The following is a 57,671-nucleotide window of genomic DNA, read 5'->3' as shown; positions in this document are numbered from 1 at the left end:
CTGGCCTGCATCACTCGCGTGCGTTGGAACTTCACACGAAGGCACCCGTGTGGCTCAAAGCCGAGAACCTGCAGCGTTCCGGGTCCTTCAAGGTCCGCGGCGCCTATGTGCGCATGAAGAACCTCACGGAATCCGAACGTGCCCGCGGCGTTGTGGCCGCATCGGCCGGTAACCACGCCCAAGGTGTAGCCCAGGCCGCATCCCGGCTCGGGATCAAAGCACGGATCTACATGCCGTTGGGCGTGGCACTACCTAAGCTCACCGCGACCCGCGATCACGGCGCCGAGGTCGTATTGCACGGCGACACTGTCGATGAAGCGCTCGCCGCAGCCGAAGAGTACGCGAAGGAAAGCGGCGCGGTGTTTGTGCACCCGTTCGACCACCCGGACATCATCGCGGGGCAGGGGACCATCGGTTTGGAGATCCTGGAGCAGTATCCAGAGGTCGAGACCGTGATCATGGGAGTCGGCGGCGGCGGCTTGCTCGCCGGGGTCGCGACCGCGATCAAGGGTCGGGCAGCTGAACTGGGTCGGGATATCAAGGTCATCGGTGTCCAAGCTGAGGATGCGGCGGCCTATCCGCCGTCGCTAGCCGCGGACGCGTTGGTTCCGCTCACGAAGGTCCGTACGATCGCCGATGGCATCGCGGTGGGCCGCCCCGGCCAGATGCCGTTTGAGATCATTCGTGAGCTCGTTGACGATGTCGTGACGGTCTCTGAGGACGCGCTGGCTCGCGCGCTCGTGTTCTTGCTGGAGCGATCCAAGCTCGTGGTTGAACCGGCCGGTGCCGTGGGGGTTGCGGCCCTGCTGGAGCACACGCTTGTCGATTCCGGAATTGAGCCTTCCAAGACGGTCGCGGTCCTCTCCGGAGGCAACATCGACCCGCTCCTCATGCTGAAAGTGATCCAGCGCGGTCTGGCTGCCGCTGGCCGTTACCTCACCATCAAGATGATGCTTCAGGACCGCGCGGGTGAGCTCGCAACCATATCCCGCATCATCGCCGAATGCGGCGCCAACGTGACCCGCGTGGACCACACCCGCATCGGCGGGGCGCTGTCGATGGGCGACGTCGCGATCACCATCGACATGGAAACCAACGGCCACGAACACTCCAACGAAGTGCTCGATGCGCTACGCGAGCACGGCTACGACCCACAAGTCATGCAGTAGTAGGCCCACAGCAGCCAAGCGGGCTGCCACCAGGGGCAGCCGATACGTGATGGGACAGCGTGAGGGGCGGTTCAGAGATCTGAACCGCCCCTCACGCATCAAGCTCGTTGAACTTAAACGGTGTTTAGCCTTCGAACGGGTGAGCCTCTACGATTTCGACCGGGATCTCCTTGCCGTTCGGGGCGGTGTAGCTCAGTTTCTCGCCGACCTTGCGGCCGTCGATCGCTTGCCCGAGTGCGGAATGATCCGAATACACGTCAAGATCGGTGCCGTCAGCGAGCTCGCGGTTACCGAACAGGAAGCGGGTCTCCATACCCGCGATGTTGGCGACAACCACCATGCCTGGCTCGACCACGCCGTCGTCTTGAGGGGTTTCACCCACCTGGGCGTTCTCAAGCAGCTGCTTCAAGTACACGATGCGGCCCTCGTTCTTCGACTGCTCTTCACGCGCCGCGTGGTAGCCGCCGTTCTCCTTCAGGTCGCCCTCGTCACGAGCAGCTTCGATACGCTCAAGGATCTCAGCCCGGTACGGGCCGGAGAGGTGCTCCAATTCAGCGCTCAGACGATCGTAGGCCTTCTGTGTCAGCCACACTTCTTCATGCTGAGACGTCATGAACACTCCATTTCGTTGAACCGCGCCCCAACAGCGCGGTGGTTAATTGCAAAAGAAAATACCCACTGGTTACCTTGACCGGACTGAAGCAGCGTCAAGCTAATCCCAGCGGGCACACTCGTTATCGCACGAGTCTAACGCGCAAAAGCGAACAATGGGAGCCACAACAGGCTAAATCTATGGAAAATTTGTGGCCGCGCTACTGGGTTCCTGTGCGCCAGCATGCTTCGTGGCCGGCCGTTACAGGCGTGAACGTGGTGCGCATCGGAACGGTTTTCTGCACGATGTAGCGATTGCCGGAACGCTCGGAACTTTCATCCGCTTGGAAACGGACTTCCCTGTAGCCGACCACCGAATAATCCTGGCTCAACGCACGCAAGCCGCACGTCACATCGGCCCCAGGATCCATGGTCACCGCAACCGTGACCTCAACGTTGCGGTCACTGATCAGCTGATACGAGATGTCCTTGGCATCGAAACTGCTTTGGAACCGAAGCGTCACAAAAAGCAGGTAGCCGGAAAGAAGCAGAATCCCGACCACCGCAACAATCCACCAGCCGCGCGTTGACAAACTACGACGCGCAGAACCATAGCGGTTCGCTAGGCTTGGAGATTGGCGAGTATCCTCGCCACCGATTTTGAGATCACCTGAGGACATGATGCCCCCATTCTATCTGGGGCATCGAAGGGGGAATCGCACCACCATGGGACATTCGCCGCGTAGTGTGCCTGATTCGTCTGGCTTGCGTGTACTTTCCGTGCACGCCCACCCCGATGACGAAGCCAGCAAGGGCGCATCGATGGCCGCCGCGTACGCGCAGGCCGGGGCGGAAGTGCTTGTCGTGACCTGTACTGGCGGTGAGCGCGGAGACATCCTGGTAGAGGAGGTCCAAAGCATGCCGCGCGCGCACCGCGACCTCACTGGTTTGCGCCGCGAGGAGATGAAGGTTTCCGCGAAGGCGCTCAACATCAAGCATGTTTGGCTGGGCTTCGAGGATTCGGGCCTGCCGGAGGGGGACCCGCTGCCGCCGCTTCCAGAGAGCTGCTTCGCCTCGGTTCCGCTCTATGATGCTGCCGCGCCGCTGGTGCATCTGGTGCGTACGTTCAAACCGCACGTGCTCATCACGTATGACGAAAACGGCGGATACCCACACCCGGACCACATTCGTACCCACCAGATCTCCGTCGAAGCGTTCCGTGCCTCCCACCGCGAAGACGAATATCAGGGCCTCGGTGAGCCGTGGACCATCTCCAAGATGTACTACGACCGCGCGTTCTCACTTGAGCGCTTCAAAGCCCTGGACGAGGCGATGCGTCAACGCGACGGTGTCTCTCCGTTCGGTGAGCGCATTGAATTCTTGGAAAGACGCCAACGCGACAGCACCAACCCCGCTGCCCGGCACCGTGTGACAACGCACGTGCCCATCAGTGGCTTGGTGCACTTACGTGATGAGGCCCTCCTGGCCCACCGTTCCCAGGTTGAACCGGGCGGCTTCTTCTTCGCGGTCCCTCCGGAGCTCGTGGAAGAGGTGTACCCGTGGGACGACTACGTGCTCGCGGCCACTCGCGTGCACACCGAACTACCGGAGTTCGACCTGTTCGCTGGCCTTCACGATGGCGAAGGTGAGCGCATCGGTACGTTGCGTCCGGTGCCGGAAGCCTTCAAGCCAGAGCTTGCCAACGAGCGGCGGTAAAATAGATCAATGCACGGGGGACGCCGGATCCTCGGATGCGTTGCGTATGGAAGGTGAGCATGCTTTTCTCAGTACTGGCCTACGTCCCAGCGAATCTGGGCACTGACTCGGATGAGTACCGCGCTGTTGGGCCCGGCTTCCCGGGGTTTGTGGCTATCGCATGCTTGGCGATCGCCGTTATCCTCCTGATCGTGTCTATGGCCCGCCGCATCCGCCGCCTCGATTACCAGCCGCCGGTTGAGACCGCTCAGGCTGAGCTTGTTGAGCAAGGCCAAACTGATGAAGTTGAACGTGAAGCACGCCGCCGTCTTGCCGAAAAATACGGTGAGAACGCCGAGCCGGGGCGAAGCCCGCAAGCATGAGGCTACTGAAGATCTCGTGGCCGCCGCGTTTCCTCTATGGCCTGTATGAGCGGCGGCTAGCGCGCGAGCTGGAGCCTGCGAAACTTCCCAGGCACATCGGCGTGATGGTCGATGGGAATAGGCGCTGGGCTAAGCTCGCGGGTGCGCCGACGGCCTCGGGGCACCAAGCGGGCGCGGATAAGATCCTTGACTTCCTTGAATGGTGCCGTGAGATCGGCATCCGTACCGTGACTCTCTACATGCTCTCTACCGATAACCTCAACCGCGACTCGGCTGAGGTTGCCGCACTGCTACGGATTATCGACGAGACCTTGAGCCGGGTGGGGTCTGAAGGGTCGATGCGCGTGCATCCGGTCGGGGCGCTGGATGTGTTGCCTGCCGAGCTTGCCGAGAAGTTGTGTGCGCTGCGTGACAGCACCGCTGGCCGTGGGGGCCTGCACGTGAATGTTGCGGTGGGCTACGGTGGCCGCCGCGAGATTGTCGATGCGGTGCGCGCTTTACTTGAAGACGCCGATACCCGCGGTATGAGCGCCGGCGAGGTCGCGAAGGCACTCGATGCCGATATGATCGCCAAGCATCTCTACACCTCGGGCCAGCCTGACCCGGACCTGGTGATCCGGACATCAGGTGAACAGCGCCTCTCCGGTTTCTTGATGTGGCAGTCGGCCTATTCCGAGTTCTATTTTTGCGAAGCTTTGTGGCCGGATTTCCGGCGCGTGGACTTCCTGAGGGCGTTGCGTGACTTCCAGCGGCGGCAACGCCGCTTCGGCTGCTGAACCGCGCTCCGCACGGACCCCGGGGAGCAATCCGCGCGTTAGCCTGTCCACAACTGTGATGCGGGCTGAATCTGTCCACAATACCGGGCAGTCCGTAGCGAGTCTTTGCAGGGTGCGCATAGCCTTGAGAGCATGCGCACCCTGATTCTTTCCTACGCCGGCTCAGGTTCGGTATGGGGCCTCATCGTGGCCGCCGCGCTGATGTGCGCATGCCTTGCGTTCTTAGGCTTCGGGGTAGTTCTGGCGGTCATCGATGCCCGCACGCATCGGCTCCCGAATGTGTGGGTAGCCCGCCTGAGTGCAGCGTGCGCTTTCTTCCTCACGCTCGCCACGTTCGCCTCGATCGGGGCGGGAACGTTCCTGGGGCTCCGGTGGATCCTGGCCGCCGTGTGCGGGGCAGTGGTGTTCATCGCGCTTCGCTGGATGACTGCTCAAGGGCTTGGCTTAGGGGATGTGAAACTCGCGCCCGTGTTGTGTGCGATGTGTGCGGTAGTCAGCTGGGGCCACGTTGTGTTGGCGGGGGTGTTGATGTGCCTGATCGCAGGCGTGCACGCGCTCATCGTGATGATCGCGACCCGCAACCCGCGCGCCTTCATCGCGTTTGGCCCAGCCATGCTGTGCGGAACAGGGCTCGCGCTCGCGCTCTAGCGGCGGCCATCTCAGCGCGGTCCCTTTCTAAAAGGGACGTTCCTAACAGGGGCATTCCTAACAGGCCGCGTAAAACAGCCCCGCGGGCACCCACCGTTGTGGTGAGCGCCCGCGGGGCTGTCGAGTTCAAGTGCCGCAACCGTATCCGGTTGTGGCACTTGAAATGTGTCGAGTCGAAACTCGAGGGCGCTTAGTTGAAGCGGCCGGTCATCGTGGTGACGTCGAGTGCCTTGTCGAGGTCAGCCTCGGATACCTTGCCCTCGCCTTCGCCAACGAAACCGAGCGCAACGGTCGCTTCGCGCACCGTCATGCCTTCAGCAACGGCCTTCTTGGCGATCTTCGCGGCGTTTTCGTAGCCGATGTACTTGTTCAACGGGGTCACCACGGATGGGGAGGCCTCAGCCAGGAAGCGTGCACGCTCCTTGTTGACGGTGAGGTCGTTGATCATCTTGTCTACCATCACGCGGGCGGTGTTGGTGAGCAGGCGGATCGATTCGAGCAGGTTGGCAGCCATGACTGGGATGCCGACGTTGAGCTCGAACGCACCGTTGGTCGAGGACAGCGAGATGGTCGTGTCGTTACCGATGACCTGCGCGCACACCATGGAAGAGGCCTCGCAAATCACGGGGTTGACCTTGCCCGGCATGATGGAGGAGCCTGGCTGAAGGTCTGGGATGTGCAGCTCGCCCAGGCCGGTGTTCGGGCCGGAACCCATCCAGCGCAGATCGTTGTTGATCTTCAACAGCGAGTAGGCGATGTTGCGCAACTGACCCGAGGCCTCGACGAGGCCGTCTCGGTTAGCTTGTGCCTCGAAGTGGTTGCGGGCCTCGGTGATTGGAAGCCCGGTGTTTTCCGCGAGGTTAGCAATGACCTTCTCGGGGAAGCCCTCTGGGGTGTTGATGCCCGTGCCAACCGCGGTACCGCCCTGTGGGACCTCAGCTACGCGTGGCAGGGAAGACTCGATGCGTTCGATGCCGTAGGCGACCTGTGCTGCGTAGCCACCGAAGACCTGACCCATCGTGACCGGGGTTGCGTCCATGAGGTGGGTGCGGCCGGACTTGACGACGTCCTTCCACTCAACACGTTTCTTCTCAAGCGCCTCGGAGAGGTACTTCAACGCCGGGATGAGGTCGTTGATGAGCGCGCCAGTGACAGCGACGTGAACAGAAGTTGGGAACACATCGTTGGAGGACTGGGAAGCGTTGACGTGGTCGTTTGGGTGGACCTGGGTCTCGGAGCCGTTGGCCTTCAGCTCGCGGGTAGCCAACTCAGCGATGACCTCGTTGGTGTTCATGTTCGAAGACGTTCCGGAGCCGGTCTGGAACACGTCGATCGGGAACTGGTCATCGTGCTTACCGGCGATGATCTCGTCAGCTGCGTGGAGGATCGCGTCAGCGATCTCCTGCGAAATCACGCCGAGCTCGAGGTTCGCCAGAGCTGCCGCGCGCTTAACCTGTGCGAGAGCGTGGATATGCTGCGGCTCAAGGGTTTTACCGGAGATCGGGAAGTTCTCAACTGCACGCTGGGTCTGTGCTCGGTACAGAGCATCAATCGGTACGAGGACCTCGCCCATCGTGTCATGTTCAGTGCGGAATTTAGGTGTTTCAGCCATATCTCAAATCTTACCGCTCAGAGTCGACGAGCTTGACCGTGCCCGTATCGAGCGAGTACACGGCACCCACAATCTTCACCTTGCCGGACTTTTCGGCACGGTAGAGCACCTGGGAAAGCTCACGCAGAATTTTGACGGTGCGCCGGGTGTGGATTTCAACAGCGCCGCTCAGGCCCGGAGTGTTCGCGTCCTCGCGGGCCTGAACCACGGACGGGAGGATGCGCTCAACGAGCGAGGCGATGCTACCTGGGGGAGTGTCCCCTGAATCCAGCGTTGCCTTCGCGGCTTCGACCGCGCCACAGGAGGTGTGGCCGAGCACCAAAACCAACGGGACCTTGAGCACCTCGACCGCGAACTCGATCGAACCGATCACGGTCTCGCCCAAAGCGTGGCCAGCGGTACGGATCGCGAACAGGTCGCCGTAGCCCACATCGAAGGCGTACTCCATGGGCACCCGGGAATCCGAGCACCCTACGACCGCGGCGATCGGGTGTTGCTCTTTACGCAGAAGTTCGCGGCGGGATTTATCCGAATTAGGGCGAAGCGGGCGGTCTAAAGCGGCGCGCTCGGCACCCTGAAGCAGGGTCTCAAGGGCTTGGTCCGGGGTGAGAGTTGGGTTGGTTGCTGGCATGGTGTCCTCGTGGTGACAGGCCCCTCATGATGAAGAGCGGTTGTGGTGAAGGGCGATTCAAGCCCATGATAGGGCGGTAAGTGGGCGGAATCGACGAAGGGTGCGGCTATGGCGCAGCGGTTACGGGCCTGCCGCGGTTACGGGCCTGTTTAGGGCGCTGACTTCTGAATGTTCTGGGCGACCTCAGGCAGGTGTTCGGCCACGTCGTTTTTCATGGTGATGACGTAGGTGAAGCCGTTGATCTTTGCGACCCAGCTGGTTCTGGCGTTGTCTCCCTTGCCGCCGGTTGCACGTTCGGTCCACTCGGTGCCGTCGACGTTGTGCTTCTTGCCGGTCGGGACGGAGCCGTCGGTTGCCAGGGTGACCCAGGAGTCGTTGGCTTTATCCGTTTGCTTGACGGCGGCGAAGGCCTCATCGCGGATCACGACGCCGAGGTCCCAGAACGCTACACCGTCAGCGGTGCCTGGGTTCCAGCGGGCGTAGTTGACGTACCAGCCCTCTGGTAGATCTGGTGCGATCGCATCGAAATCGAGGGTTTCCTTGGTTTGTTTCGCGATTTCTTCGACGTTGACGCGGTCGTTGTATTCGTGCTGCCTGTTCGCCGGGTTGAGAAGGATGACGGGGATCACCACGAGGATCGTCAGGGCGGTGGAGATGATCATGCCCTTGATGGTCTGGTTGGCGCGTTTGGCCTGCTTCTCAGTCAGCGGCGCCTTGAAACCCGGCTCTCCGGGGAGGGGCGAACGCTCAGCGCTGGGGGTCTCAGTTGCTGGAGGCTCAGCGTTGTGTTTTGCGTCGTCAGATTTCTCAAGCACGGCTCCATTGTCCCCCATATTGGGCACTACACGAACTGGTTATGGAATTTCGTGTGAAGAATGGGTAGATTCCAATCAACGAAACGTGATGCAAGTCACATTTTGTTTGTCATCTACTTTCTCCTCGAGGTAAGGACCGCTCATGGAGCAGAAATCCTACGATGATCTCGCGGAACGGAGTATCGCGGTTCGTGACTCCCAGGAGTTTCAGAACCTGAAACGTTCCTTCATGCGGTTCATCGCACCCATGTCAGTGATCTTCCTGGTCTGGTACGTCATCTACATCGTGCTTGCTAGCTACGCCCCGGGCTTCTTTGGGATCAAGGTTTTCGGACTCATCAACGTCGCCTTGCTGTTTGGTTTGGCGCAGGTGGCCACGACGTTCATCATCACAACCCTGTACCGCCGGTGGGCGGATAAGAAATATGACCCGTTGGCCACAACGCTTGGTGAACGCATGGAATCGGGCGCGCTTTTGGCCGATGAGGAACGCGCCGCTTCAGAGTCGAATAAGGATGGTGCGGCGTGATCATCGATCAGATTAACCCGGTCATCAACATGATCGTTTTCGGTCTGTTTGTTGCGGTGACCCTCTACATTGTTTTCCGTGTTTCACGTAAAGGTTCCTCAGCTGATGAGTTCTATACCGGTTCGAGGTCTTTCTCCGGCCCACAGAACGGTGTGGCCATTGCGGGTGACTACCTTTCGGCGGCGTCATTCCTGGGCATTGTGGGTGCGATCGCGGTAGCCGGCTATGACGGCTTCCTGTATTCGATCGGCTTCCTCGTCGCGTGGCTCGTGGCTCTGTTGCTGGTTGCGGAGCTGCTGCGGAACACGGGTAAGTTCACGATGGCAGACGTGCTGAGTTTCCGCTTGCGTCAGCGTCCTGTCAGGATGGCGGCATCGCTGACAACCCTGGCCGTGTGTTTCTTCTACCTCATCGCCCAGATGGCTGGCGCTGGTGGCTTGGTTGCGTTGCTGCTCGGTATCGAGGGCAAGGCGGCTACCGCGAGTGTTGTGATCATCGTGGGTGTCTTGATGATCGTCTACGTGATCGTGGGCGGCATGAAGGGCACAACCTGGGTGCAGATCATCAAGGCTGTCTTGTTGGTTCTTGGCGTGGCGATCCTCTCGATCGTTGTGATGGCGAAGTTCGGTGGCAACTTCTCGGACCTGTTGCAGGCGGCGGTTGATAAGTCGCCGAAGGGCGAGGCCGTTTTGATGCCTGGTTTGAAGTATGCGAACCCGCTGGACTTCATCTCGCTGGGCTTGGGCCTGGTCTTGGGTACCGCAGGTCTGCCGCACGTTTTGATGCGTTTCTACACCGTGCCGACGGGTAGGGAAGCGCGGCGTTCGGTTGTGTGGGCCATCTGGATTATTGGTGCTTTCTACGTCATGACCCTGATCCTGGGCTACGGCGCGGCGGCACTGGTCGGTCCGGACATCCTGACGGCGAAGACCACCCCGGGTGGCGAGAACGCGGCAGCCCCGCTGTTGGCTTTGGAGATCGGTGGGCCGGTACTCATGGCCGTGGTTTCGGCGATCGCGTTCGCAACGATCCTCGCGGTTGTGGCTGGTCTTGCGATCACCGCGGCAACCTCGTTCTCGCACGACATTTACACCTCGGTCATCAAGAAGGGCGAGATCACCCCTGGCCAGGAGGTCAAGGTCGCTCGCTTGACGGTTGTGGCGATCGGTGTGCTCTCGATTATCGGCGGCATCGTTGCGCTGGGCCAGAATGTCGCGTTCTTGGTTGCGTTGGCTTTCGCTATCGCGGCCTCGGCGAACCTCCCGGTGATCCTGTATTCGTTGTTCTGGAAGCGTTTCAACACGGGCGGGGCTTTGTGGTCGATGCTCGGTGGCTTGTTCACGACCCTGATCTTGATCACGTTCTCGCCGGCGGTTTCGGGTAAGCCGACCTCGATGTTCCCGAACCTGGACTTCGCGTTCTTCCCGCTATCCAACCCGGGTATCGTCTCGATCCCGGTCGGGTTCTTGCTCGGCATCCTCGGCACGTTCCTCACCAAGCCTTCCGAAGATCACGATGCGAAACACGCGATCATGGAGGTCCGCGCCTTCACTGGTGCTGGCGCGGAAAAGGCCTCGGAGCACTAGGCCAGTCGCTACTCGGGCGTCAAGTGACGGAACGCGAAACCTCGCGAAAAGGGCTGTGGCCCCAGCATCACTGATGCTGGGGCCACAGCCCTTAAACGGAAGCGCTGAGCCGTTACTGGCCTTGCGGTTTAGGCTTGTCGCCGTTGCCAGCGGATTCCTCGTCAGCGGCCTTATCAGGTTCTTCTTCGACGATTGCGCCTTCTGGAACGTCGATGCCTTCGGCGAGGGCTTCTTGCGTGATGACTATGTCGCCCGTCTCAGGATCGACCAGGGAAGGCTGTTGCTCAGCGGGCAGCGGCTTGCCGTCATCATCGAGGTACAGCCCGGAGTCGTAGTCGAAGCCGATCGGGTTGCCGTCGGCGTCGGTACGGGCATACCAGTCGGTGAACTCATCCGAGGTCGAATCGAAGTTGCGGCCGGCCGCGTATTCGTTATCGGATTCGACGACGCGCAGCTCAAAGTTATCGCCGTGCTCTTCGATACCGTATTTGACGGCGTTGGACAGCGCCACGTCTTCGAACTTCTGGCGGATCACCAGCGGGTCGGTCCGCATCTCTTTATAGAGCGCGATCGCCATCAACGCGAGCACCACCGCGAACGGTAGCGCGGTGATCGTAATGAGGTTCTGCAAGCCTTGCAACGCGGTCTTACCGGCCATCAACAGGATCACCGCGGCGATGCCTGCCATCAAGATAGCCCAGAACGCGGTAATCCAGCGCTTAGGGTGCGGGTTGCCGCGCTGGGACAGCTGGGAGTTCACGATCGAAGCGGAGTCCGAGGTCGTGATGAAGAAGACCGCGAGCATCACAATCACGATCGGGGCCACAAACTGCGCTCCCGGGAGGTGCTCAAGCACCACGAAGAAGATGTCTTCAGGGGCGGGCAGTTTATTGATGTCGTCGCCGGCAGCGATATCACCTGTGCTGCGCTGCAGATAGATCGCGGTGCCGCCGAGGATCGTGAACGCGAGGATGATGATCGAGGACGGGATCGCCAGGACGCCGACCACGAACTGGCGGACCGTGCGGCCCTTGGAGATCTTCGCGACAAAGACACCCACGAATGGCGCCCAGGAAACCCACCAGGCCCAATAGAACGTGGTCCATGCGGAGAGGAACGCGTTCATCTCCGGGGAATCAGCGGTCGTGGCCGCGAGCATCGTAGGCAGTTCAGCGAAGTAGGTCGCCACAACGCCAGGGATCACGTTGACCAAAAAGACGGTAGGGCCAACCACAAAGAAGAACAGTGCCAGGGCAAGCGCCAACACGAGGTTGATGTTGGAGAGCCGCTTAATACCCTTGCTCACACCCGATACTGCCGACCAGATGGTTCCGATGGTCAGCAACACGATGATGATGAGCGCGAGCCTATTAGCGCCCGGGCTCCAGCCGGTCACGAGTTCGAAGCCTCGGCCGATCTGGAGCGCACCGATACCGAGCGAGGCCGCGGTACCGAACAGGGTTGCGATGATCGCCAGGCCGTCGATGACGCGGGCACGCACCGAGCTTGAGGTTCCACCCCACAGTGGCGTGAGGATCGAGCTCATGAGCGGTACGCGGCCGCGGCGGTAGGAAACATAGGCGACAGCCAAACCCACGATGCCGTAGATGGCCCACGCGTTGATGCCCCAGTGAAGCGCTGACTGCGCCATCGCTTTTTTGACCGCATCCACTGTGGCTGGATCGTATGCGCCGGGGCGAGGGGAGAGGTAGTAGGTCATCGGCTCGTATGGGCCGAAGAAGATCACACCGATACCGATGCCGGCGCCGAAGAGCATCGCCGCCCACGAAACCGTCGAGTATTCAGGCTTATCGCCCTCCAACCCCAGCGGGATGCGCCCATACTTGGTGAAAGCGAGCACCAGAAGGTAGATCACGAGCACGATCGCCAGCGAGTTGAAGATCCACCCGAGGTTAGTCATGATCCAGGTGAGCGCGGCTGTGGTTGAGGACAGCACCTGATCAGGCTGGAGAACACCCCAGACCACAAAACCGATCACGGCAAGACCGACCGTGATGAGCATCGGCTTATCTACGCCGTAGCGGATTTTCTGGTGGTCAACATCCACGCCGGGAACGAGTGCCGGGTGGATGTTGTGTGGGTAGCGGTTGAGTCCGCCGAGGAACTCGCCGGCTTTACGCCCGACCGTCTTCAGCGTTTGCCCGGCGGTCGGTTTAGGGGTCCGCCTCTCGCGGTTCTCCGCTGTTAGAGGGTGCCCGGGATGTTCCGGTTTGCCTGCGCCCTTGCTTGGGCGACGCCTCTTTTGTTGACTGTTCTCAACCGGTTCTTCCGGTTGAGAATCCAGTTCATCATTGGATGACATCTTCTCTCCTCAGGGTCAAGGTGTAGCCCTCATCATATAAAGATTGGGTTTTCTTGCTAGTTGGGGGACTGACTGTTTACGGGGTGGGCATATGATGAACGTGAGGCCCGAGGCCGTGATAACTGCAAGCGAGAACACTGAATGAGGACTCCGTGACGCAAGAGCAGGACTACACCCAACTGTCCCCTAAGCTGTCTGTTTCAGAGGCGGCTCCAGACCGGAATTTGGCGATGGAGCTGGTCCGTGTGACCGAGGTTGCCGCGATCGCCTCCGCACCGTGGGTTGGCCACGGGGATAAGAACGCGGCTGACGGCGCGGCTGTCGATGCGATGCGCGCGATGCTCACGACCGTTGATTTCAACGGTGTTGTGGTGATCGGTGAGGGCGAGAAAGATGAAGCCCCGATGCTGTATAACGGCGAGCACGTGGGTTCCGGTAACGGCCCTGAGGCTGATGTTGCGGTTGACCCGATCGACGGAACCCGCCTGACTGCGCAGGGTTTGAATAACGCGTTGTCCGTTATGGCGGTCGCTGAGCGCGGCACGATGTATGACCCGTCGGCGGTGTTCTATATGGACAAGCTCGTGACCGGGCCGGAGGCAGCGGATTCGGTCGATCTTCGCTTGCCGATCGGTGAGAACATCCGCCGTGTAGCCAAAGCTAAGGGCAAAAAGCCGTCCCAGGTAACGGTAACCGTTCTAGACCGTCCGCGCCACGAAGAGATGATCAAAGAGATCCGCGAGGCGGGTGCGCGCACCAAGCTGATCCTAGACGGTGACGTTGCCGGGGCGATCGCAGCGGCGCGCCCTGATTCCGGTGTTGACATGCTCGTGGGTATCGGCGGAACCCCAGAGGGCATTGTGACCGCGTGCGCTATCCGTGCGCTAGGCGGCGTGATCCAGGGCCGCCTGCACCCAACCGATGATGCCGAACGCGAGGCGGCCGAGAAGGCTGGTTTGGACGTCAACCAGGTCCTATCCACCGAAGACCTGGTCACGACCGATAACTGCTACTTCGTGGCAACCGGCATCACCGACGGCGACCTGCTGCGCGGGGTCCGCTACCGTGGCGACCGCATCGTGACCCAGTCGCTCGTGTTGCGCGCTAAGTCCGGCACTATCCGCGAAGTCACTGCAGAGCACCGCGCCGATAAGTGGGACGGATTCACCCGCTAAAGCAACGGCGCGTAGCCTGGAGCGTGATCAAACCGTAGAGCACTAGCGCTGGAGGGGCGTGGGTGAAGATTCATCCACGCCCCTTCAGCGTTAACCAGGTTCTCTGGGCTAGGTTTTCTGCGCCGGATTCTTGAGACCTATGCCGCGGCAGCCGGTTTCTGGCGTGCACGCGGGGTCGCGCACATATACGCGTGGGCTTGCTCGTCAGATTCGATGGAGAGTTCACCGGCGGCGGCAGGGATGAATGCGGATTCGCCGCGGGTGAGCTGAACCTGGCTTCCGTCTGAACCGCTCACCGTGACGTTGCCTGCGAGCGCGATGATGCAGGCTGGGCCACGCAAAGACACCGCCCCGGTTGAGGTGCCGTTGATGCGGATGAGCTCGAACTCATCGAAATCGGTCGAATACAGCTCAACGCCCGGCTTTTCCTGGGTTGGCCGCACCCACGTAGGCTCGAGCGAGGCGAAGCGGGTGATCGAAAGCAGCTCGTCCACGTTGATGTATTTGGTCGTCATCCCGCACCGCAGCACGTTATCCGAGTTGCCCATGACCTCAATCGCTGTCCCGTGGAGGTAGGCGTGAATGTTGCCGGCCTGCAAAGCCACGGCTTCACCCGGCTCAAGCTCGACGTAGTTCAGCAACAGCGACACTAGAACGCCGGCGTCCTGCGGGTATTTGCTCTCAATCCACGGAAGCAACGGAAGCAGCGCATCGACCTCTTGCAGAGCATCGGCATCGCGGGTAGCTATGTCCTCTACGATCCGCACGGCGTCAGTAACGATCTCAGCGATGTCCTCGATGCCGTTGAGCACATAGGACAACGCGGCCTTATAGTCCCGGTTCTCCAGATGCTCGATGACGGTCTGCGCGAGCATGCGCGTGCTTTCCCGCGAAGAGTTATCCCGCAACAGCTCCCACGCCGGGATGCTCGCCTCTGCGGAACGGAAGCCCGTCAAAGCCTTGAACGGAGTCAACGCGAGGATCATCTCTGGCTTAGGCCGCGGATCTTTATACATCCGATGGGGAGCCTCGATCGGCACGCCTTGTCTTTCCTCAAGCTCAAACCCGGCTTGTGCCTGGAACGCATCAGGGTGCACCTGCAAAGACAACGGGGCATCCGCAGACAGTACCTTCATCAAGAACGGAAGGCTCACACAATCTGCTGGCTGGGAAGCGAGCACCTCAGAGCCGAGCATCGCCTCAGGGTTTTCCTTCAAAACATCCGCCAAGGAACGGCCGTTAGTGCGCAAACGGCTTGGCGCGCCCGGGTGCGAACCGATCCACAGTTCGGCCTCTGGGCCTCCTGTGGGCGTTCGCCCTAAAAGCTCGGTAATCGCGGAAGATGAACCCCAGTCATAGTCGCGGATGGAATTATCCAATTTCTCCACGGCTATCACGTCTCCTGACTCTCATAAACATCCAGGCCTATGGACCCGGATGGGGCAGGTCAGCCTAGCCGACCTTGCACGAATCGTTGTTTTGAGCAATCTGCTCAATCCGGCCGGTGTCGCCAACATACTCAAGTTCCTGCAGGTACTTCTCCGTAATCGGCGAACCATCACGCTGTGTGGTGATGACCTGATCTTCCGCCCCCAATGAGGCCTCAGAGGAAGGCTCAGGTGAACTCTGAGTAACTTGCGGTTTAGATTTGCCAGAAGCCTGACCCTGGTGCGAAGACTGCTGCGTATCCTGCTGGCCGGAATCCTGCGGTTTGGATCCCTGAGGTTGAGAATCGCGCGGCTTATCGTCTTCAGCCTTCGCACCATCGTCGGTAGCTTTGGCAACCAACTGGCCTACACGCTGATGAATCAGATCATAATCAGGGTAAGTCGAGAACAAGTCACCCGGTTTACCGAAATCTGGGGCACCCAACGTGAGCCTTAAGAATGAATGCTGACGCGTCTTCTCTGCTAACCCAATAAACGAACCCAACTGGGACTGCGGAATATTCGTGCGAACAATCTCCTCACCCGAATCCATGATCTGGGTGAAGTTCACCAAAACATTCTGCGGAGTGAACTGCTTGATCATCGCCTGCTGCAAACACTGCTGCCGGCGAATACGGTGATAATCCGTTGCGAAATCACGCGAACGCGCAAACCACAACGCCTGTTTACCCGTGAAGTGATGCTCACCCGGGCTGAACCACTTGGTGCGCAAACCCGTATTCGGGTCCCGCTTCCCGTTATAAGGAACCCAACCGCCAGAGACGATCTTGACCCCACCCAACGCATCGATCAGGTGCTCAAAACCACCCATATCGACCGTGACATACATGTCGATCTGCAATCCGGTGACGGCGCTCGCCGCCTCCATCGTCGCAACCGCACCCGGGTCTTTAGTATCCGGGTACTTATCCGCATGCTCTTGCTCCACGGTCGGATAGATCGCATTGAAAATGCATTCATCCCCACAGTTGAAGCCGTTCGGATACACCTTGCGCATCGGCGAACCCTCAGGGAAAGGCGCGTTCTGCAAATTACGCGGAATCGAAATCACAACAGCACGGCCAGACTTCGCATCAATCGACCACACCTGAGCCGAATCCGGACGCAAACCCACACGCGACTTACCCGCATCCCCACCAAGAACCAAGATGTTATAGCGGCCATCAACCGGATCAACCGCCGGGCCGGAAGCGAAAATAGTGCCCAGCGTGGACTTGCTCTTGAACGCAAGATACGAGCCATAACCCAGCCCGCCAGAGGTGATCACCACAGCCAGCGCCGTGAACACAGTGACGATGCCGCGCATACCCGGCGCCAACATCGTCGGCTTCGTGATCCGGTAAGTGTGAACGAAAAGCAACAACCAGCCCACAGCGAGCACAGCCAACACGATGCCCACGAGCACCAAAACCCACGGCCTGCTGAACACATCGAGCAGTGATCCACGGTTGATCAGCGCCCACGCAACCAAGATGAGCAACGCAACCCACACGCTCACCGTGACCGTGAGAGCCTTACGCCCCAAAGACTTATATCCGGTCACAAGCTGCGCGCCGCCTGGCACCAGAAGCGTCAACAACCACAAAATCCAGGCACGCTTAGAACGGCCCGGCGCGTTCAACTGCTCCGGATCAGGAACGGGGGAGGTCTTCAAAGATGCAGGCTGAGTCTGGAAAGATGCAGACCGAGCCTTGAAAGACGCGGATTCTGCTTTGAAATGTTGCGAGGAATCGTTCACGTTCAAACCTATGGAGAACTGCCGCCTGAAACGGCCTACCGGGCTGACGACTCAGCTGCGCGCTTCTGTGACAAGGCACGGCCCTTAGCTTCAGCGCCGGCACGCATCTGCTCGGCATAGTCTGCCAGAGCCGCAGATATGCGGGAGGCTTCCTCGCCTGCGCCGCAACCTAAGATCCGGGCCGCATACAAGCCGGCGTTCTTGGCGCCGTCTACCGCCATCGTCGCAACAGGGACACCACCTGGCATCTGAACGATCGAGAGCAAAGAGTCCAAGCCTTCAAGGTTCTTCAAGCTCACCGGAACACCGATCACCGGCAGAGTCGTGACAGAGGCGAGCATGCCCGGCAAATGAGCCGCACCACCCGCGCCGGCGATGATGACCTCAAAACCCTTCGATGCGGCATCCGTGCCGAACTGGATCATCTGATGCGGCATCCGGTGAGCCGAAACAACATCAACGAAATACTCGATGCCCAACTCGTCCAATACATCGGCCGCAGCTGACATGGTTGGCCAGTCCGAATCCGAACCCATCACAATCGCAACGCGAGGCTGCTTCTTCTCACCACTCATACCCGAGCTCATGCATCGCATCCTTTACTCATGATGTCCGCGGCAACACGCGCCTTCTGGCGCACATCGTCCAGGTTCTCGCCCTCGAAACCGACACGGTTAACATGGCCGATCTTACGGCCTGGACGCACCGACTTGCCGTAAACATGCACTTTAACCTGGGGATCGGTCGCCAACGCGTGCGGCAAGGTAGCGGCGAGATCCTCATTGGCCCCACCCAAGAAGTTCTTCATCACGGCAACAGGTGCCAACGGTTCAGCAGATCCCAACGGCAGGTCAGCGACCGCACGCAGATGCTGCTCAAACTGGCTCGTCACCGCGCCATTCTGGGTCCAATGCCCGGTGTTGTGCGGCCGCATCGCAAGCTCATTGATCAGAAATCCGGGGCCACGGCCTGGAGTCTCAAACAACTCGACGGCCAAAACACCTGTAACACCCAGCTCGGGTGCAATCTTCAACGCGGTCTGTTGCGCGGCTTGGGCGGTCTGAACGGGGAGGTCCTGCGCCGGGGCGATCACCTCATCGCACACCCCAGCAACCTGAATCGTGTGGGCGACAGGCCACGCGGCAGTCTCACCCGAGGGGCGGCGAGCAACCAAAGCAGACAATTCACGCGAGAAATCCACCAATTCCTCACACAACACCGCGCCGCGCTCACACCATTCGCTGACCCGGGCAACATCAGCCGCGGAATCCAGCTTCTCAACGCCCTTGCCGTCATAGCCGCCACGCGGGGTCTTCACGATGATCGGCCAGCCGATCTTCTCACCGAAAGCCCGAACCTCATCAGCGGAACTTGCTGAGCACCACTTAGGGTTCGGCAACCCCAAACGCTCAACGGCCTCACGCATCACAATCTTGTCTTGGGCGTGAATCAACGCATCCGGGCCAGGGTGAACCCGCACACCCTTCTCAACCAGCTCATGCAGAATCTCAGCCGGAACATGCTCGTGATCAAACGTGACAACATCCACAGTGGAGGCGAAATCCAGGACCGTCTGTCGATCCTTATAGTCACCCACCGGCGCGTGAGCCACCGCCCGTGCACTCGCGGTCTCTTCCGACTCACACAGAATGGAAAGCTCGATCCCTAAATCAATAGCCGCCGGGGCCATCATCCGGGCCAGCTGGCCCCCGCCAATCACACCAATGCGCAAAGTTTTCATCTTTTCTAGTCTAAGATAAGGCCCTTGTAGACCAGGGCTCATCCGAGCAGGCTGAATGTGATCTGCGACCCACACGGTACGCATCCACCTACAGGACTACAAGAAAAACGAAAACCGCCAGTACAGTGGGCAGAATGAGACCGCGGGTAGAACGCGAGACAGTGGGCCGGGTGGGCTCGCTACACACGCTCTGCCGCAACGATTAGCTCCGTAAGAGACAGCGTACTGACAACGACTGCGTACTGACAACGACAGCGCCGTGAGAATATCAGCGCCATATTTACTGCAACGAGGAGGCACCGCATGATGCGAACCCTTTGGAGCAAAATGCGTACTCTCATCGAAGTGATGTGGCGCGAAGTCGCCAAGTTCGGTGTCGTGGGCGCTGTTGCCTGGGTTATCGACACAGCCGTGTTCCTGTGGCTTATCAAAGGCCCGATGTCAGATGCGGAAGTGTGGGCTAAAGGGTGGGCGACCGTGGTCGCCTCGATCTTCTCGTGGGCTGCAAACCGCTGGTGGACCTTCCGCCACCGCCGCAACAACCGGTGGGCGCGAGAATTCGTGCTCTTTGCCGTGATGAACGCGATTGGCCTGCTGATTGCTGCCGGATGTGTCTTCTTCACCAAGTACGTGCTTCAGATGACCAGCCCGATGGCGCTGTTCATCGCAGGCTCCGTTGTGGGGCTCGTGCTCGGAACCATTTTCCGCTTCATCGCCTACCGCTTGTGGGTCTTCAACGAGGCAAGCGCCACCGAGACCAAGCAGCGCCACGAAGTCACGCTCTGAACACTCGGTCACGCTCTGAGCACTCGGTGGCGCACTCAGTGTGAGGTCATGCTCTTAGCACGCGTTATACAACACCCGTAGTGATGGCTCGTGTGATGCGTTCTTGTTCGCATAGCGAATCAGTCGGCTTACCCTCAACCAAGGCATCGAGGGGCAGCAGGACCAGCGAACCTTCGGATCGGCATGCCAAAAGCGATGCCATAGCCATCGACCATTCACCGGACCTCCAGCCGTCAGCCGTGGCATCCCGAGCCGCCTCAGCCTGAACGGCGGTCCCGCCTACCCCAAGCCAGGAGACGGACGTGGCTGCGCCATCGTTGGCCTCCGTGTAAGCCATGTGTTCAAGCGCGGTGGTGTCTAGACCATCGACGTCCCACGCTGCTTGCGCGGCGGCAGCGGCCGCGAACGCCAGCGCATCGGGTTGTGCGCGGACCTCAGCTGCGTGATCGACCATCCCTTCGGGGACTTCGCCCGGGAAGGAAACCGCGAGGGCCTCAAGTGTTACTGCCAGGACGTCAGGGGCGGACATGTGCGCGGAGGGATTGCCAGTGATGACGAGGTCGGCGCTTTCCTCATGATCCGTGACGGTAGCGCCTAAAGAAAGGGCTGCCAACGCTAGTGGGAGTGTGCGCCAATGCGGAGGAACGTCAAGATGGACCGTATATCCGGGGCCGATCCCGAATTCCATCTCTAATAAGCCGGCGTTCTTTGCCCACCAGTTAACAAGTACCCGGCCGGAGAGTTCGATGCGGTGGCCACGGGTTCGGTCGACCAGTAGGGGTGTGGTCGCGGTTCCGCGCTCAGCGATCAAACTCAGGGCCTGGGGGATCCTGAGCCCGAGCGACTCATCGTGTAGTGGGGGAGTGTGAGGTGAGGGGGTGTTGGGGGTAGAAGTCATACTCATATTTAACGTCAGGGAAGCGCTTGAAAGGTAGTTCTCAGACACCCTCGGATGGTCACTTTTTTGATCTGCCCGAGTCTTTCTAGGCGACCGCAAAACACCCCAAACAGCGCAAATACCTAATAATTTCTAAGCTAACGCAAAGGTTTTTGTGTAGTAGCTCCAGGCTTGCGGCCTCAATCTTCATGGTGATACAAAAGCCATTTTTTGGCTCGATTTCGCGACGTCGGCATTTGACGAATCGTTCTTACGTGGATGTAATTATGTGTGTGCGCCGAGCTCGGTAGTACACCTGAGGGTACGAGTGAGCTAGGCGCGCCAAACCACCCCCAACGGTTATGCAATTGTTAGGAAGCTGACCTGAGGTGGGAGGCGTCGAAAACGGCGCAAGATTTTGATGTGGCGAACGGATGAAGGGACGCATGACACATGGCACAGCGTGACCGCTACGAGCTCGCGGAGGCCCGCGAGGAGCGAGCAGTTGTTACGCGCGATGTGCCCGGCGATTGGTTCCTCGATCCAGCGGACCCTGAAGCCGGCACGCGCTACAACAGCATTCTTGACTTAGAAGATGCTGCGACCGCTTTCCTGGCGGCGCATTCCTCTTCCGATGCCCCGGAAGCGCTGGCGACTGTAACGCCGCTGCACACCGAGGGTTTCGATGCCACTCAACTCGACACTGCACGGCCAGGTGCTACGCAGTTCAATGCTGACCAGTTTGGTAATGCCGAAACGAACGCTGGAAATGCGACGAGCCTACTCGAAGCGGCACCGAGTGCAGGATCAGCTCCTGCCGAGGTGGAGAAGCCGTCGTCCCAGCAGTTCGTTTCACTCTCCGAATTCATGGGAATGGCAGACGACGGTGAGCTCGGCTGGCAGACCCAGGCACTGTGTGCCCAGACTGATCCGGAAGCGTTCTTCCCTGAAAAGGGCGGCTCAACCCGTGACGCTAAGAAGGTTTGCGGTTCGTGCGCGGTCCGTGCACAGTGTCTTGAATATGCACTGAAGAATGACGAACGCTTTGGTATCTGGGGCGGGATGTCTGAGCGTGAGCGTCGTCGACTTCGAAAGCAGGGTGCCTGATCAGTAGCGCAGCTCATGTAACGGCAGTTGTTGTCACCCATGATGCCGCATCGTTTTTACCGGCCACGGTCGAAGGTCTTATGACCCAGACCCGGCCGGTCGATGCGTTATATGGCGTTGATACGGGTTCACGGGATGGCTCCGCGCAGCTACTTCGCGAGCTTCTACCTGAGTCGGCCGTGGTCTTAGAAGAGCCTGGAACCCACTTTGGTGCGGCTGTTCAGCGAGCTGTAGATCACATGCCTTCGCAGGGCGAAAGCGCAGCCCGTGAATGGCTGTGGTTTATCCACGATGACTCCGAGCCTGCCGCTGATGCGCTTGAGTTGATGCTTGCGGAGATCAGCAAGTCTGAATCCACCGCGGTCGCTGGCGCTAAACAGGTGGATGCCAGCGACCGAGTGCATCTGCTGGACGCCGGTCTGAGCCTGACCCGCCACGGTGAACGGTTCGCTGGTGTTGGTCTTGAAGAAAAAGACCAAGGCCAGTACGACATGTATACGGACCGTTTAGGCGTCAACTCTGCTGGGATGTTGATTCGCCGCGATGTGTTTGAGGAGCTCGGCGGGTTTGATCCGGCTCTTCCTGGTGTTGGCGATGACGTCGATTTGGGGCGGCGTGCATGGCTTGCAGGCCACCGTGTGGTGCTTGTTCCGGGTGCGTATATGTTTCACCGGCCCGATGTGGTCAAGGACATCGCGGGTGAGGACGCCCAATACGCTGCCGCGAAATACACGCGTTTGAAGTATGCGGCACCGCTGACTTCCTTTTTTCTTGGCCTGTGGATGATCGTGTCCGGGCTGGGTAGCGCTGTGGCGCGCCTGATTGCTGGAGATACGCACACTGCGGGGCTTGAGTTCCGGCACGCGTTCGCCCCGTTGACCCGCATGGGGGCGGTGCGCAGGGGCCGGAAATCGGTGCGGCGTATCCGGAAGGTTCCTCGTTCGAGTGTGAACAGGCTTCTGGTGGGCCGTGCGCAATACAGAGACCACGAGCGGGCTATCCGCGACGGGTTGATGTTGCATGATGCTGAAGCCCAAGCGGATCAGACAACGCGTGCCGAAGCCAGCGGTGACGATGATTCCTTTGAGGCCGCGGCCGCCGATGGCCGTACGACCCGCGGCGTTGCTGCCGGGGTGATCGCGGTGGCTCTCGCCGCGATCGTTGGCGCGGTGACGTTCCGTGGCGCGATCATGGCTAAGGGCATCGCAGGTGGAGCGTTGTTGACGCCGAATGATTCGCTGTCACAGATGTGGCATGCCGCGGTTTCGCCGTGGTCCACCGAGATGTTCGGTATGGCCTCTGGGCCGGATGCTTTCGCTGGGATCTTGTTCTGGCTTGCACTCATCAGCGGCGGTAACGCTCCGATGGGTATTGTGGTCGCCTATTTCTTAGCTTTGCCGGCTGCCGCGTTCACGATGTGGTGGGCTCTGCGTCTGGTCACGCGCGCTCCGGCTTTCCGCGGCATCGGCGCGTTGCTGTGGGCTTTGGCTCCGGTGTTCGCGGTTGATTTGACGCAAGGCCGGATCGCTCCCGCGTTGGTGCATGTTGTTCTCCCGCTGTTGGTGTATGCGTTGGCGCGCGCGGTAGGTGTTCGTGGCGCGGTGGGCGTTGCCTCCTATTCGGAGAATGAAGGGCTGTCCTCGTGGCCTTCGGCTGTTTTCGCGAGTGTTCTTGCCGTTGTGGTGGTTGCCGCTGAGCCGTTGTGGCTGGTCCCGCTTGTAGTCTTCACGCTGGTTGCCGCCGTGGTTTCTCGCCGGGCTCGGGTGTTGGCGTGGGTTCCTGCTCCTGCGTTGATCGCTTCCGCCCCTACGATCCTTGATGCGATCCGCACCCCGCGGATTGCTTTGGCGCAACCTGGCTTGCCGCTACCAGGTGAGCCGACGCCTGCGTGGCAGGCTTTGCTGGGTTTCCCATCGGGTTTCGACGCGGGCTCTACCGTGACGGGGTGGGGTTGGCTTCCTGGAGGTCATGGAGCGCTGATCGTTGCGCTGGCGTGCGGTGTTCCGTTGCTGCTGATGGGCTTGATCGGCCTGGTTGCTCCGCTCAAGCGGGCTACGTGGATCCGAGTGTTTGCCTTGGTTGCGTTGGTTGTGTTCACGGCATCGGTTGCTGCGAGCTGGCTGGTTGCCTCCACTGTTGGTGGGCAACGCACCCACTATTACGTGGGTTCCGCGGTGAGCCTCGTGTGGCTCGCTTTTGTGTTCTCGGCCGGCGCGATGCGTGAGGCGGGGACTGTACGGATCCGGGCGCACGTGCAGCGGACACGGTGGACGGGCAGGCTGGTTGCTTACTCGGTCATGGTCACGATGCTGGTGAGTGGGACCACCTGGCTGGCTCCGATGACGCAATCGGATTCGGCTGCTCAGGATGCTGACCGTGGTCTAGGGATGCAACCTGCTGTTCACGCTGTGGAGGAAACGACGCTTCCGGTCACAGCAGCTGACCGCGGTGTGGGGCCGTTTGAGGAACGCACCCTTGTTCTATCCGGTGCCGAGGATGGTCTCTTCCGCGCCAACATCGTGACCGGTGATGGCTTGCATCTGGAAGAGGTGCGTTTACGTCCGCACGCGAGCGCGCTGGGTGGCAGCGTGTTGGATCCGTCTGGCACCGTGATCGCTGAGGCGCCGAAGGGCCAAAACCTAGCCAAGGAAGCTGTTGCCGGTTTGGTTTCCGGTGACGGCGGCGATGCCGCTGAAACGCTAAGGCAACTGGGTGTTGGCTACATCGTGATGAAGGCCGCACCTAATAATGGCAGTGTTGCGAAGAACCTGGATTCGATCCCTGGTATCGCCGCGGTGACCCGTGGCGAGCGGTCGCCGGCCTGGCTGTGGCAAGTGGACACTTCGGAGGCGACTCAGGAACTCTATGAGCTGACGGGCTCTGTCACTTCTCGCGTACGCGTTGAGGCCGCTGATGGCACGATGCTGCAGCTGCTCAAGAGCGAGCACGGCGCGGTGACCGATCAGAAGATTGAGACCACGCAACCTGGCTCGGAAGGATCGGCTGGCTCGGAAGGACAAGCTGGCTCGGAAGGTTCTGGCCGCTTGGTGGTCATGGCAGAGAACTTCGATTCCGGTTGGAGCGCAAGCCTCAACGGTAAAGATCTGCAACCACAGAAATACAAGGGCTGGATGCAGGCCTTCGAGTTGCCCGTAGAGGACGGCACGTTGAATATTACGTATTCGACGTGGTGGCAGACCCCGTGGCTGATTCTTTCGGCGATCGTAGCGGCGTTCTGTGCGCTGTCGATGATGCCGATGCCGCGCGGATGGCGCAACCGCGTCCGCTACGTGCCGGTCTACCGTGAACCATACGATCCGGATGCGGTAGCAACAAACGCGCCGGAAACCGAAGCAACGGACACGCCGGAGCATGCAGCTGAGCCTGAACTAGCAGATGAATCTGAACCAGCAACTGAACCCGACCCAGCAGATGAATCTGGTCCAGCAGGTGTGTCAGAGACTGACCTAGTGGAGGAGGGTGAGCGTGAGCGAAAAGAAGACTGACGATCCAGCGCCTCGCACCGCGCGGTCGCGTTCGAAGGTTGTTCTCGCCGCCGCCACTGGTGCGTTGCTCGTTGCAGGTTTCGGTGCTGTTTCGGTGGCTGATCATTTCTTAGCCCCGGACACAGACGGGGAGCCGGTGGCGATCGCTGCGACCTCGTTGCCGGTTTCTGAAAGCACACTTGTGTGCGGGCCTACTATCGCGGCGGCTTCCACCAATCAGGGGGCCACGGATTCTGCCTACGCGCCTGGCGCTGACCACGCGTCCTCCACGCTGCGCGGCATAGCCTTAGGGGACCGGGGTATGCGCGTTCCTGGAGCGCGCATCGTAAGCGGGGATAAGACTGAGCAGGTTTCGAAGGATCTTCCGGAACAGGAAGCTCTCAAGGTCGCAACGCGTAACGAACAGGGCCTGTCTGGAACGAAGGCCGTTGGCAAGGGTGGTGTGAAGGCCAACGATTCGGCGTGGTTCACGGTTCAGGGGCTCGGCGGTAATGCTTCACCGGCGGCGGGTGTGCGTACTATCCGGCAAAAGGATGGGGACCTGGAAGGTTTCGCGAGTGTGCCGTGCACGGCACCTTCTACGTCACACACGATTGTGGGTGGCTCCACAACGTTGGGGCATGCCGCTGTTTTGGTGGTGACTAACACGCAACAGGCGACCGCTACGGTGCAGGTCGATGTCTCTACCAAGGATGGGGTGAGCTCGGCTGGAATCCCGCAGTTCACGCTCAACCCGGGCGATACTCGCACGATCAACCTGGCCTCGGCTGCCTCTGATGCCGATGCGGTCGCGGTCACGGTGAATTCTTCGGGCTCGCCTGTGCGTGCCGCTGTGGCTCAGACCGCGCTCAGAGGTTTGGTTCCCGGTGGTATCGACAGTGTTGAGGCTCAAGCCGAGCTGGGTCAGAAGGTGATCATCCCGGGTGTTCAGGCTCAAGACCCTGCGGCTGACCGTTCCGCACGCCGCACTGAGGAAGCAGGGGATCTGACCCCCTCCGTCATCCTCTACAACCCGGCGGCTAAGAAAACTCAGGCCACCGTGACGGCGGTGCGCGATAACGGCACGTCTGTTGACCTCGGCTCAGTGGCCTTGGAAGGGCGCAGCGTGGGCAGTGTTGCTACGGATGCTTTGCCGGCGGGCACCTATTCGATCGTGGTTGAGGCGGATACTTCGGTTGCTGCGACCGCGCGGCTACTTCGCGGACAGGACGCCGATAAGGCCCACGACGTGGCATATATCCCTGGCACCTCAGCGCTGGGCAACCAGAACCTGGTTGCGCTTCCGGAGCAGGGGGCGGCGCGGTTGAGGATCTTCGCAGACCACGATGCGGTGGTTACGGTCACGCCGGTCTTAGGTAACGGCACGCTCGGTAAAGCTCAGCGCGTTGAAGTCGCTGCCCAGCGCACGGTTGAAGTCGAGCCAGCTAAGAACGCGGTGGGCTTGCACGTTGCCTCTAGCCGCGGAGAAGCCTACGCATCGGTTGTGACTACCGACGGCGTGGGAATCGCTGCGATGAATGTTCTCAACACGGATCAATCCAACGCTGCAGTGCGGGTGGATCTGAACCCGGTTGCTCCGCGATCCGTAAGCGGCGAATACTAGAAACCGCGGGCTACCGGTATCTAACGGTGAGGGCCTGTCCCATAGATCGGGTCGATCTCTTCAGGCGGGACGTTGAGGAACTCACTCACGAGCTCAATCACAACGTCAGCGACGATGTGCGCCAAGTGGTGCTCATCCACAGCCGAGGTCTCGATCGGTCTGCGAAACAACACCACATGGCGTGTGCTGCGGTGTGGGTTCCGGCGCTCTTGCCTCACTGTTGCAACCCCGAGCGGGACCGTTTCACCGCGGGCGGTAGCCCGCTCCAGGGACGCGGAGGTCGGTGCGGTCCGCACCACAAAATTGATGCCCTGAAGCTCACCTGCCCACGTTTCGAAAAGCCGGTCAACAACCTCCCACATGATCTGTTCAACCCGCTGATTCCGGCGCTCAGCACCAGGCGACATCGGCGGAAGGACGTTTCCACGCCATCGACCCCGCGCATCGGCGCGGCGACGTTGAACGCCCCCACTGACTGCCCGCGAAGCCAACGAACCTTCTCTGTGCGGGTGTGGATCGATTCTCCAGCTCATACCGCCAGCATATCCACGCCCATCCGATACCCAGAAGGTTGGGCCCAAAAGGTTGAGCCCAGAGCCATTGAGCAGAGTCACGCATCAGTTTGCGGCCCTGCCTCCACCTCTTTACCTAACGCGACTAGTACGCTATCAAGCGTGGAATCTCAACGTTTTTGTTCTCGTCCAGGGTGCCGCAGGGAAGCGTACGCAACCTTGACGTATGCGTACGCAGACTCCACCGCCGTGCTCGGCCCGTTGGCTCTGAAAGTGGAGCCGCACGCATACGATCTGTGCCACCACCACGCCGACCGCCTATCGGTCCCGCTCGGCTGGGAGCTTCTGCGGCTAGACATCCCAGAGCAGCGGAAACCACTGTCCAAGGACGACATGTATGCCCTGGCAGATGCCCTCCACCAAGAGGAACAGCGGGACCAGGAACAAGCTGAAAGGACAGCCCCGCGCCGCACACGCGAGCGCCTCGGTGGCGAGAACGCTCCGCCACCAGCCAAACCCGGCCTGCACTTGGTGCGTGATGACGACTAAAACCTTCACCGGCAGCGCCGCGCTCTAGATTTCTCTTTCAACGCCCCTCCTCTTAGCAATTCTGGGGCGGAAAGGACCCTCGATGTCGCTGAATACCCCTGATCCTTGGAAAGCGGACAGAGACGAGCAAAACCCAACGGGACCCAAAGGCCCTGCGACGCCTGAATCTCCGGCGGATCCTGCGAACCCGAACGAAAGCCGTGATCTGAACCAAAGCCAGGAAGCGACCCAGGCGTTCCCGCCGGTGTCTGAGCATCCGCCAGCATCTGAGACCGCCGTGCTCGGGGCGCCACCGGCTTCAGAGCAGTCTGGGGATCAGGGCACGTATTTGCCTGTTTCGGAGAAGCCCACGCCTGGTTACAGCGATGAGACCTCGCATGAAACTGTTGCTGCGAGCCTCGACTATAAGCCGGTCTTCCCACGCATCCTGCAGTGGGTAGTCGCTGTCTTGACCCCGTTCGTGTTGCTCGCAGCGGCCGTTCGGTTGGTCGCCTCTTCCGCTGTCTTGTGGTTTATCTACCACATTCCAGGTTTCCCGGCAGACCCGGCAGGATTCACCCGCGGCGACCGCGTTCTGTATGGCTCATACGGGGTGGACTATCTCAACAACTTCGCGCCAAGTAAGTACCTCTCCCAAGTCCAGACCGACGAAGGTCCGCTGTTCACCGCCAACGAGGTCTCGCACATGGCCGACGTCAAGTCGCTTGTGCACCTGTGCTACCTGCTCGGTGTGATCGCGCTCGTTCTTCTGCTGATCAGCTTCATCATCCTGCGTAAAACCTACCCGGGAGGCGTCCGCAGGGGCCTGTTCGCCGGCTCGATCGTAACGTTCGCGGTGCTGCTCATCTGCGCGGCTGTGGCGTTGGTTGGCTGGGAGGAGTTCTTTGTTGGCTTCCACCAGTTCTTCTTCTCACAAGGTAACTGGCAGTTCGCGTGGGATGATTCGCTCATCCGGCTCTACCCGCCGCAATACTGGGTCATCGCGGCAGGCATACTTGGCGGCCTGTTGCTCGTGGGCAACCTGGTTTTGATGCTCGTGACGTGGCCAACCCGCCGCCGCCGGGAGCTGTCTCGCAAGCAGATGGAAGAGAAACGAGACGGTTCGGACTACGTCATCGAATACGATGCGTTCGATCAACGCTAAACGAACACGGCCCCGCCGTTGAGGCTTGAGCTCAAACACGGGTGGGCGGTAGCTGGCCACAGCTACCGCCCACCCGTGTTGTTGACCTACGTTGCCGCCCAGCTATGAGCGTTTGCGGTAGATCGTGTTGATCGTGTCAGCATACTGCTGATAGACCTGCGGGCGGCGTACCTTCATCGATGGAGTGAGGGTGCCTTCGTCCTCGCTGAAGTCTTCATCGAGGATCACGAACTTGCGGATAGATTCAGCCCGGGACACGGTCGAGTTGGCGCGGTTGATGTATGACTGGATTTCCTCATGCACGCGCATGTTGCGCACCGCATCGGCCAGGGTCGCTACTCCGGAGACCTTCTCTGCTTTCGCCCAGGTGTGTAGTTCGTCTTCATCCAGGGTCACCAGCGCTGAAACGAAAGGCTTGTCATCACCCAGGAGAACAACCTGGGACACGATGCGGCCTTCCCGCACGATCTCCTCGAGCGGGCCGGGGACAACGTTCTTACCGCCGGCGGTCACGATGATGTCTTTCTTACGTCCGGTAACGGTGAGGAAGCCGTCTTCATCGAGCTCACCGAGGTCGCCAGTGTAGAAGAAGCCCTCGTCGTTGAAGGCTTCCTGAGTGGCTTCCGGGTTGTTCCAATAGCCGGCGAAAACCCCGATGCCTTTCACCAGGATTTCGCCGTCATCGGCGATGCGCACGCAGGTTCCGGGGATCGGCAAACCGACCGAGCCGACGCGCTGTATACCTGGCATGTTCACGCTCAAGGGTGCGGTGGTTTCGGTGAGGCCATAGCCTTCGAGCACGCCGAGGCCGATCGCGTTGAAGAAGTGCGCGAGGTCCGGGAACAGGGGAGAGGCCCCGGAGATCGAGTAGCGAACTTCTCCACCCATGATTTCGCGGATCTTCGGGTACACGAGCTTGTTGTATAGCCGGTATTCGGCCTCATGCAGCGGGTTGCTGCGTGGTTTCTGTTGGCCGCGGCGCACCTGGTCTTCGGCGCGTCCGCGTTGGGTCGCGATGTAGCGGGCGCGGCGGAACAGCCAGCCCTTGCCCTCGGCTTCTGCTTTGGCGAGCGCGCCAGCCATGAGTTTTTCGTAGATGCGCGGCACTGCAAGCAGGAATGTTGGTTTGATGTTCGGGAGGTCTCGGGTCACGGTGCGCGGTGAGCAGTGGGAGACCGTGATGTCGCGGTACATGCATGCGTGCTGTACGGCACGGGCGAGGATGTGGGCCAGCGGCAGGAACAGCGCGGTGCGCCCGCCCTCTCCAACGACTTCGCTCAAGTGCTCAACGAGGTTGACGGCTACGAGCGTGATGTTGCCGTGGGTGATGATGCACCCTTTAGGGCGCCCGACGGTTCCGGAGGTGTACACGAGGGTTGCGGGATCGTTGAGTCCCGGGCGGCTGCGGCGAAGGTTCACTTCGTCGTCGGGCACCCCGGAGTCACGTCCGGAGGCCATGAGGTCTGCGAGTCCGGCGCCCACGGGTACACCGTCGTAGAGAACCGTGGCTGGGTGGCCGGCGTCGTTGACGACGTCCATGCGCAGGTGGCGTGGCGCGCGGTCTGCAGGCAGATTCGCTACCGCTTGCGCGGCCGGGTCGGAGGCGTCCGGTGTTTGGGTCAAAAGGTGGCTTGCCCCGGAATCGGTGAGGATCCATTCGATCTGGGAGATCGAGGAGGTCTCATAGATCGATACGGAGATCCCGCCTGCAAACCATGCGGCTTGTTCGGCTAGTGCCCATTCGAAGGATGTGGGGGCCATGATCGCGAGCACGGAGCCTTCTTCGAAACCGTGGGCGATGAGGGCTTTAGCGAGGTCGGTTACGAGGCGTTTGTAGTGTTCCCCGGTAACGTCCACCCAGGTTTCGGCATTGGGGTCATAGACGGAGTAGACGGGTAGGGGCTTGTTGCGTGCAATCCGGTCGAGCAACAGCTGTGGCGTGTTGTAGTTGGATGGCAACGTTTCAAGTTGCGGCATGCACCGTTCGCGCACTGATTCTCCTTGAAGGCCGATGGGTTCTAGCGGTGGGGCAGTCGGCTGCACCGGATAGGGGGGCGGACGGGTTATGTCCAGCTTGGTATCCAGATGCGCCACTGGGCGTGTTCGCTCAAAAGTGTTCCGCCTGTGACGATCGGTAGGAAGAAAGCGGATGTGAGCAGGATGATGGCGACGATGCCGGCTAGGATTCCGGTGCGGATCTTCGCTTGGAGCTTGGGCGTGCCCGGTGGCGGGGCGAGCATACGTAGCGCATAGACGACTGCGAGGATCCAGCTGAGTTGGAAGCCGGTCGTGTAGAAGAAGAACATCGTGCGTTCTGGATAGAACAGCCACGGGATGTAGCCGGCTACAACACCTGCCAGGATCATGAGTGCTACCCAGTCGCGGCGAGCGAGGAAGGCCCACAGCACGATGAAGATGCAGAGGGTCCCGGCCCACCACAGGAGCGGGTTGGGTAGGTCGGTGATGATTTGGACGCAGTTGCGGCCGGGTTCGCATTCGACGCCGTCGCGGGTGGTGGTGTCCCATTTGAACAGCGTTGGGCGCCCTGCAACGAGCCAGGTCCACGGGTTGGACGCCCAGCCGTGGTCTTTGGTCAGCCCGGTGTGGAATGCGTAGGCCTTGCCGTGGTAGGTCAGCAGGTCAGCTAGCGGTGCTGGGAAGAGCTTGACCCATGCCGCACCTTCGCGTTCGGCGAGCCCGTGGCCCCAGGCGCGCGGCTGCATCAGCCACGGTAGCCAGGTGAAAAGATAGGTCAGTGCCGCGACGGGTACTACGCGGATGAACGCGGGGATGCCGTTGTGGAGTACGCCGCCTTTGAGCCATTGTTGGATCCCAGCGGCACGGCGGGCTTGGCAGTCCCACCACACGATGAGTAGGCCGAAGACAGCGACGAAGGTGATTCCGGACCATTTGATAGCGCACAAGGCACCCAGTGAAACACCGATGCCGATCTGCCACGGCCGGGACCATAAGCGCGGCCCCACCCCTTTATAGAGGGCCGCTACCTTGCGTTTATCGCTAGAGGCCTCGGCGTCTCCGGCGAGCGCGTAGGCCAGTTGGCGGCGCCCGTAATCGCGGTCTACGAGTACGAGCCACGCGATGATCGTGATGAACATGAAGTAGAAGATGTCGAGGATCCCGGTCCTCGATAGCGCGATCTGTTGGCCGTCGAGCGCTACGAATACTCCGGCGAGCCCGCCCCATACGGCGGAGCGGAACAGGCGGGTTGCGGCCATGGTTGTGAAGACGGCTGCGATGGTTCCGGCGAAAGCGGTGCCTGCACGCCAGCCGAGCCCGGTGTCTGTTCCGAAGATCGCCATTCCCAGCGCCATGATCCATTTACCCAGTGGTGGGTGGACGACGTAGGAGGCCTCGTTACTCGGTGTTGCCGATCCGTTGACGAAGTCTTCGTTGATGTCTTGCGGCCATTGGCGTTCGTAGCCGTAGTTCAGAAGTGAGTAGGCGTCTTTGACGTAGTAGGTTTCGTCGAAAATGAGTTGGTGTGGGTGGCCCAGGTTGAAGAATCTGATGATCGCGGCGAGTGCACCGATCAGCAGAGGTAGCCACCAGCGCGCGTGTGAAACGACCGTGTTGAGCTTGCCGCCGGGCATGCCGGTGAGGCGGAGCAGTAGCTCGTCGAGGCTCGGTCTTGAACGGCTCAGCTGCGCCCCCTGTTTGCGGTGGGCGTGCTGTTGCCGTTGAGCTTGAGAAGTGGTGCGCGCGGAAACAGTCACAGGCTTACTCTACTGAACTACGGGGTTTGAGGCCGGAAGATGGCTAGGAGGGTAATACCAAAGTAATACGGACACACTGTAGCGGAGGCGATGTGCCGCGGTGTTGGTGTAGTGGCGGCTGGGTAGGCTGGTGGTGTGAGTGATGTAGCTGGTCGCATCGAGATTGCTGGTACCCCGATTGGGAATATTGGGGATGCGAGCCCGCGGTTGCTCGCGGCGTTGGAAGAGGCCGATGTGGTGGCGTGTGAGGACACGCGGACCACGGCGAAGCTGTTGCGGGCTTTGGGGATTAGGGCTCGCGGTGAGTTGGTTGCGTATCACGAACATAATGAGCGTTCGCGTGCGGATGAGTTGGTGGAGCGGGCTCGCCGTGGGGCGCACGTGGTGGTGGTCAGTGATGCAGGCATGCCAGGTATTTCTGATCCTGGCTACCGGATTGTTGCGCGCGCGGTCATCGAGGATGTGCCCGTCACGGTGATCCCGGGGCCTTCGGCACTGATCTGTGCACTCGCCGCATCGGGGTTGCCGACAGACCGGTTCACGTTCGAAGGATTCATGCCGCGCAAGGCTTCTGAACGCACAGCCTTCATCCGCGCGGTGAGTACGGAGACGCGCACCGTCGTGTTCTATGAGACCCCGCACCGGATCGAGGCGACCCTTCAAGCGCTCGCCGAGGGTTTGGGTGGGCAGCGCCGCGCCGTGATTTCACGTGAGATTACAAAAATGTTTGAAGAGCATCGGCGTGGAACTTTAGAAGAGTTGCTTGCCGGGGTGGCGGAGGATCCTCCACGCGGCGAGATCGTAGTGGTGTTAGAAGGTGCCGCTGAAGAAGCTGAAGCCAGCATCGAAGAGTTAGTTCCGCTGGTCCTAGAGCGGGTAGCTGAAGGTGAACGGCTCAAAGACGTGTGCAAATCGCTTGCCGAGGCTTACGGGGTGTCCCGGCGGGAACTCTATGACGCGGCGGTCAAAGCCCGGCCATAAGTGTGGCCCGGCGGTAAGCGTGGCTCGGCGGCGGAAGGGACCTGGCCGTAAGTGTTGCCCGGCCGTAAAAGGGACCTGGCCGTGAAATGGACCTGGCCCTGGCGAGCCGGGCCAGTCAGCGAAATGCGGCGTCGCTTTCTAGCGGAATAGTTTGCCGCACGTATAAGTTGAGCTAAGTAGACCTCGATGATCCGTGGCAAAGGAGAACCATGACTTCACAGCGCGAAGCCGAACTGCTGGAATCAGTCCCGAAGGGGTTGCTGATCAATGGTGAATGGCGCGATGCCTCTGATGGCGGAACGTTCGATGTTCTCGACCCTGCAACGGGGAAGGTTTTGGCTACGTTGGCCTCTGCCACCTCTGAGGATGCTAAGGCCGCTTTGGATGCGGCTGATGCTGTGCAGGCGTCGTGGGCTCGCACCTCTGCCCGTGAACGTTCTGAGATTCTGCGCCGTGGTTTCGAACTGATTCAGGAACGCGCCGAGGATTTCGCTCTGCTCATGACCTTGGAGATGGGTAAGCCTCTGAACGAGGCGATGGGCGAGGTTAAGTACGGCAACGAGTTCATGCGGTGGTTCTCTGAGGAAGCGGTGCGTCACAACGGCCGCTACAACGAGACCCCTGAAGGCAACATGAAGATGATCGTGCAGCACAAGCCTGTTGGGCCGTGCTTGCTGATCACGCCGTGGAACTTCCCGCTGGCGATGGCGACCCGCAAGGTTGCTCCTGCTGTAGCTGCCGGCTGCACTATGGTTTTGAAGCCAGCTAAGTTGACCCCGCTGACTGCCCAGCTGTTCGCTCAGGTCATGATGGAGGCAGGCCTTCCAGCAGGTGTCTTGAACGTGGTTGCTGGTAAGTCGGCTTCCCAGATTTCTGGCCCCATCATGCAGGATCACCGTCTACGTAAGGTCTCCTTCACCGGCTCCACCCCGGTGGGGCGCCAGTTGCTCAAGGACGCCGCAGACAACGTTTTGCGTACCTCGATGGAGTTGGGCGGCAACGCGCCATTCATCGTGTTCGATGACGCCGACATTGACGATGCGGTTGAGGGCGCTATGGCGGCGAAGATGCGCAACATGGGTGAGGCCTGCACCGCGGCGAACCGCTTCCTGGTCCAGGATTCGGTCGCCGAAGAGTTCACCCGCAAGTTCGCTGAGAAGATGGCCGCCCTCAAGCCTGGCCGCGGCACCGAAGAAGACGTCAACGTTGGCCCGGTCATCGAGGAGTCCGCTCGTGAGGACATCCACTCGATCGTGACTAAAGCGGTTGAACAGGGTGCTAAGGTCGCGACCGGTGGCGAGAAGATCGAAGGCGACGGCTACTTCTATCGCCCGACCGTCTTGACCGATGTTCCGCACGACGCCGAGATCCTGCGTGAAGAGATCTTCGGCCCCGTCGCCCCCGTCACGACGTTTGCTACCGAGGACGAAGCGATCGAACTCGCCAACGCATCCGAATACGGTTTGGCCTCCTACATCTACTCGAAGGACTACAACCGCCTGATCCGTGTGGCGGATCAGATCGAATTCGGGTTGGTCGGCTTCAACCAGGGCGTGATCTCCAACGCTGCCGCACCATTCGGTGGCGTCAAGCAGTCCGGTCTGGGGCGTGAAGGTGGCGCCGAAGGTATCGAGGAGTACAGCACCGTGCAGTACATCGGTATCGCAGACCCATACGCCAAGAAGTAAAGCCTTCTGCACAGACTGTGACCTAACGGGGTGGCCATCGCATCAGCGGTGGCCACCCCGTCGTTAACCTCACTCCGTCGTTAACCTCGCTGTGCATCGCTAAGGTTGTTGATATGTGTTCTGAACATCAAGGTTTGGTTGTTCCCGGTGAAACTCCGCGGCCTTATGTCCCTGAGGCCCACGAAGGCCTCGGCGATGACAGCGGGCGTAAGCGCGCGGCCGTCAACGAGCAGGGTGCTCGCCGTAAGCTCGAATATCCGCCGGCCCCGCAGCCATTGCCGGTCCCGGTGATCGATAACCACACGCACATGGATTTCCATGACGGCGATGTCGCGTTATCTGTGAGCCAGCACATGGATGTCGCCGAGCAGGTCGGTATCTCTGGGGCAGTCCAGATCGGGACCGATGTTGAGTCTTCGCGCTGGTCTGTTGCCGCGGCGGAATCTGATCAGCGCGTGCTTGCCGCGGTCGCCTTGCACCCCAACGATGCCGCGCGGGCTTATGCGGAAGGCACCCTTGAGGATGATCTCGCGGTCATCGAGCAGTTGGCTGGGCATCCCCGGGTGCGGGCGATCGGAGAGACGGGGCTTGATTACTTCCGTACCACCGAGGAGGGCTGGGCGCCCCAGCACGAATCCTTCCGCCGGCATCTTGATATTGCGCAGCGTTTGAACCTGCCGGTACAGATCCATGACCGGGACGCGCACGATGACACGGTGCGGATCTTGGAAGAAGAGAACTTCGATGGAACGGTTGTCTTCCACTGTTTCTCTGGTCCGGTGTCGATGGCGAAGAAGGCGCGCGAGCGCGGCTGGTATGTCTCCTTCGGCGGGACCGTGACGTTCAAGAACAACCATGAGCTTCGAGAAGCGATCATGGCGGCCGGTCCACAGCTGTTGATGGCGGAGACGGACGCCCCGTTCTTGACTGCTCACCCGTTCCGGGGCCGCCCGAACGCTCCCTACATGACCCCGTACGCGGTGCGGTTCGTCGCGGACATGTTCGGCATGGACCTAGATGAGTTCTGCCACACACTTAACGAGAACAGCACGCGTGTTTACGGGGATTTTGCCGCAGGTTTCACCCAAGAATCGCCTGAATAATAGCCATACCCCGAAACTGTGCAGGAGCTGAAGTAGCGATTTGATAACAATTAGGTTACGATTGTTATCGCATCGTGACCTTCGGTGTGGTGCTGACAAGCACTTCCTTCCCTGAAGGCCGAGCGTGAACGCTCATCGAGCGCTTCATGGAAAAGGTCATGTGTGCAAAGAAATATCCCCGAACATAGTGCCTGTCAAGGCATGAGGTTTTTCGTGAACAAGAAGATGAAACGCGGTCTGATCATTGGCGGCCAGGCAACTGTAGCCTCGGCGCTGGTCTTGGGAACCGTGGGGTTCGTAGCAAATAACAAATCCATCGAGGTTGTCGTCGACGGGGAATCTCAAAACGTCCGTACCTTCGGTGGGAAGGTAGAAGACGCCCTGAAGGCAGCTGATGTCACCGTTGGCCAACACGACCGTGTCACGCCAGCCGTAGACTCCGACATCAAGAACGGCGACACCGTCAACATCCTGACCGCTCACAAGGTCGAATACCAGGTCGACGGCGAAGACAAGACCGTCATGACCACCGCACGCACCGTGGATGAGCTGGTGGATGAGCTCGATCTCGCTGACGGTTCTGACATCAACCTCGACGGTCACGTCCAGTTGGCAAGCGCTGAGAAGCTCACCGTGCTGACCCCTAAGGAAGTCAAGCTCAACCTCGCGGGCAAGAAGTCGACTCTGACTACTACCGCACTCGATGTTGACGCGGTTCTGGCCGATAAGGGCGTCAAGGTTGGTAAGCACGACGAAGTGAAGCCTGCCCGGAACACTGTTGTATCTGATGGCATCACCATCACGTACAACAAGATCCAAAAGAAGAAGAAGACCACCACCGAGGCGATCGCGTTCGAAACCAAGCGTGAAGAGGACGCCAAGCTCGCCAAGGGCAAGACCGAGACGGTCACCGAAGGCAAGGCTGGTGAACGCAAGGTCGTGACCGAGACTGTGATCCGTAACGGTAAGAAGGTCTCCACCAAGAAGGTCTCCGATAAGGTGACCCGCGAGCCAGTCGATGCGCTGATCAAGGTTGGCACCAAGGAAGAAGCCCCAGAGCCTGAGGAGAACTCGGACTCGGAGGAGAGCTCGAACAACTCCTCGAAGGGTAAGAAGAAGAAGTCGAAGTCCAGCTCGAAGGCTAAGGCTCCAAGCGGCGGCGTTTCCTCGACCTGGCAGGCACTGGCTCAGTGTGAGTCCGGCGGTAACTGGAGCATCAACTCCGGTAACGGCTACTACGGCGGCCTGCAGTTCTCCGCTTCCTCCTGGCGTGCAGCCGGCGGCACCAAGTACGCTCCGCTGCCACACCAGGCAACCCCAGCTGAGCAGGTTGCTACCGCAGAGAAGTTGCGCGCTAACGGTGGCTGGGGCCACTGGCCAGCATGCTCGAGCCGTCTCGGCCTGCGCTAAGCCACACGCTGTGCTTTCAGGTCAGCACCTGAACGTTGGCTTATAGCTCCGGAATAAATCACCCGGAATAGGCACTGTTCAAGCCCACGATGGTGCGGGAGTCTCCCGCGGCATCGTGGGCTTGGCCGTTTAAGGACATTAGGATTGAGGGGATGAATCACGTGCCTGAATCTTCTGCTTCAGCTCCGCTTTTGGGGGCTGCTCATATTCGTGCGCTCGCCGATGAGCTGGGTGTGACCCCGACTAAGACGCTGGGGCAGAACTTTGTGATCGATGGGAACACGATCCGCCGCATCGTTGCCGCCGCACACCTCACGGGCGATGAGACGGTGCTTGAGGTGGGGCCGGGCCTTGGTTCGCTGACGTTGGGGATCCTGGATGCCGCTGCGCGCGTGATCGCGGTGGAGATTGATCCGCGGCTGGCCGAGCGCCTGCCGCGCACGGTGGAGCAGTGGCGCCCGGGCACGCATGAGAACCTCACGGTCATCAATGAGGACGCGTTGAAGATCACCGAGCTGCCGGGCGCACCCGATGCGCTGGTTGCGAACCTGCCCTATAACGTCGCGGTTCCCGTAGTGCTGCATCTGTTGGCGCGCTTTGAGAGCATCCGTTCCGGTTTGGTCATGGTCCAAGACGAGGTAGCCGACCGTTTGGCAGCGAAGCCGGGGAACAAGCTCTATGGGGTCCCTTCCGTCAAGGGCGCGTGGTACGGGTCCATGACCAAAGCCGGGGTCATCGGGATGAACGTGTTCTGGCCCGCGCCCAAGATCCGCTCAGGGCTCGTTGCGTTCACGCGTGGCCCCAAACGCGGGGATGAGGCTCTGCGGGAGGCGACGTTCGCGGTGATCGATGCGGCATTCGCGCAACGACGCAAGACGCTACGGGCAGCGTTAGCCGGATGGGCAGGTTCCGCCGCAGCAGCCGAAGAATATCTGCGTGCAGCAGGAGTAGACCCGCAGCTGCGCGGCGAGAAGCTTGAGATCGAGCAGTTCATCGCGATCGCCCAGGCCCGCGCTGCAGCAAGCGACAGTGGCGCGGTAGGCGACAGCGGCGCGGCAGGTGAAAGTAGTGCTGCCGTTGAAGAAGTAGGAGAGCAAGGTGGTGGGGTGTGAGTCTTCCAGCGTTGGAGGAACAATCGGGGTTTGCGCGCACGGTCACGGCGCGCGCACCAGGCAAAATCAACGTCAGCTTCGAATGCGGTGACCCGCGCGAGGACGGATTCCATCCGGTTGCGACCTTGTATCTTGCGGTCGGGTTGGATGAAGAGGTCACCGCCCGTCACCGTGACGACGGCGAGATCGCGGCGGAACTCGATGACGCATCGAGCATCGCGGTGGATCAAGCGAGCTTCCCGGTAGGAGCCGATAACCTCGCAGTGAAGGCCGCGCTCGCTTTGCGGGACGCGACCGGAGTGCACGCTGGAGCTGACTTGCGCATCCTCAAGCGTGTGCCGATCGCTGGAGGCATGGGAGGCGGCTCCGCGGACGCGGCCGCGGCACTCGTTGCGTGCAATGCGCTGTGGGAGACCCGTCTGAGCAGGCAAGACCTCGCCTCGATCGCCGCGGGGCTCGGCTCGGATGTTCCCTTCGCGCTGTTCGGCGGCGCGGCCGTCGGCCTGGGGCGTGGGGAAGACCTCGCGCCAGTGCCGCTGCGCACCGAATCGCACTGGGTTCTGATCCCGGCATCGTACGGGCTCTCAACACCGAAGGTGTATCAGGAGCTTGACCGGCAACGCGAACGAGCCGATGTGAGCGTGCCCGCGCCTCAGGAAGTCTCGCCCGAGGTTCTCCACGCCCTACTCGAAGGGGACCCGCTCAAGCTCGCAGCTTCCGTGCATAACGACCTCACTCCGGCCAGCATCGCGCTTGCACCGGAACTCGCGCACGTCATCGAACGAACCGAGGAAGCCGGGGCGCACAAAACGCTCGTATCAGGCTCCGGGCCAACCCTGGCCTGCATCGCGCACTCATCAGCGCATGCGGAACGGATCTCGATGCAGATACGTGATGAGCTCGACCTACAAACCATCGTGGTGAGCGCACCTGCGGCAGGGGCCTCGATCCTGCCCAACTGCGGCGCAGTTTGATGGCCAGCGCTGCCTGATGACATGCCCGGCCTGGTAGCCAGCGCGGTCTGGAGGCCAGCCCGGCCTGGCGAACTTCACGCGCTGAAACCTGCACGCTGAAAGCATCCACGCACACTATCCACTGAAAACTATTCATTGAGAAGGAAACCCTGTACAGATGTCCCACCTCTTAGGTGCTGAATCGAACTCCATCACGTTTGGTACCCGCACCGTGCTCGATAACGTGACGCTCGGCATCGACGAGGGCGACCGCATCGGGATTGTGGGCCGTAACGGCGACGGCAAGTCCACACTCATGAAGCTTCTGGCGCAACGGATCGAACCAGATACCGGGCGGGTGACGCATCGGCGTGATCTGCGGGTCGGTTACCTCGATCAAGCCGACGTTTTAGACCCCGAACTGAGCGTGCTTGAGGCGATTGTGGGCGATGTTCCGGAACACGAATGGGCCGCCGATGCTCGCATCCGTGACATCATGAGCGGGTTGACCGAAGGCATCGATCTGAACAAGAAAGTCGGGGAGCTCTCCGGCGGGCAACGCCGCCGTACCGCGCTTGCCAAGCTGCTGGTTGCTGACTGGGACGTCATCATGCTCGATGAGCCCACCAACCACCTCGACGTTGAGTCGGTCGCATGGCTGGCTGAGCACTTGAACCAGCGGTGGCGCGCCAACGAGAACGCGTTCCTGGTGGTGACTCACGACCGCTGGTTCCTGGATGCCGTATGCACCATGACGTGGGAGGTTCACGATGCGATGGTGGATGCTTTTGATGGCGGGTATGCGGCCTATGTTCTGGCTCGGGCCGAACGCGACCGCGCCGCTGCGGTCAAGGAAAGCAAACGACAGCAACTTGTCAAAAAGGAGCTTGCGTGGCTGCGCCGCGGCGCACCGGCACGCACCTCGAAACCCAAGTTCCGCATCCAAGCAGCCAACGCGATCATCGAAGAGGTTCCCGCACCACGCGAAAGCCTCGAGCTGAAGAAAATGGCGATGGTCCGGCAAGGCAAAGACGTCATCGACGCCGAAGACCTCACCTATACGCTGCCCAACGGCCGCGCACTCTTCGATGACATCACGTGGCGGCTGGCACCAGGGGAACGCGTGGGACTTGTGGGCGTCAACGGTGCAGGAAAATCCACGCTCATGCGACTACTGGACGGACAACTCGAACCGAGCGCCGGGCGCGTCAAGCGCGGCAAGACCGTGGTTTCAGTGATCCTCTCCCAAGAAGTCAAAGAGCTTGATGAGCTCGCGAACACGCGCGTCGTGGACGTCATCAAGGCAGAAGGCAGCCAGTTTGTCGCCGGAGGCCGCGAAGTGTCCGCCGGTCAGCTACTCGAGCAGGTCGGGTTCAACGCGCACAAGCAATACACCCCGGTCAAGGACCTCTCCGGTGGCGAGAAACGCCGCCTGCAACTCTTACGCCTCATGGTGGGTGAACCCAACGTGCTGATGCTCGATGAGCCGACCAACGACCTCGACACCGACACCCTCGCCGCGATCGAAGACCTCCTCGACACGTGGGCCGGAACCCTGATCGTTGTCTCCCACGACCGCTACCTGCTCGAACGCGTCACCGACCACCAGCTCGCACTGCTCGGAGACGGCAAACTCCGCGATCTGCCCGGCGGCGTTGAGCAGTACCTGCAGCTACGCGAACACGCAGCGCACGCCGGCACCGACAACAGCAGGATAAGCCACAGCGGGACAGGCCAGCACGGAGAACCCGCCGCCGCATCGGACGCTGGGGGCGCAGCTGAAGCCCCCGCGCACAAGCCAAACAAGCCAGCGTATTCGGCAGCCGAACAGCGCGAAGCGCGCAAAGACATGCAACGCTACGAACGCCAACTCGGACGCGTCGAGAAGGCGCTCGCCGAGGCAGAAGAGAAACTCATCCAAGCGACCGAGGCCGGGGATTTCGAGGCGGTCACCCAACTCACCCAGGAAGCGGACGCGGTGCGGGAGCAGAGGGACGAGCTGGAGATGGCGTGGCTCGAGGCCTCCGAGAAAATCGGGTAGGGGGCAGGTTGATGCCAGAACAAACGGAAGTCACTGAGCATCGGCCGGTCTCTGAGTATCGGCCGGTGCGCATCGCGATGAGCTACGTCATGGATGCCGCGAACGTCCCTGTCAGCTATTCCGATGAGCTTCACGGGCTCGCAGCCCATACGGGGCGTTCACTCATTGAGGTCGGCGGGCACGTGCAACCGTGGTTCGTGGATGCTCTCAAACCGGGACGCAGCGCCAGCGAGGTTGTCGCGGGCGCGGACGCGGTCATTATCCTGGGTGGTGCTGATGTGCATCCAGGCTTCTATGGGTTGGAGCGTGAACGGTGGCCCGAGGTAGATCTTGCAGGTGTAAGCGCGAGCGCCGATGCGTTCGAGATAGAACTCGTGCATGAAACCCTGGCCGCCAATAAGCCGCTCTTAGGGATCTGCCGCGGCCTGCAGATCATCAACGTTGCGCTTGGCGGCACGCTCATCCCGGAGATCGGCAACCCTACGATCCATAAGTCACCACCAGATGGCGACGGCTGGGCTGATCACAGCGTGAGCCTCACCGCCGGCAGCACGCTCGAACGCATCTACGGTTCAGCCGAAATCACGGTGCGTTCTGCGCATCACCAAGCCGTCGATGCGCTCGCCGCAGACCTCGTGCCCGTCGCGACCGCCCCGGACGGCCTCGTGGAAGCCGTCGAACACCGGCAACACTCCAGGATGCTGGCTGTGCAGTGGCATCCCGAAGACCTCAACGGTGATAAAACTCACCTCGATGCGCTCATGACGTGGCTTCTGCGCCGGATTCATTGACGTACAGATAGACGCTCATAAGACATACGGTTAAGAAAACAAGGCCTAACGTGGCACAATGGACAACGGCCTGAACAGTTCAGCCTGTACCAGGCTGATCCGCCATGGTGTAACGGCAGCACGCCAGCCTTTGGAGCTGTGTGGTCTAGGTTCGAATCCTAGTGGCGGAGCGATAGTGGCAGGGCAGTGGAAGGAAAAACAGCCAGGTGTCCAGCGAAAACGTCCATCCGGCAGCAGTGATCGTTCTAGCCGCAGGTGCTGGAACACGTATGAAATCCTCTAAGCCGAAAATCCTCCACACACTCGGCGGCCGTTCGATGGTCGGCCACGCGCTCGATACCGCGCATGCGCTGGAGCCCGATCGCCTCGTCGTGGTTGTGCGTCACCAGCGTGACCGCGTTGCAACCCACGTGCTCGAGCATGCGCCTGACGTGAGCATCGTCGACCAGGACGAGATCCCAGGCACCGGCCGCGCAGTCCAAGTTGGCCTTGAAGCGATGAACGACCTCGCTGAAGGCACCGTCTTGGTGACCTACGGCGACGTCCCGTTGCTTTCCCCGCAGTTGCTCACTGAACTCGTGGAGCGCCACGAATCCGAGGGCAACGCGGCAACCGTTCTGACCGCCGCGGTTGAAGACCCGACCGGCTACGGCCGCATCCTGCGCGATGAAAACGGCGACGTCACCGGGATCGTTGAGCACAAAGACGCCACCGAAGAGCAGCGTCTGATCAACGAAGTCAACTCCGGTATCTACGCGTTCTCCGCGAACGAGCTGCGTTCGGCTCTGGCCCGGGTTTCGACCGACAACGCCCAAGGCGAAATGTATCTGACCGATGTGCTCGGCATCATGCGTGAAGACGCGCACCGCATCTCAACGGCAGTGACCACCGATCAGTGGCAGGTAGAAGGCGCCAACGATCGCGTGCAGCTTTCCGCGCTGGGGCGTGAACTGAACCGCCGCATCACCGAAAAGTGGATGCGCGAAGGGGTCACCATCCAAGACCCTGAAACCACATGGATCGACGTCGATGTCGCCTTGTCCCAAGACGTGACCCTGCTACCGAACGTGCAGCTCGTTGGCCGCACCTCGGTCGGCCAAGGCTCCGTGATCGGGCCAGACACAACCTTACGTGACACCCACGTGGGCCAGAACGCGACCGTGAAACGAACCGACGCAACCGAATCCCGCATCGGCTCCGGATCGACCGTTGGCCCGTTCAGCCACCTCCGCAAAGACACCGTGCTCGGTGAAGACGGCAAGATCGGCGCGTTCTACGAAACTAAGAACGTCCAGATTGGGGATCGCACCAAGCTCTCCCACCTCGGCTACTCAGGTGATGCGGTGATCGGGGAAGACAGCAACATCGGTTGCGGAAACATCACCTCCAACTACGACGGCGTGAACAAGCACAAGACCGTGATCGGCTCGCACGTTCGCACGGGCGCATCCACCGTGTTCATCGCCCCCGTCGAGATCGGTGACGGCGCATACACCGGCGCTGGCGCGGTAGTCCGCAAAGACGTCCCTGCTGGCGCACTTGTGATCTCTGATGCCCCGCAGGTCAATAAAGAAGGCTGGGTTGAAGCTAAACGAGCAGGAACCCCCGCCGCCGTCGCCGCGGCCCTGACTGAAGCAAAGAACTCCACCGAATCGGATACAGCCCGTACCGGTTCGGATGAAACACGCCCCTGATTCGGTACAGTCATAGAAGCTCCAACTAACACCCCATCCTCGAGGAGAACGGACAGCTCGCAATGTCTGAACTGAGCTACAACGTAGACAAAAAACTGGTCTTGGCTTCCGGCCGAGCCCACCCAGAGCTGGCACAACAGATCGCCGACGAGCTCAAAACCGAGCTCGCCCCAGTTTCCGCATATGACTTCGCTAACGGTGAGATCTACGTCCGCCCCGGGGATTCCGTCCGCGGTAAAGAATGCTTCGTCATCCAGTCCCATCCGTTCCCGATGAACAACTGGCTCATGGAGCAGCTGATCATGATCGATGCGCTCAAGCGCGCCTCAGCCCGCCGCATCACCGTGGTCTCGCCGTTCTACCCGTACGCTCGCCAGGACAAGAAGGGCCGCGGCCGCGAGCCGATCACCGCGCGCCTGGTCGCTGACCTTTATAAGACCGCTGGCGCTGACCGTATCATGTCCGTGGACCTGCACACCTCGCAGATCCAGGGTTTCTTCGATGGCCCGGTCGATCACCTCATGGCGATCCCGTTGCTCGCTGACTACATCCGCACCCGTGTAGGTAACGAACCGCTCACGATCGTCTCCCCGGACACCGGCCGTGTGCGTGTGGCTGAAATGTGGGCTGAACGCCTCGGCCACGCGCCGCTGGCATTCGTGCACAAGACCCGTGACCTCACCGTGCCGAACAAGGCCGAATCAAAGACCGTGGTCGGCGAGGTTAAGGATCGCGTCTGCATCCTGATCGACGACATGATCGACACCGGCGGCACCATCTCCGGCGCGGTTTCGGTACTGAAGAACGCTGGTGCTAAAGACGTCATCATCGCGGCAACGCACCCGGTCTTCTCAGATCCGGCAGCGCAGCGTTTGAGCGAATCCGGTGCGCGCGAAATCGTTGTGACCAACACGTTGCCTGTTCCAGCTTCGAAGCGTTTCCACAACCTCACGGTGCTCTCGATCGCCCCACTGCTGGCGCGCGCGATCAAGGAAGTCTTCGAAGACGGCTCCGTCACGAGCCTGTTCGACGGCCGCGCCTAACCATGCGAGCTCTGCTAAACTAGGGGAGTTGCCCAGGCGAGGGGAACTACGGTTCCCGTGATCGACGAGGCCTTCTGGATTTACCGGCTAGCACAAGGTGCAGGCCGAAGGTGAGCTTAGAAGCCACGACGAGCCCCCGGGGCGAAGGCCAGCCAACACCACCGCACACGCGGAGATATTCACGGTGTGGCGTCATCGACCAATAGGAGAAGAGCTCTCATGCAGAAATTCGAATCCCTTGACGTAGAGGTCCGCGAAGACTTCGGTAAGGGTTCGGCACGGCGCGCACGCCGCGACGGCCAGATCCCAGCTGTTGTTTACGGCCACGGCTCCGAGCCAGAGCACCTGCTGCTCCCATCGCACCAGACCACCCTGGCTGTCCGCCAGCCGAACGCTATTCTGTCCCTCAAGGTCGCAGGCGATGAGCGCCTCGTCATGGTGAAGGACATCCAGCGCCACCCACTGCGCCAGACCGTTGATCACCTCGACCTGCTGATCGTCAAGCGCGGCGAGAAGGTCTCCGTCGATGTCTTCCTCGACTACCAGGGCGAGGTCGCCCCAGGTCTGGCAGCAACCCTCGACATCCAGGAAGTCACCGTCCTGGCAGAGGCACTCAACATTCCAGACACCCTGGTTGTCAACATCGATGGCCGCGAAGAAGGCTCCGTCCTCGCATCCGAGATTGAACTGCCTGAAGGCGTTGAGCTCGAGATCGAAGAAGACACTGTCATCGCGACGATCGCTGAGCCACAGGAAGTTGAGCTTCCAGAGGACGAGGAAGCAGAAGAAGGCGAAGAAGCTGCCGAGGCTCCAGCGGAAGAGAAGTCCGAGGAAGACAGCGAGTAAGCCTCACTGGGACTGCCCGAACTCTCAGGAAGGCCGCCACATGTGTGGCGGCCTTCCGCCATTTAAAGATCAGTCCAACCGAAGAGGGAGCTTTATATAGAAGTCTGTATTGGCGAGCTATGTTGAGTGATCATTCTTTCATTGCTCGTTCACAGTGAATCACAGGATTCTTTACTGTTTGTTAACCATTCCGTCGGTGAAGGGACGGCCAAAGAGGCATTGAAGGTTTACCTCGCTTCCTAGGCTCATTGGCGTTGGTCACCATCACGCCAAATGAACGGATTGACACAGTGAAAGCACCTCGCACCACCGCGATTGCAACCGCAACAGCGGGTCTTGCATTCGCATCGTTCTTCACCGCAATGCCAGCTCACGCGACAGCAACGGCTAAAGAAGCCCTAGCTACGGACGGGCCAAAGAACGTCATCGTACTGATCGGTGACGGCATGGGCTACAACCACATCGACAACCTCAACGCCTACACCAAGAACCAGGTGCACTGGCAGGTAGAAACCGGCCCAGACCACAAGGTCATGCCATACGGCGGCAACACCAAGCCAACCGAAGGCTGGCAGGCCTGGGAACACACCGGAATGTCCACCCACTGGGTCGATGGCCCGGCCTATGACACCTCGAAAGCCTGGACCAAATTCGACTGGGTCAAAGACAACCCAACCGACTCCGCAGCAGCCGGCACCGCCATGGCTACCGGCGTGAAGACCTACAACGCCGGCATCGGTGTTGACCCAAACAAGAAGGTCGTAGAGAACCTCAGCGAACGCGCCAAGGCCCTCGGTAAGTCCGCAGGCGTCGTTTCCAGCGTTCCGTTCTCGCACGCAACCCCAGCCGCCTACTCCGCCCACAACCAGACCCGCCAGGACTACCACGGCATCGCTGAAGAGCAGGTCAACGGCGACATGGACGTCGTGATGGGTGCAGGCCACCCTTTCTTCGACGATGACAACAAGAAGCTCGCCGCGCCGAACTACAAGTACATCGGCGCAGAGGCCTACAAGAAGCTCGAGTCCGGCGACAGCGACTTCACGTTCGTGAGCAACAACCAGGACTTCTCCAACCTCACCAAGGGCGAGACCCCGGAGCGCGTATTCGGTATCGCTGAGGTAGGTAGCACCCTGCAGCAGGGCCGCGCCGAAGGCAAGGCAAAGAACGACGTTATCGACCTGCGCACCATGACTGACGGTGCGCTCAACGTCCTCGACAACAATGACAACGGCTTCTTCCTGATGGTTGAAGGCGGCGCAATCGACTGGGCAGGCCACGCCAACCAGACCGACCGCGACATCGAAGAGGTCCAGGACTTCGACAAGGCCGTCGACGGCGTCATCGACTGGGTTGAAACCAACTCCAGCTGGGATGAAACCCTCGTCATCGTCACCGCAGACCACGAGACCGGTTACCTCTCGGGTAAGCCAGAAGGCAAGTTCGCGCCGATGCTCCCGCAGGGCACCAACAAGGCTGCAGAGCAGTCCTGGAACAGCGGTGAACACACCAACCAGCTCGCGCCATTCTTCTTCAAGGGTGCAAACGCTGCCGACGTGAAGGCACTGGCAGCCAAGACTGACACGGTCCGCGGCTCCTACATGGACAACACCGATGTAGCTAAGTGGCTGTTGAACACCGCATGGGTAGCTAAGGACGTTCCACCAACCGAGGAACCGACCGCGGCTCCAACTGAAGAGCCGACTGAGGAACCAACTGAGGAACCGACCGACGCGCCAACGGAGACCCCGAGCGAGGAACCAACCGAGGCTCCATCTGAACAGCCTTCGGATGCACCGAGCGAGGAACAGCCATCCGAGCAGCCTTCGGATGATTCGAGCGAGGCCCCAACCGAGGCACCGTCCACAGATGCATCTGATGCGCCATCAGACGCTCCTTCCCAGCCTGAAGGCGAGGACGGCGCAGGCTCCAAAGATGGTAACCAGAACGATGCGCAGGGTCCATCGACCGGCGGCGATCTAGCCAACACCGGTGTCAACGCCGAACTCATGTGGGGCGCAGGCGTCGCGACCCTGCTGGTAGTCGGTGGCGTGACGCTGCTGGTAGTCAAGCGTGCACGCCGCGCTGACGCCACCAAGTAACTAGACCCAAGAACCTTCTGAAAGCGCCGGGACACACGATCCCGCGCGTTCTCAGAACCCCATCGGTACCGCCGTGGACGCCCACGGCGGTACCGATGTTTTAGGCTGGCGCAGTCGTTTCAAGCTGGCACTGCAGTTTCAAGCCGGTGCAGTCGTTGCAGGCTCGCGTAGATACCCTTGAAGCATGGCTTCTGACATGTTCCTCATCGCTGGCCTGGGTAATACAGGCGCCCGGTATGCGAAAAATCGACACAACATCGGCTTCATGGTTGCCGATGAACTCGCCGGCCGCATCGGCGGCACGTTCAAAGCGGCCTCCGCGCAACGGTGCATGCTGCTTGAAGGGCGGCTGGGCATAGGAGGGCCGCGGGTTGCGCTCATCAAGCCCACAACACTCATGAACCGTGTAGGCGGCGCCGTCTCCAGCGTCTCGAAATACTTCGGGATACCGGCAACCAACGTGATCGCGATCCACGACGAGATCGAACTGGGCTTTGACACGACACAGCCGCGGCTCGGCGGCTCGGAAGCCGGGCACAACGGCTTACGCGACATCACCAAGGCGTTGGGGACTCGGGAGTATTGGCGCATCCGTGTAGGTGTGGGGCGGCCCCCAGGTAGGCAACAGGTCGCCGACTATGTGCTCTCCGATTTCTCCGCACAAGAGCGAAAAACGTTGCCGATAACCCTCTCAGACGCTGCGGACGAGGTAGAGAAACTGATCAATACCTTCTGAGACTGACGACCTCGGGCTGAGCCTGGCCGCCTTCCGCTGGGGTTCACGGTAGCCAGTATCAGGCGATGTTCACCAGATTACTGGGGGTTTTCCATGACTATCCCAGGGTTTATTGAGGCTCGGTCTGTAGTGTCGAAGACACCTCAAGGGTGCGAGTGATGACAGAGGGGCTCCGGTTGAATGATCAACCGGAGCCCCTCACCTTTAAGCACTGGCATGTGTGGCGGAACAGTCCATGCCCGAGGGTGGTCAGTACTTGACGTGGCTGCGTTCCTGAGCCTTCTCTTGCTGCGCCTGCAGCTTGTAGCGGCGGTTACGTGGGGCGAGCCAGATGCTCGCGAGTACGGCCGCCAGAACGGAGGCCAGGAGGATCGCGATCTTCGCGTCCTCACCGTGCAAGGAGTCGGTGCCGAAAGAGAGCTCAGCGACGAGCAGAGCGACCGTGAAGCCGATGCCTGCAACCATCGTGACCCCCAGCAGATCGCCCCACTTGATCCTCGGATCCAGTTCGGCGGCTGGAGTGCGGGTGATGAGCCATGTGGCACCCATGATGCCCAGAGGCTTACCGACCACGAGGCCGAGGATGATGCCCCACACCACGGTGTCAGCCATCGCGGTCTTGAACGCGTCCATGCCCGCAACAGTCACGCCCGCTGCGAAGAACGCGAAGATCGGCACCGCAATCCCGGTCGAGAACGGGCCAACACGGTGGGCGAGTACCTCGGTGAGTGGGATGCCTCGATGCCCCTTCTTGATCTTGGCAGGCACCGTGAAGCCGAGCAGAACACCCGCGATGGTCGCGTGGATCCCGGAGTTCAACATGAAGACCCACGCGAGGAACCCAAGGCCCAGCAGGATGACCCACGGGGCCCAGTTCTGGCGGCGGAAGAAGTTAGGGAACAGTTGCGCGAGCGTGCCGTAGATAGCGATCGGCACGAGCGAGAGCCCGAGCCACACAAGCGAAATATCGGAGGAGTAGAAGACCGCGATAATGATGATCGCGATCAGGTCATCAACCACCGCAAGCGTGAGCAGGAACAGCTTGGCCGGGGTTGGAAGCCACGCACCGACTACGGCAAGCACCGCGACAGCGAACGCGATGTCGGTTGCCGCCGGGATGGCCCAACCGTGCACCGTGGATGCGGGCTGGCCGATGTTGACCAGCAGGTAGATGAGCGCGGGCACCGCGACCCCGCCGATGGCGGCAGCCATCGGCGGGATAGCGTGCTTGAAGTTACGTAGCCCGCCAGAGACGAACTCTGTTTTCAGTTCAAGACCGACCACGAAGAAGAACACGGCGAGCAGTCCATCGGAGGCCCAATGGCCGATCGACATGTCGATCGTGGTGAAACCTAGCGGCAACACGAAATGGGAATCGCGTACACCGTAGTACCAGTCCTGTAGCGGGGTGTTAGCCACCGTGACTGCCGCGATGGCGGCGATGATGAGCAAAATGCCGCCGATCGAATCCGAGCGGAGGATGTTGCCGATCCGGTGGCTGAACTTGGATTGACCGGCACGAGCCGGGGGAGTCTGGAAGTGCGTCAGGTCATCGAAGGGGACGTGATAGACGTGGCCGTCCTCGGGATGCTGGATAGCAACCGTGTCTTCGCGCGGCTTAGACAGCAAACGAGGCTTATTCTCCTCGTCGTTGTGCTGCTGGCCGTCAATGTCCTGGCTGTCGTCCTGGGCGTTACCTGTTTCCAGGTTCTCTGTAGCCTCTAGCGGATCAGCTGCGGCATCGTTGTTTTCTGGTTGCTTCAAGGAACTCTCCTGCGTACGTGTTTCCATTGCCGACCAGACTTCCCGGCGCACCAAAGCAATATCCTAACGAAGATTTACCGCTGAGGTGCTGGCGCGCGGCTATGTGCCCGTATATTTCGGGCCAAATAATTCGCGCCCGAGGGTCTCGGGCGCGAATAACTGGTGGCTGCTTGTCGAAGCTACTTACTTCGAGAGCTGCTTATTTTGCGATCTGTGCGCTGATGGCCTCGGCGCGGGCCGAGAGGATGCGCTCGACCATTGGTTCAGCGTGCTTAGCGATCTTCGAGCCGAGCAGTGGGATGCCGCTCTTGACATCACCGGTGAAGCTCATCTCGGTGGCATCGCCCTGGGCCTTGAGGGTTTCGGTGCCGGAGAAGGAAACCGGGACGCCACCGACCTGTGCGGAGAGCTCAGCTTCAGCCTGATCAGCGCCGGACGTGTACTTCCAGTCTTCGGTGATGGTGACCTTCAAGCCGTTCTTGATGATGCTCGAGAGGAAGCTTGGCAGGCGCTCGCCCGAGATGGACACGGTCATGGTCACGGTTGGGGATGCGGCGTCACCGCTGACGCTGTGATCAACGAGCTCGCCCTGGGCGCGCGCTGCCAAGGATTCGGCTACTTCGCGGGCCGCGGTTGCCTCGATAACCTCTGGGATCGAAGCGTTGATGTTTGTGGAGGAGGACAAAGCCATGGGTATGCACTCGCTTTCTGCTGTTAATTTCGGGCCGGTAGGCACCGATAGGATGATGTGTGCATCTAATAGTATGGCCTGTCGCGCTGACGTGTGACGGACCCGGTTGGTCTCTTGACGCATGAACTTGACAAGGGAAGAGGAAGGCGTTGCATGTCCCTGAACGGTCTGCTCACCGCGCTATCGAAGGATTCTGCCTTTGAGCGGATTCGGGTTTCTGCCGAGCGTGGACCGGATGCTGGGGACGAAAAAGAGATCGCGGCACCTGAAGGCATGCGGCCGCCGTTGGTCGCGCAGATCGCCCAGGCTTTGCCGCAGCCAGCCGATGCCGCAGAAGGGGCGGCTCGCGCTGTGACGGTCGTGGTGACGGCCACAGGCCGTGCGGCGGGGGACCTGGTCGATGCGTTGGGTAGCTATATGCCTCACGGTGCGGTTGAGGAGTTCCCGGCGTGGGAGACGCTGCCGCACGAGCGGCTTTCCCCGAAGTCGGATACGGTGGGCCGCCGTTTGAATGTTTTGCGGCGGCTTCATGTTCGTGATGAAGCTCTCAAAGTTGTTGTGATGCCGGTGCGCTCGCTGATCCAGCCGATCGTGGATGGGCTGGGCGCGTTGGAGCCGGTTGAGCTGGTGCGCGGAGCTGAACAGGATTTCGATGCGGTGGTTGAGGCGCTCGCGGCCGCCGCGTATTCGCGCGTGGATATGGTGGCCAACCGCGGTGAGTTCGCGGTGCGTGGCGGGATTATTGACGTGTTCCCGCCAACTCAAGAGCATCCGGTGCGTGTGGATTTCTTTGGTGACGAGATCGAGGAGATCACGTATTTCTCGGTTGCTGATCAGCGTTCCATGATGGGAGAGGACGCATCCCTGGAGCGGGTTGAGTGCCCTCCGTGCCGTGAAATGTTGGTGGATTCCGGGGTGCGTGAGCGTGCCCGGGGGCTTGCGGATTCGATGCCGGGTGCCCGGGACATGCTTGAGAAGATCGCTGCCGGGCTCAGCGTTGAGGGCATGGAGTCTTTGGCGCCTTTGCTTGCCGAGAAGATGGTTCCGTTGTCTTCAGTCTTCGGGCCAGGCTCGGTGGTGATTGTTGCCGATCCGGAGCGGGTTTCTGGGCGTGCGGCGGATCTGCTGGCCACGAACGCAGAGTTCTTGGAAGCCTCGTGGTCTTCTGCCGCGATGGGTGCCGAAGCACCGGTTGATATATCGCAGGTCACGGGTGGATCAACCCACGATGCGGCGGCCGCCGGTTTCCAGACGCTCGCTCAAGTCCGGTCCGAGGTCTTAGACGCAGGGCTTGCGTGGTGGACTATGACTGCGCTCGGCGCAGATGAGGAGCTGGTCCAGGAGGGGCTGACAGTTCGGATCCCGGCCCGCGAGCCTGCCGCGTGGCGGGGGGATGTCGCCCAGATGCTTCAATACGTGGGCGGCCGGATCCGTGACGAATGGTCAGTTGTGGTGGTCACCGACGGCGCCGGGCCTGCCAACCGTCTGGTTGAGTTGTTCGCTGACGCCGATATCGCCGTCAACCGCGTCGAATCGATCGATGAAGAACCCCGGGCCGGGGTGATTCAGGTGACCCAAGCGCTCGCCGGCAACGGTTTCGTTCTCGATGGCCTCAAGCTCGCGTTCCTCACCGAAGCCGATGTTCTGGGCCGGGCAAGCTCGGCAGTGGCACGCTCCACGAAAAAGCTTGCCTCGCGTCGGCGGCACGCTGTTGACCCGTTGACCCTTGAAGAAGGCGACTATGTTGTCCACGACCAGCACGGCATCGGGCGCTTCAAGGAAATGCAGCAGCGTAAGACCGCAGGCGCGGTGCGTGAATATTTGGTGATCGAGTACGCGCCGTCTAAGCGCGGGGCGCCGGGGGACCGGTTGTTTGTCCCGACGGATCAGCTGGATCAGATCACCCGTTATGTGGGTGGGGATCAGCCGACGCTGTCGAAGATGGGTGGTTCGGACTGGTCGCAGACGAAGTCGAAGGCGCGGCGCGCGGTCCGGGAGATCGCCGGTGAGCTGGTGAAACTGTATTCGGCGCGGATGGCTTCCCGCGGGCACGCGTTCGCCCCGGACACTCCGTGGCAGGCCGAACTTGAGGCAGCGTTTCCGTACGTTGAGACTCCGGATCAGTTGACCACGATCGATGAGGTCAAAAAAGACATGGAGTCCGAGGTCCCGATGGACCGTCTGATCTCAGGTGATGTGGGTTTCGGTAAGACCGAGGTTGCTGTGCGGGCCGCGTTCAAGGCGATCCAGGACGGCAAGCAGGTTGCGGTTCTGGTTCCGACCACGCTGCTTGCCCGCCAGCATTTTGAGACGTTCACCGAGCGTTTCGCGGGCTTCCCGGTTGCTGTGCGGGCGCTCTCGCGTTTCCAGACCGCTAAGGAGTCGAAAGAGACGATTGCCGGGCTTGCCGATGGCACGGTCGATGTGGTGATCGGCACGCACCGGTTGCTCTCGAACCAGGTTCAGTTCAAGGATCTGGGCCTGATTGTGGTGGACGAGGAACAGCGTTTCGGCGTCGAACATAAGGAGCAGTTGAAGAAGCTGCGCACCAACGTGGATGTCTTGGCGATGTCTGCAACCCCGATTCCACGCACGCTGGAGATGTCGCTGTCCGGGATCCGTGAGACCTCGACCCTGGCGACCCCGCCGGAGGAGCGGCACCCGGTTTTGACGTATGTGGGCCCGTACACGGATAAGCAGGTGGTGGCAGCGATTCGGCGTGAGCTGATGCGTGAGGGCCAGGTTTTCTATGTGCATAACCGGGTGTCCTCGATCGATAAGGTTGCCGGTCAGCTCGCCGAGCTGGTCCCGGAAGCGCGGATCGCTGTGGCGCACGGCCGGATGTCGGAGAGCCGGCTTGAGCAGATCATGGTGGATTTCTGGGAGGGCCGTTATGACGTGCTCGTGTCCACGACCATCATCGAAACCGGCCTGGATATCGCGAACGCGAACACTCTGATTGTGGATCGCGCGAACATCTATGGCCTGTCCCAGCTGCATCAGTTGCGTGGGCGTGTGGGCCGTGGCCGTGACCGTGCGTACGCGTATTTCTTGTGGGATCCGGAGCGTCCTTTGGGTGAGGTTGCGCTTGAGCGCCTCAAAGCGGTTGCAGCCCATAACGAGCTGGGTTCGGGGCACCAGTTGGCGATGAAGGACCTCGAGTTGCGCGGCGCAGGCAACCTTCTGGGTGGCGAGCAGTCCGGCCACATCCAAGGTGTCGGTTTTGACTTGTATATCCGCCTGGTGGGTGAGGCCGTGGCCGCGTTCAAGGGCGATACGGACGCTACGGCCAAGGAAATGAAGATCGAGCTTCCGTTGAACGCTCACTTCCCGGAAACCTACGTTCCGAGTGAACGCTTGCGCTTGGAGGCGTACCGGAAGCTGGCGCAGGCAACTGAGCCTGCAACGGTCGATGCGGTGGTTGAGGAGCTGCAGGACCGTTACGGTGAACTCCCGGAGGCCGCGCAGCTGCTGGTTTCGGTTGCGCGGGTGCGTATTGTGGCGCGTTCGGTGAACATCAACGAGATCCAGGCTCAAGGTAACTACATCCGGTTCGCTCCGGATAACATCGCTGAATCGCGTGTGATGCGGATGAAGCGCCTCTATCCGGGGGCGATGCATAAGCCTGCGTTGAAGGCGATCCTGGTTCCGTTCCCCAAGGGGAAAGGGATCGGTGCGCAACGGCTCGCCGACCAAGAGCTACTCGACTGGGTCGAGACGTTCCTGACGTCCGTGTTCGGGGAATCCTAGGCCGTGGGGAGTCCTAGGCCGTTCAGCGGCCGAGGAGAGCGGCCGGTAGCCGAAAAAGCTACAAGCAGAAAGGTGGGGCGCATCCGTAGCGGATGCGCCCCACCTTCAGGTATATAGGCCGTGTTGCTTATAAGTCGTGCTTACTTGGAGACGGCTTTACGGTACTCGTCGTCCACAGAGTCCAATGCACCGGCTTCGTTAGCGGTGACGTCCGGGTTCTTGTTGGAGCGGCCGGTCACGTGTTTACCGATGCCGAATGCGAGCGTGCCGCCCACTACACAGGCAATGAATGGGAACCAGGCCTTAGCTGGGTCATGCAGGTCAGCGAAACTGAGTGCGTAAATACCTGCGAGGAGAATTCCGAACAGCACCAGGAACAGGATGATGTTGCTGACTGCGTGGCCTTCACCTGAGTGGTTCTTGTTCTTTCCATCGGCCGAGTACACGGATGGCCTCCTAGGGGCAAAGCATTAGGTCAATGCAATGGTTTCAGTCCAAAGCGATGATGACAGCGCTCGCGCGCATTCGTGTCCATCGTATCAAGTTTGAGCGGTGCGCGCGCCTTTACGCCGTGCCGGTCGGCTTGTGCGTTAGCCAGCGCTTGTGTGCTGGAGATGACACAATGGAGGCTGTGAGCGCTCAAGTTGATTTTACTTCTCCACGTCTTGTCATTATTGGTGGCGGCCCAGGCGGTTATGAAGCGGCGATGGTCGGTGCACAGTTGGGTGCACAGGTGACCCTGATTGAAGAGCAGGGGACGGGCGGTTCGGCCGTTCTGACTGACGTTGTGCCTTCGAAGACCCTGATCGGTTCCGCTGACGCTATCCGCCGGGTTTCCGTTGCGAACGATTTGACGATCCGCGGTACGGACGAACATGAGGTCGATGCCGACCTCGGCTATATCAATGAACGTCTGCTGGCGTTGGCTGCCGAGCAGTCGGCCGACATCCGTTCTGGTCTTGTCAAAGCCGGCGTTGAGGTGGTCGATGGCCGCGGCCGTTTGGTGGGTACGCACACCGTGGAAGTTGAGTCTAAGGATGGCTCCACGGCCCGTTTCGATGCCGACTATGTGATTGTTGCGGTGGGTGCGCATCCGCGTGAATTGCCGACCGCTGTTCCTGATGGCGAGCGGATCATGACCTGGAAGCAGGTCTATGAGATGAAGGAGAACCCCGAACACCTGATCGTGATTGGTTCAGGTGTTACGGGTGCCGAGTTCGCGTCCGCTTATAACCTGTTGGGCACTCGCGTGACGCTGGTGTCTTCGCGTGACCGTGTTCTTCCCGGCGAGGATGAGGACGCGGCACGTTTGCTTGAGGACGTGTTCCAGGAGAACGGTGTTGAGGTCCGTTCCGAGGTCCGCGCTAATTCTGTAGTTCGTGATGGTGACCGCGTCACGGTTGCGCTCTCTGACGGGACCACGGTTGAAGGTTCCCACTGCTTGGTTGCGGTGGGTGCGATCCCGAACACGGCCGAGATGGGTCTTGAAGAGGCCGGTGTTGCTGTTGCTGAGTCTGGGCACATCACGGTCGATGGGGTCTCCCGCACCACTGTCCCGCACATTTACGCTGCCGGTGACTGCACGGGTGTGTTCCCGCTCGCCTCGGTAGCGGCGATGCAGGGGCGTATCGCGGTGGCTCACATGATGGGCGATGCCCTGACCCCGTTGAAGGTGGATGAGGTCGCCTCCAACGTGTTCACCTCCCCAGAGATTGCAACGGTCGGTATTACGCAGGCGCTCGTTGATCAGGGGGCTGTCGCGGCGGACTCGTTCATGCTGGACTTGGCGACGAATCCGCGCGCGAAGATGATGGGCATCAAGCGTGGCTTCATCAAGATTTTCGCCCGTAAGGGTAGCGGTACCGTGCTGGGCGGGGTTGTTGTGGCTCCGCGTGCCTCCGAGCTGATCTATCCGATCGCGACCGCGGTGCGCAAACACCTCAACGTTGATGATCTGGCAGATACCGTGACGATCTACCCGTCGCTGTCTGGCTCGATCGCCGAGGCCGCACGCCGCCTCCACCACCACATCTAGCGCTTATAACCAGCGGACGAGCATCTGGCTCGAGCGAAACGCTCGTTACAGAGCCACGGACTTACAGAGTCTCGGCATCTCAGAACTTCGGTACAGACGGGCGTGGGGGGGGGGGGGGGGGGGGGGGGGGGGGGGGGTCGGGGGGGGGGGGGGGGGGGGCGGGGGGGGGGGGGGGGCCAGGCGGGGGGGGGGGGCGGGGTTGGCGTGCCGGGGGTACTGCGCGGGGGGGGAGCGGGGGACCGTGCGGCAGGTG

The 57,671-nt window shown here is 60.7% G+C and carries 46 protein-coding genes and 1 tRNA gene (1 of these 47 running past the window's edge); 30 read left to right on the top strand and 17 right to left on the bottom strand.

The window, feature by feature from the left end:
- Window positions 1-1,169, top strand: the 3' portion of a protein-coding gene (gene ilvA, locus MHJ63_RS03760) for a threonine ammonia-lyase (RefSeq protein WP_035755019.1). 91 nt of this gene lie to the left of the window's left edge; only the last 1,169 of its 1,260 coding nucleotides appear in the window; the start codon falls outside the window, past its left edge; its stop codon occupies window positions 1,167-1,169.
- Between the two features lie 124 nt (window positions 1,170-1,293).
- On the opposite strand, the gene greA is transcribed toward ilvA, so the two are convergent.
- The gene (gene greA / locus MHJ63_RS03755) at window positions 1,294-1,782 is read right to left on the bottom strand and encodes a transcription elongation factor GreA (protein ID WP_035754933.1); all 489 of its coding nucleotides are present in this window, start codon (window positions 1,780-1,782) and stop codon (window positions 1,294-1,296) included.
- A 199-nt stretch (window positions 1,783-1,981) separates the two neighbouring features.
- On the bottom strand, window positions 1,982-2,440 hold the full coding sequence (locus MHJ63_RS03750; RefSeq protein ID WP_070490003.1) for a DUF4307 domain-containing protein: 459 nt from the start codon (window positions 2,438-2,440) through the stop codon (window positions 1,982-1,984).
- 67 nt (window positions 2,441-2,507) lie between these two features.
- Here MHJ63_RS03750 and mca point away from each other — a divergent pair, with 67 nt between their 5' ends.
- The 4 genes from mca to MHJ63_RS03730 all read left to right on the top strand — a co-directional run bounded on the left by mca (window position 2,508) and on the right by MHJ63_RS03730 (window position 5,262).
- The gene (gene mca / locus MHJ63_RS03745) at window positions 2,508-3,476 is read left to right on the top strand and encodes a mycothiol conjugate amidase Mca (protein WP_070490001.1); all 969 of its coding nucleotides are present in this window, start codon (window positions 2,508-2,510) and stop codon (window positions 3,474-3,476) included.
- 59 nt (window positions 3,477-3,535) lie between these two features.
- On the top strand, window positions 3,536-3,838 hold the full coding sequence (locus MHJ63_RS03740; RefSeq protein ID WP_070489999.1) for a tripartite tricarboxylate transporter TctB family protein: 303 nt from the start codon (window positions 3,536-3,538) through the stop codon (window positions 3,836-3,838).
- Entirely contained in the window at window positions 3,835-4,614 is a 780-nt protein-coding gene (locus MHJ63_RS03735) for an isoprenyl transferase (RefSeq protein WP_070489997.1), read from the top strand. Before MHJ63_RS03740 ends, MHJ63_RS03735 begins: the two co-directional genes overlap by 4 nt.
- A 132-nt stretch (window positions 4,615-4,746) precedes the next feature.
- Entirely contained in the window at window positions 4,747-5,262 is a 516-nt protein-coding gene (locus MHJ63_RS03730) for a prepilin peptidase (RefSeq protein WP_052048287.1), read from the top strand.
- Between the two features lie 190 nt (window positions 5,263-5,452).
- Here the strand turns inward: MHJ63_RS03730 and MHJ63_RS03725 are convergent, their stop codons facing one another.
- From MHJ63_RS03725 to MHJ63_RS03715, 3 genes are all read right to left on the bottom strand, one after another.
- Entirely contained in the window at window positions 5,453-6,874 is a 1,422-nt protein-coding gene (locus MHJ63_RS03725) for a class II fumarate hydratase (RefSeq protein ID WP_035754942.1), read from the bottom strand.
- 10 nt (window positions 6,875-6,884) lie between these two features.
- Window positions 6,885-7,505: a carbonic anhydrase gene (locus MHJ63_RS03720; protein WP_035754944.1), complete on the bottom strand. Its 621-nt coding sequence runs from the start codon at window positions 7,503-7,505 to the stop codon at window positions 6,885-6,887.
- Window positions 7,506-7,654: 149 nt separating this feature from the next.
- Complete coding sequence (locus tag MHJ63_RS03715; RefSeq protein WP_083289314.1) at window positions 7,655-8,338, bottom strand: DUF4245 domain-containing protein; 684 nt, start codon at window positions 8,336-8,338, stop codon at window positions 7,655-7,657.
- 124 nt (window positions 8,339-8,462) lie between these two features.
- Here MHJ63_RS03715 and MHJ63_RS03710 point away from each other — a divergent pair, with 124 nt between their 5' ends.
- Both MHJ63_RS03710 and MHJ63_RS03705 read left to right on the top strand, forming a co-directional pair.
- The gene (locus MHJ63_RS03710; protein WP_070489993.1) at window positions 8,463-8,849 is read left to right on the top strand and encodes a DUF485 domain-containing protein; all 387 of its coding nucleotides are present in this window, start codon (window positions 8,463-8,465) and stop codon (window positions 8,847-8,849) included.
- 29 nt (window positions 8,850-8,878) lie between these two features.
- On the top strand, window positions 8,879-10,435 hold the full coding sequence (locus tag MHJ63_RS03705) for a solute symporter family protein (protein ID WP_070490139.1): 1,557 nt from the start codon (window positions 8,879-8,881) through the stop codon (window positions 10,433-10,435).
- A 112-nt stretch (window positions 10,436-10,547) separates the two neighbouring features.
- On the opposite strand, the gene MHJ63_RS03700 is transcribed toward MHJ63_RS03705, so the two are convergent.
- Window positions 10,548-12,758 (bottom strand): BCCT family transporter, encoded by a 2,211-nt coding sequence (locus MHJ63_RS03700; protein WP_070489991.1) that lies wholly within the window; start codon window positions 12,756-12,758, stop codon window positions 10,548-10,550.
- 230 nt (window positions 12,759-12,988) lie between these two features.
- Here MHJ63_RS03700 and glpX point away from each other — a divergent pair, with 230 nt between their 5' ends.
- Complete coding sequence (gene glpX, locus MHJ63_RS03695; protein WP_083285511.1) at window positions 12,989-13,933, top strand: class II fructose-bisphosphatase; 945 nt, start codon at window positions 12,989-12,991, stop codon at window positions 13,931-13,933.
- A 137-nt stretch (window positions 13,934-14,070) separates the two neighbouring features.
- Here glpX and manA read toward each other — a convergent pair whose 3' ends face one another.
- The 4 genes from manA to MHJ63_RS03675 all read right to left on the bottom strand — a co-directional run bounded on the left by manA (window position 14,071) and on the right by MHJ63_RS03675 (window position 18,860).
- Window positions 14,071-15,321, bottom strand: a complete 1,251-nt coding sequence (gene manA / locus MHJ63_RS03690) for a mannose-6-phosphate isomerase, class I (protein WP_070489989.1) — start codon at window positions 15,319-15,321, stop codon at window positions 14,071-14,073.
- 64 nt (window positions 15,322-15,385) lie between these two features.
- The gene (locus MHJ63_RS03685; RefSeq protein ID WP_239446199.1) at window positions 15,386-17,119 is read right to left on the bottom strand and encodes an LCP family protein; all 1,734 of its coding nucleotides are present in this window, start codon (window positions 17,117-17,119) and stop codon (window positions 15,386-15,388) included.
- Between the two features lie 35 nt (window positions 17,120-17,154).
- On the bottom strand, window positions 17,155-17,715 hold the full coding sequence (gene purE, locus MHJ63_RS03680; protein ID WP_370977498.1) for a 5-(carboxyamino)imidazole ribonucleotide mutase: 561 nt from the start codon (window positions 17,713-17,715) through the stop codon (window positions 17,155-17,157).
- Window positions 17,703-18,860 (bottom strand): 5-(carboxyamino)imidazole ribonucleotide synthase, encoded by a 1,158-nt coding sequence (locus MHJ63_RS03675; RefSeq protein ID WP_239446196.1) that lies wholly within the window; start codon window positions 18,858-18,860, stop codon window positions 17,703-17,705. Before MHJ63_RS03675 ends, purE begins: the two co-directional genes overlap by 13 nt.
- 303 nt (window positions 18,861-19,163) lie before the next feature.
- Here MHJ63_RS03675 and MHJ63_RS03670 point away from each other — a divergent pair, with 303 nt between their 5' ends.
- Window positions 19,164-19,646, top strand: a complete 483-nt coding sequence (locus tag MHJ63_RS03670; RefSeq protein ID WP_083285492.1) for a GtrA family protein — start codon at window positions 19,164-19,166, stop codon at window positions 19,644-19,646.
- A 64-nt stretch (window positions 19,647-19,710) separates the two neighbouring features.
- Here the strand turns inward: MHJ63_RS03670 and MHJ63_RS03665 are convergent, their stop codons facing one another.
- On the bottom strand, window positions 19,711-20,544 hold the full coding sequence (locus tag MHJ63_RS03665) for a TIGR03089 family protein (RefSeq protein ID WP_239446195.1): 834 nt from the start codon (window positions 20,542-20,544) through the stop codon (window positions 19,711-19,713).
- A 432-nt stretch (window positions 20,545-20,976) separates the two neighbouring features.
- Between MHJ63_RS03665 and MHJ63_RS09910 the strand changes: the two genes are divergently transcribed.
- The 3 genes from MHJ63_RS09910 to MHJ63_RS03650 are packed head-to-tail and all read left to right on the top strand — an operon-like array spanning window position 20,977 to window position 26,739.
- On the top strand, window positions 20,977-21,630 hold the full coding sequence (locus MHJ63_RS09910; protein ID WP_275435879.1) for a WhiB family transcriptional regulator: 654 nt from the start codon (window positions 20,977-20,979) through the stop codon (window positions 21,628-21,630).
- Window positions 21,627-25,136 carry a glycosyltransferase family 2 protein gene (locus MHJ63_RS03655; RefSeq protein WP_275435901.1) on the top strand — a complete coding sequence of 1,170 codons (3,510 nt, stop codon included), beginning with the start codon at window positions 21,627-21,629 and terminating at the stop codon, window positions 25,134-25,136. Before MHJ63_RS09910 ends, MHJ63_RS03655 begins: the two co-directional genes overlap by 4 nt.
- The gene (locus MHJ63_RS03650) at window positions 25,117-26,739 is read left to right on the top strand and encodes a DUF5719 family protein (protein ID WP_239446194.1); all 1,623 of its coding nucleotides are present in this window, start codon (window positions 25,117-25,119) and stop codon (window positions 26,737-26,739) included. The genes MHJ63_RS03655 and MHJ63_RS03650 overlap by 20 nt, the downstream gene beginning before the upstream one ends.
- A 20-nt stretch (window positions 26,740-26,759) precedes the next feature.
- On the opposite strand, the gene MHJ63_RS03645 is transcribed toward MHJ63_RS03650, so the two are convergent.
- Window positions 26,760-27,272 carry a metallopeptidase family protein gene (locus MHJ63_RS03645; protein WP_239446193.1) on the bottom strand — a complete coding sequence of 171 codons (513 nt, stop codon included), beginning with the start codon at window positions 27,270-27,272 and terminating at the stop codon, window positions 26,760-26,762.
- 141 nt (window positions 27,273-27,413) lie between these two features.
- Here MHJ63_RS03645 and MHJ63_RS10020 point away from each other — a divergent pair, with 141 nt between their 5' ends.
- Window positions 27,414-27,800 (top strand): DUF3499 domain-containing protein, encoded by a 387-nt coding sequence (locus tag MHJ63_RS10020; protein WP_239446192.1) that lies wholly within the window; start codon window positions 27,414-27,416, stop codon window positions 27,798-27,800.
- 82 nt (window positions 27,801-27,882) lie between these two features.
- Entirely contained in the window at window positions 27,883-28,944 is a 1,062-nt protein-coding gene (locus tag MHJ63_RS03635; protein WP_239446191.1) for a TIGR01906 family membrane protein, read from the top strand.
- A 102-nt stretch (window positions 28,945-29,046) separates the two neighbouring features.
- On the opposite strand, the gene MHJ63_RS03630 is transcribed toward MHJ63_RS03635, so the two are convergent.
- Complete coding sequence (locus MHJ63_RS03630) at window positions 29,047-30,921, bottom strand: AMP-dependent synthetase/ligase (protein ID WP_070489974.1); 1,875 nt, start codon at window positions 30,919-30,921, stop codon at window positions 29,047-29,049.
- A gap of 86 nt (window positions 30,922-31,007) precedes the next feature.
- Entirely contained in the window at window positions 31,008-32,678 is a 1,671-nt protein-coding gene (locus MHJ63_RS03625; RefSeq protein WP_052048455.1) for a dolichyl-phosphate-mannose--protein mannosyltransferase, read from the bottom strand.
- 135 nt (window positions 32,679-32,813) lie between these two features.
- On the opposite strand from MHJ63_RS03625, the gene rsmI reads away from it, so the two are divergent.
- The 14 genes from rsmI (at window position 32,814) to pth (ending at window position 49,178) form a co-directional block, all read left to right on the top strand.
- Complete coding sequence (rsmI, locus tag MHJ63_RS03620; protein ID WP_239446190.1) at window positions 32,814-33,659, top strand: 16S rRNA (cytidine(1402)-2'-O)-methyltransferase; 846 nt, start codon at window positions 32,814-32,816, stop codon at window positions 33,657-33,659.
- Between the two features lie 209 nt (window positions 33,660-33,868).
- Entirely contained in the window at window positions 33,869-35,347 is a 1,479-nt protein-coding gene (locus tag MHJ63_RS03615) for an NAD-dependent succinate-semialdehyde dehydrogenase (protein ID WP_035756215.1), read from the top strand.
- Window positions 35,348-35,460: 113 nt separating this feature from the next.
- Window positions 35,461-36,450, top strand: a complete 990-nt coding sequence (locus tag MHJ63_RS03610; RefSeq protein ID WP_239446189.1) for a TatD family hydrolase — start codon at window positions 35,461-35,463, stop codon at window positions 36,448-36,450.
- Between the two features lie 213 nt (window positions 36,451-36,663).
- Window positions 36,664-37,860 (top strand): resuscitation-promoting factor, encoded by a 1,197-nt coding sequence (locus MHJ63_RS09900; RefSeq protein WP_176744712.1) that lies wholly within the window; start codon window positions 36,664-36,666, stop codon window positions 37,858-37,860.
- Window positions 37,861-38,021: 161 nt separating this feature from the next.
- Window positions 38,022-38,972, top strand: a complete 951-nt coding sequence (gene rsmA, locus MHJ63_RS03595; protein WP_377649804.1) for a 16S rRNA (adenine(1518)-N(6)/adenine(1519)-N(6))-dimethyltransferase RsmA — start codon at window positions 38,022-38,024, stop codon at window positions 38,970-38,972.
- Complete coding sequence (locus tag MHJ63_RS03590) at window positions 38,969-39,946, top strand: 4-(cytidine 5'-diphospho)-2-C-methyl-D-erythritol kinase (RefSeq protein WP_070489968.1); 978 nt, start codon at window positions 38,969-38,971, stop codon at window positions 39,944-39,946. The genes rsmA and MHJ63_RS03590 overlap by 4 nt, the downstream gene beginning before the upstream one ends.
- Window positions 39,947-40,103: 157 nt before the next feature.
- The gene (locus tag MHJ63_RS03585) at window positions 40,104-41,966 is read left to right on the top strand and encodes an ABC-F family ATP-binding cassette domain-containing protein (protein ID WP_239446188.1); all 1,863 of its coding nucleotides are present in this window, start codon (window positions 40,104-40,106) and stop codon (window positions 41,964-41,966) included.
- A gap of 11 nt (window positions 41,967-41,977) precedes the next feature.
- Window positions 41,978-42,757, top strand: coding sequence for a gamma-glutamyl-gamma-aminobutyrate hydrolase family protein (locus MHJ63_RS03580; protein ID WP_239446187.1), 780 nt, complete (start codon window positions 41,978-41,980; stop codon window positions 42,755-42,757).
- Window positions 42,758-42,855: 98 nt separating this feature from the next.
- Window positions 42,856-42,927 (top strand) — tRNA-Gln (locus MHJ63_RS03575).
- Between the two features lie 36 nt (window positions 42,928-42,963).
- The gene (glmU, locus tag MHJ63_RS03570; RefSeq protein ID WP_239446185.1) at window positions 42,964-44,451 is read left to right on the top strand and encodes a bifunctional UDP-N-acetylglucosamine diphosphorylase/glucosamine-1-phosphate N-acetyltransferase GlmU; all 1,488 of its coding nucleotides are present in this window, start codon (window positions 42,964-42,966) and stop codon (window positions 44,449-44,451) included.
- Between the two features lie 62 nt (window positions 44,452-44,513).
- Complete coding sequence (locus tag MHJ63_RS03565; protein ID WP_035756212.1) at window positions 44,514-45,494, top strand: ribose-phosphate diphosphokinase; 981 nt, start codon at window positions 44,514-44,516, stop codon at window positions 45,492-45,494.
- 219 nt (window positions 45,495-45,713) lie between these two features.
- Complete coding sequence (locus MHJ63_RS03560) at window positions 45,714-46,340, top strand: 50S ribosomal protein L25/general stress protein Ctc (RefSeq protein WP_035756211.1); 627 nt, start codon at window positions 45,714-45,716, stop codon at window positions 46,338-46,340.
- A 290-nt stretch (window positions 46,341-46,630) separates the two neighbouring features.
- Window positions 46,631-48,442 (top strand): alkaline phosphatase, encoded by a 1,812-nt coding sequence (locus MHJ63_RS03555; protein WP_239446184.1) that lies wholly within the window; start codon window positions 46,631-46,633, stop codon window positions 48,440-48,442.
- Window positions 48,443-48,626: 184 nt separating this feature from the next.
- Complete coding sequence (pth, locus tag MHJ63_RS03550; protein ID WP_239446183.1) at window positions 48,627-49,178, top strand: aminoacyl-tRNA hydrolase; 552 nt, start codon at window positions 48,627-48,629, stop codon at window positions 49,176-49,178.
- A 249-nt stretch (window positions 49,179-49,427) separates the two neighbouring features.
- Here pth and nhaA read toward each other — a convergent pair whose 3' ends face one another.
- Window positions 49,428-50,969, bottom strand: coding sequence for a Na+/H+ antiporter NhaA (nhaA, locus tag MHJ63_RS03545; RefSeq protein WP_239446182.1), 1,542 nt, complete (start codon window positions 50,967-50,969; stop codon window positions 49,428-49,430).
- A 172-nt stretch (window positions 50,970-51,141) separates the two neighbouring features.
- Window positions 51,142-51,633, bottom strand: a complete 492-nt coding sequence (locus MHJ63_RS03540) for a DUF2505 domain-containing protein (RefSeq protein WP_052048548.1) — start codon at window positions 51,631-51,633, stop codon at window positions 51,142-51,144.
- 153 nt (window positions 51,634-51,786) lie between these two features.
- Here MHJ63_RS03540 and mfd point away from each other — a divergent pair, with 153 nt between their 5' ends.
- A complete protein-coding gene (gene mfd / locus MHJ63_RS03535) occupies window positions 51,787-55,383 on the top strand; it encodes a transcription-repair coupling factor (protein ID WP_239446181.1) in 3,597 nt (1,198 codons plus the stop codon).
- A gap of 140 nt (window positions 55,384-55,523) precedes the next feature.
- Here mfd and MHJ63_RS03530 read toward each other — a convergent pair whose 3' ends face one another.
- Window positions 55,524-55,829, bottom strand: coding sequence for a hypothetical protein (locus MHJ63_RS03530; protein ID WP_070490669.1), 306 nt, complete (start codon window positions 55,827-55,829; stop codon window positions 55,524-55,526).
- A 176-nt stretch (window positions 55,830-56,005) separates the two neighbouring features.
- Between MHJ63_RS03530 and MHJ63_RS03525 the strand changes: the two genes are divergently transcribed.
- Window positions 56,006-57,418: an NAD(P)H-quinone dehydrogenase gene (locus tag MHJ63_RS03525; RefSeq protein WP_176744711.1), complete on the top strand. Its 1,413-nt coding sequence runs from the start codon at window positions 56,006-56,008 to the stop codon at window positions 57,416-57,418.
- Window positions 57,419-57,671: the final 253 nt, after the last annotated feature.

It is taken from the genome of Pseudoglutamicibacter albus (genome assembly GCF_022346425.1).
GTDB lineage: Bacteria > Actinomycetota > Actinomycetes > Actinomycetales > Micrococcaceae > Pseudoglutamicibacter > Pseudoglutamicibacter albus.
This window is presented reverse-complemented; position numbering and strand designations above follow the sequence as displayed.

Bases quoted from the DNA above. Each gene is read 5' to 3' on its own strand.
- MHJ63_RS03560 (WP_035756211.1), top strand. From the start codon at position 45,714: ATGCAGAAATTCGAATCCCTTGACGTAGAGGTCCGCGAAGACTTCGGT.
- glpX (WP_083285511.1), top strand. From the start codon at position 12,989: ATGGAGCTGGTCCGTGTGACCGAGGTTGCCGCGATCGCCTCCGCACCG.
- MHJ63_RS03705 (WP_070490139.1), top strand. From the start codon at position 8,879: ATGATCGTTTTCGGTCTGTTTGTTGCGGTGACCCTCTACATTGTTTTC.
- MHJ63_RS03525 (WP_176744711.1), top strand. From the start codon at position 56,006: ATGGAGGCTGTGAGCGCTCAAGTTGATTTTACTTCTCCACGTCTTGTC.
- MHJ63_RS03645 (WP_239446193.1), bottom strand. From the start codon at position 27,272: ATGAGCTGGAGAATCGATCCACACCCGCACAGAGAAGGTTCGTTGGCT.
- MHJ63_RS03635 (WP_239446191.1), top strand. From the start codon at position 27,883: ATGTCGCTGAATACCCCTGATCCTTGGAAAGCGGACAGAGACGAGCAA.
- nhaA (WP_239446182.1), bottom strand. From the start codon at position 50,969: ATGGAAACACGTACGCAGGAGAGTTCCTTGAAGCAACCAGAAAACAAC.
- MHJ63_RS03630 (WP_070489974.1), bottom strand. From the start codon at position 30,921: ATGCCGCAACTTGAAACGTTGCCATCCAACTACAACACGCCACAGCTG.
- MHJ63_RS03740 (WP_070489999.1), top strand. From the start codon at position 3,536: ATGCTTTTCTCAGTACTGGCCTACGTCCCAGCGAATCTGGGCACTGAC.
- MHJ63_RS03725 (WP_035754942.1), bottom strand. From the start codon at position 6,874: ATGGCTGAAACACCTAAATTCCGCACTGAACATGACACGATGGGCGAG.
- pth (WP_239446183.1), top strand. From the start codon at position 48,627: ATGGCTTCTGACATGTTCCTCATCGCTGGCCTGGGTAATACAGGCGCC.
- MHJ63_RS03675 (WP_239446196.1), bottom strand. From the start codon at position 18,860: ATGAAAACTTTGCGCATTGGTGTGATTGGCGGGGGCCAGCTGGCCCGG.
- purE (WP_370977498.1), bottom strand. From the start codon at position 17,715: ATGCGATGCATGAGCTCGGGTATGAGTGGTGAGAAGAAGCAGCCTCGC.
- MHJ63_RS03665 (WP_239446195.1), bottom strand. From the start codon at position 20,544: ATGACTTCTACCCCCAACACCCCCTCACCTCACACTCCCCCACTACAC.
- MHJ63_RS03720 (WP_035754944.1), bottom strand. From the start codon at position 7,505: ATGCCAGCAACCAACCCAACTCTCACCCCGGACCAAGCCCTTGAGACC.
- MHJ63_RS03610 (WP_239446189.1), top strand. From the start codon at position 35,461: ATGTGTTCTGAACATCAAGGTTTGGTTGTTCCCGGTGAAACTCCGCGG.
- MHJ63_RS03735 (WP_070489997.1), top strand. From the start codon at position 3,835: ATGAGGCTACTGAAGATCTCGTGGCCGCCGCGTTTCCTCTATGGCCTG.
- MHJ63_RS03540 (WP_052048548.1), bottom strand. From the start codon at position 51,633: ATGGCTTTGTCCTCCTCCACAAACATCAACGCTTCGATCCCAGAGGTT.
- MHJ63_RS03565 (WP_035756212.1), top strand. From the start codon at position 44,514: ATGTCTGAACTGAGCTACAACGTAGACAAAAAACTGGTCTTGGCTTCC.
- MHJ63_RS03580 (WP_239446187.1), top strand. From the start codon at position 41,978: ATGCCAGAACAAACGGAAGTCACTGAGCATCGGCCGGTCTCTGAGTAT.
- MHJ63_RS09910 (WP_275435879.1), top strand. From the start codon at position 20,977: ATGGCACAGCGTGACCGCTACGAGCTCGCGGAGGCCCGCGAGGAGCGA.
- MHJ63_RS03670 (WP_083285492.1), top strand. From the start codon at position 19,164: ATGATGCGAACCCTTTGGAGCAAAATGCGTACTCTCATCGAAGTGATG.
- greA (WP_035754933.1), bottom strand. From the start codon at position 1,782: ATGACGTCTCAGCATGAAGAAGTGTGGCTGACACAGAAGGCCTACGAT.
- MHJ63_RS03730 (WP_052048287.1), top strand. From the start codon at position 4,747: ATGCGCACCCTGATTCTTTCCTACGCCGGCTCAGGTTCGGTATGGGGC.
- mfd (WP_239446181.1), top strand. From the start codon at position 51,787: ATGTCCCTGAACGGTCTGCTCACCGCGCTATCGAAGGATTCTGCCTTT.
- MHJ63_RS03585 (WP_239446188.1), top strand. From the start codon at position 40,104: ATGTCCCACCTCTTAGGTGCTGAATCGAACTCCATCACGTTTGGTACC.
- MHJ63_RS03615 (WP_035756215.1), top strand. From the start codon at position 33,869: ATGACTTCACAGCGCGAAGCCGAACTGCTGGAATCAGTCCCGAAGGGG.
- MHJ63_RS03750 (WP_070490003.1), bottom strand. From the start codon at position 2,440: ATGTCCTCAGGTGATCTCAAAATCGGTGGCGAGGATACTCGCCAATCT.
- MHJ63_RS03715 (WP_083289314.1), bottom strand. From the start codon at position 8,338: ATGGGGGACAATGGAGCCGTGCTTGAGAAATCTGACGACGCAAAACAC.
- MHJ63_RS03700 (WP_070489991.1), bottom strand. From the start codon at position 12,758: ATGTCATCCAATGATGAACTGGATTCTCAACCGGAAGAACCGGTTGAG.
- MHJ63_RS03710 (WP_070489993.1), top strand. From the start codon at position 8,463: ATGGAGCAGAAATCCTACGATGATCTCGCGGAACGGAGTATCGCGGTT.